The 56382-nt window shown below is 65.4% G+C and carries 52 protein-coding genes (1 of these 52 running past the window's edge); 22 read left to right on the top strand and 30 right to left on the bottom strand.

Annotated elements, in window-relative coordinates; all coding sequences use genetic code 11:
* Positions 1-3 precede the first annotated feature (3 nt).
* Together U5782_RS05930 and metG are read left to right on the top strand one after the other, a co-directional pair.
* Positions 4-654, top strand: coding sequence for an OmpA family protein (locus U5782_RS05930; RefSeq protein WP_322042890.1), 651 nt, complete (start codon positions 4-6; stop codon positions 652-654).
* Positions 655-1108: 454 nt separating this feature from the next.
* A complete protein-coding gene (gene metG, locus U5782_RS05925; RefSeq protein ID WP_322042889.1) occupies positions 1109-3256 on the top strand; it encodes a methionine--tRNA ligase in 2148 nt (715 codons plus the stop codon).
* A 90-nt stretch (positions 3257-3346) separates the two neighbouring features.
* On the opposite strand, the gene U5782_RS05920 is transcribed toward metG, so the two are convergent.
* The 7 genes from U5782_RS05920 to U5782_RS05890 form a co-directional block, all read right to left on the bottom strand.
* A complete protein-coding gene (locus U5782_RS05920; protein WP_322042888.1) occupies positions 3347-4450 on the bottom strand; it encodes a fimbrial protein in 1104 nt (367 codons plus the stop codon).
* Between the two features lie 99 nt (positions 4451-4549).
* On the bottom strand, positions 4550-5176 hold the full coding sequence (locus U5782_RS05915; RefSeq protein WP_322042887.1) for a fimbrial protein: 627 nt from the start codon (positions 5174-5176) through the stop codon (positions 4550-4552).
* 19 nt (positions 5177-5195) lie between these two features.
* On the bottom strand, positions 5196-8087 hold the full coding sequence (locus U5782_RS05910) for a fimbria/pilus outer membrane usher protein (RefSeq protein ID WP_322042886.1): 2892 nt from the start codon (positions 8085-8087) through the stop codon (positions 5196-5198).
* Positions 8088-8290: 203 nt separating this feature from the next.
* The gene (locus U5782_RS05905) at positions 8291-9034 is read right to left on the bottom strand and encodes a fimbria/pilus periplasmic chaperone (RefSeq protein WP_322042885.1); all 744 of its coding nucleotides are present in this window, start codon (positions 9032-9034) and stop codon (positions 8291-8293) included.
* A 151-nt stretch (positions 9035-9185) separates the two neighbouring features.
* Entirely contained in the window at positions 9186-9737 is a 552-nt protein-coding gene (locus U5782_RS05900; RefSeq protein WP_322042884.1) for a fimbrial protein, read from the bottom strand.
* 376 nt (positions 9738-10113) lie between these two features.
* Positions 10114-14592 (bottom strand): translocation/assembly module TamB domain-containing protein, encoded by a 4479-nt coding sequence (locus U5782_RS05895; protein ID WP_322042883.1) that lies wholly within the window; start codon positions 14590-14592, stop codon positions 10114-10116.
* Entirely contained in the window at positions 14592-16511 is a 1920-nt protein-coding gene (locus tag U5782_RS05890) for an autotransporter assembly complex protein TamA (protein WP_415914254.1), read from the bottom strand. The genes U5782_RS05895 and U5782_RS05890 overlap by 1 nt, the downstream gene beginning before the upstream one ends.
* A gap of 345 nt (positions 16512-16856) precedes the next feature.
* On the opposite strand from U5782_RS05890, the gene U5782_RS05885 reads away from it, so the two are divergent.
* The 4 genes from U5782_RS05885 (at position 16857) to panD (ending at position 19672) form a co-directional block, all read left to right on the top strand.
* Positions 16857-17042 (top strand): DUF3460 family protein, encoded by a 186-nt coding sequence (locus U5782_RS05885; protein ID WP_027816618.1) that lies wholly within the window; start codon positions 16857-16859, stop codon positions 17040-17042.
* A complete protein-coding gene (locus tag U5782_RS05880) occupies positions 17042-18001 on the top strand; it encodes a ScpA family protein (protein ID WP_322042882.1) in 960 nt (319 codons plus the stop codon). Before U5782_RS05885 ends, U5782_RS05880 begins: the two co-directional genes overlap by 1 nt.
* Positions 18002-18353: 352 nt before the next feature.
* Positions 18354-19196, top strand: coding sequence for a pantoate--beta-alanine ligase (panC, locus tag U5782_RS05875; RefSeq protein ID WP_322042881.1), 843 nt, complete (start codon positions 18354-18356; stop codon positions 19194-19196).
* Positions 19197-19285: 89 nt separating this feature from the next.
* The gene (gene panD / locus U5782_RS05870) at positions 19286-19672 is read left to right on the top strand and encodes an aspartate 1-decarboxylase (RefSeq protein WP_027816621.1); all 387 of its coding nucleotides are present in this window, start codon (positions 19286-19288) and stop codon (positions 19670-19672) included.
* Between the two features lie 59 nt (positions 19673-19731).
* Here panD and U5782_RS05865 read toward each other — a convergent pair whose 3' ends face one another.
* Entirely contained in the window at positions 19732-20358 is a 627-nt protein-coding gene (locus tag U5782_RS05865; protein WP_322042880.1) for a ParA family protein, read from the bottom strand.
* A gap of 275 nt (positions 20359-20633) precedes the next feature.
* Between U5782_RS05865 and U5782_RS05860 the strand changes: the two genes are divergently transcribed.
* A complete protein-coding gene (locus tag U5782_RS05860) occupies positions 20634-21053 on the top strand; it encodes a PaaI family thioesterase (protein ID WP_322042879.1) in 420 nt (139 codons plus the stop codon).
* A gap of 19 nt (positions 21054-21072) precedes the next feature.
* On the opposite strand, the gene U5782_RS05855 is transcribed toward U5782_RS05860, so the two are convergent.
* Entirely contained in the window at positions 21073-22596 is a 1524-nt protein-coding gene (locus tag U5782_RS05855; RefSeq protein WP_322042878.1) for a cobyric acid synthase, read from the bottom strand.
* A 123-nt stretch (positions 22597-22719) separates the two neighbouring features.
* On the opposite strand from U5782_RS05855, the gene cobU reads away from it, so the two are divergent.
* From cobU to U5782_RS05835, 4 genes are read left to right on the top strand one after another with little or no spacing between them, the layout of a single operon-like run.
* The gene (cobU, locus tag U5782_RS05850) at positions 22720-23292 is read left to right on the top strand and encodes a bifunctional adenosylcobinamide kinase/adenosylcobinamide-phosphate guanylyltransferase (RefSeq protein ID WP_322042877.1); all 573 of its coding nucleotides are present in this window, start codon (positions 22720-22722) and stop codon (positions 23290-23292) included.
* On the top strand, positions 23286-24227 hold the full coding sequence (gene cbiB / locus U5782_RS05845) for an adenosylcobinamide-phosphate synthase CbiB (RefSeq protein ID WP_322043085.1): 942 nt from the start codon (positions 23286-23288) through the stop codon (positions 24225-24227). The genes cobU and cbiB overlap by 7 nt, the downstream gene beginning before the upstream one ends.
* A gap of 19 nt (positions 24228-24246) precedes the next feature.
* Positions 24247-25251, top strand: a complete 1005-nt coding sequence (gene cobD / locus U5782_RS05840) for a threonine-phosphate decarboxylase CobD (protein ID WP_322042876.1) — start codon at positions 24247-24249, stop codon at positions 25249-25251.
* Entirely contained in the window at positions 25251-26165 is a 915-nt protein-coding gene (locus U5782_RS05835; protein WP_322042875.1) for a cobalamin-binding protein, read from the top strand. The genes cobD and U5782_RS05835 overlap by 1 nt, the downstream gene beginning before the upstream one ends.
* Positions 26166-26195: 30 nt before the next feature.
* On the opposite strand, the gene cobC is transcribed toward U5782_RS05835, so the two are convergent.
* From cobC to U5782_RS05810, 5 genes are read right to left on the bottom strand one after another with little or no spacing between them, the layout of a single operon-like run.
* Positions 26196-26795, bottom strand: coding sequence for an alpha-ribazole phosphatase (gene cobC / locus U5782_RS05830; protein ID WP_322042874.1), 600 nt, complete (start codon positions 26793-26795; stop codon positions 26196-26198).
* Positions 26780-27535 (bottom strand): adenosylcobinamide-GDP ribazoletransferase, encoded by a 756-nt coding sequence (locus tag U5782_RS05825; RefSeq protein WP_415914262.1) that lies wholly within the window; start codon positions 27533-27535, stop codon positions 26780-26782. Before U5782_RS05825 ends, cobC begins: the two co-directional genes overlap by 16 nt.
* A 59-nt stretch (positions 27536-27594) precedes the next feature.
* Positions 27595-28665 (bottom strand): nicotinate-nucleotide--dimethylbenzimidazole phosphoribosyltransferase, encoded by a 1071-nt coding sequence (gene cobT / locus U5782_RS05820; protein WP_322042873.1) that lies wholly within the window; start codon positions 28663-28665, stop codon positions 27595-27597.
* A gap of 56 nt (positions 28666-28721) precedes the next feature.
* Complete coding sequence (locus U5782_RS05815; RefSeq protein ID WP_322042872.1) at positions 28722-29555, bottom strand: ABC transporter ATP-binding protein; 834 nt, start codon at positions 29553-29555, stop codon at positions 28722-28724.
* Complete coding sequence (locus tag U5782_RS05810) at positions 29552-30553, bottom strand: iron ABC transporter permease (protein WP_322042871.1); 1002 nt, start codon at positions 30551-30553, stop codon at positions 29552-29554. Before U5782_RS05810 ends, U5782_RS05815 begins: the two co-directional genes overlap by 4 nt.
* Positions 30554-31068: 515 nt before the next feature.
* Here U5782_RS05810 and U5782_RS05805 point away from each other — a divergent pair.
* From U5782_RS05805 to U5782_RS05790, 4 genes are all read left to right on the top strand, one after another.
* Entirely contained in the window at positions 31069-31419 is a 351-nt protein-coding gene (locus tag U5782_RS05805) for an ATPase (RefSeq protein WP_322042870.1), read from the top strand.
* Entirely contained in the window at positions 31416-31730 is a 315-nt protein-coding gene (locus U5782_RS05800) for a cell division protein ZapA (protein WP_322042869.1), read from the top strand. Before U5782_RS05805 ends, U5782_RS05800 begins: the two co-directional genes overlap by 4 nt.
* Before the next feature lie 457 nt (positions 31731-32187).
* Positions 32188-32646, top strand: coding sequence for an EVE domain-containing protein (locus U5782_RS05795; protein WP_322042868.1), 459 nt, complete (start codon positions 32188-32190; stop codon positions 32644-32646).
* A gap of 213 nt (positions 32647-32859) precedes the next feature.
* Positions 32860-33588 carry an SIMPL domain-containing protein gene (locus tag U5782_RS05790; RefSeq protein WP_322042867.1) on the top strand — a complete coding sequence of 243 codons (729 nt, stop codon included), beginning with the start codon at positions 32860-32862 and terminating at the stop codon, positions 33586-33588.
* Positions 33589-33672: 84 nt separating this feature from the next.
* Here U5782_RS05790 and lgt read toward each other — a convergent pair whose 3' ends face one another.
* Complete coding sequence (lgt, locus tag U5782_RS05785; RefSeq protein WP_322042866.1) at positions 33673-34587, bottom strand: prolipoprotein diacylglyceryl transferase; 915 nt, start codon at positions 34585-34587, stop codon at positions 33673-33675.
* A 162-nt stretch (positions 34588-34749) separates the two neighbouring features.
* A complete protein-coding gene (locus U5782_RS05780) occupies positions 34750-35697 on the bottom strand; it encodes a LysR family transcriptional regulator (protein WP_322042865.1) in 948 nt (315 codons plus the stop codon).
* Positions 35698-35867: 170 nt separating this feature from the next.
* On the opposite strand from U5782_RS05780, the gene ilvD reads away from it, so the two are divergent.
* Both ilvD and U5782_RS05770 read left to right on the top strand, forming a co-directional pair.
* Positions 35868-37541, top strand: coding sequence for a dihydroxy-acid dehydratase (ilvD, locus tag U5782_RS05775; protein WP_322042864.1), 1674 nt, complete (start codon positions 35868-35870; stop codon positions 37539-37541).
* Between the two features lie 129 nt (positions 37542-37670).
* The gene (locus U5782_RS05770; RefSeq protein WP_322042863.1) at positions 37671-38036 is read left to right on the top strand and encodes a c-type cytochrome; all 366 of its coding nucleotides are present in this window, start codon (positions 37671-37673) and stop codon (positions 38034-38036) included.
* A gap of 101 nt (positions 38037-38137) precedes the next feature.
* Here the strand turns inward: U5782_RS05770 and U5782_RS05765 are convergent, their stop codons facing one another.
* From U5782_RS05765 to U5782_RS05755, 3 genes are all read right to left on the bottom strand, one after another.
* Positions 38138-38647 carry a DUF2486 family protein gene (locus tag U5782_RS05765; RefSeq protein WP_322042862.1) on the bottom strand — a complete coding sequence of 170 codons (510 nt, stop codon included), beginning with the start codon at positions 38645-38647 and terminating at the stop codon, positions 38138-38140.
* 66 nt (positions 38648-38713) lie between these two features.
* Positions 38714-39130 (bottom strand): DNA polymerase III subunit chi, encoded by a 417-nt coding sequence (locus U5782_RS05760; protein WP_322042861.1) that lies wholly within the window; start codon positions 39128-39130, stop codon positions 38714-38716.
* Between the two features lie 31 nt (positions 39131-39161).
* Entirely contained in the window at positions 39162-40673 is a 1512-nt protein-coding gene (locus U5782_RS05755) for a leucyl aminopeptidase (protein WP_322042860.1), read from the bottom strand.
* Between the two features lie 134 nt (positions 40674-40807).
* Here U5782_RS05755 and lptF point away from each other — a divergent pair, with 134 nt between their 5' ends.
* From lptF to U5782_RS05740, 3 genes are read left to right on the top strand one after another with little or no spacing between them, the layout of a single operon-like run.
* Positions 40808-41908 (top strand): LPS export ABC transporter permease LptF, encoded by a 1101-nt coding sequence (gene lptF, locus U5782_RS05750; protein ID WP_322042859.1) that lies wholly within the window; start codon positions 40808-40810, stop codon positions 41906-41908.
* Between the two features lie 3 nt (positions 41909-41911).
* On the top strand, positions 41912-43060 hold the full coding sequence (gene lptG / locus U5782_RS05745; protein WP_322042858.1) for an LPS export ABC transporter permease LptG: 1149 nt from the start codon (positions 41912-41914) through the stop codon (positions 43058-43060).
* A gap of 37 nt (positions 43061-43097) precedes the next feature.
* Positions 43098-43481, top strand: coding sequence for a CbiX/SirB N-terminal domain-containing protein (locus tag U5782_RS05740; RefSeq protein WP_322042857.1), 384 nt, complete (start codon positions 43098-43100; stop codon positions 43479-43481).
* A 108-nt stretch (positions 43482-43589) separates the two neighbouring features.
* On the opposite strand, the gene cobA is transcribed toward U5782_RS05740, so the two are convergent.
* The 6 genes from cobA to U5782_RS05710 form a co-directional block, all read right to left on the bottom strand.
* Entirely contained in the window at positions 43590-44345 is a 756-nt protein-coding gene (gene cobA, locus U5782_RS05735) for a uroporphyrinogen-III C-methyltransferase (RefSeq protein ID WP_322042856.1), read from the bottom strand.
* Positions 44346-44385: 40 nt separating this feature from the next.
* Positions 44386-45702, bottom strand: coding sequence for a sulfate adenylyltransferase subunit 1 (locus U5782_RS05730; RefSeq protein WP_322042855.1), 1317 nt, complete (start codon positions 45700-45702; stop codon positions 44386-44388).
* A gap of 24 nt (positions 45703-45726) precedes the next feature.
* Positions 45727-46689, bottom strand: coding sequence for a sulfate adenylyltransferase subunit CysD (gene cysD / locus U5782_RS05725; RefSeq protein ID WP_322042854.1), 963 nt, complete (start codon positions 46687-46689; stop codon positions 45727-45729).
* A gap of 114 nt (positions 46690-46803) precedes the next feature.
* Complete coding sequence (locus U5782_RS05720) at positions 46804-47583, bottom strand: phosphoadenylyl-sulfate reductase (RefSeq protein WP_322042853.1); 780 nt, start codon at positions 47581-47583, stop codon at positions 46804-46806.
* A complete protein-coding gene (locus tag U5782_RS05715) occupies positions 47580-48116 on the bottom strand; it encodes a DUF934 domain-containing protein (RefSeq protein ID WP_322042852.1) in 537 nt (178 codons plus the stop codon). Before U5782_RS05715 ends, U5782_RS05720 begins: the two co-directional genes overlap by 4 nt.
* A 31-nt stretch (positions 48117-48147) precedes the next feature.
* On the bottom strand, positions 48148-49827 hold the full coding sequence (locus U5782_RS05710) for a nitrite/sulfite reductase (protein WP_322042851.1): 1680 nt from the start codon (positions 49825-49827) through the stop codon (positions 48148-48150).
* Between the two features lie 225 nt (positions 49828-50052).
* On the opposite strand from U5782_RS05710, the gene U5782_RS05705 reads away from it, so the two are divergent.
* Both U5782_RS05705 and U5782_RS05700 read left to right on the top strand, forming a co-directional pair.
* Positions 50053-50994, top strand: coding sequence for a CysB family HTH-type transcriptional regulator (locus U5782_RS05705; RefSeq protein WP_322042850.1), 942 nt, complete (start codon positions 50053-50055; stop codon positions 50992-50994).
* A 129-nt stretch (positions 50995-51123) separates the two neighbouring features.
* Positions 51124-52302: an ABC transporter substrate-binding protein gene (locus U5782_RS05700; RefSeq protein ID WP_322042849.1), complete on the top strand. Its 1179-nt coding sequence runs from the start codon at positions 51124-51126 to the stop codon at positions 52300-52302.
* A 79-nt stretch (positions 52303-52381) separates the two neighbouring features.
* Here U5782_RS05700 and U5782_RS05695 read toward each other — a convergent pair whose 3' ends face one another.
* The 5 genes from U5782_RS05695 to U5782_RS05675 all read right to left on the bottom strand — a co-directional run.
* On the bottom strand, positions 52382-52732 hold the full coding sequence (locus U5782_RS05695) for a type II toxin-antitoxin system RelB/DinJ family antitoxin (protein ID WP_322042848.1): 351 nt from the start codon (positions 52730-52732) through the stop codon (positions 52382-52384).
* Between the two features lie 156 nt (positions 52733-52888).
* On the bottom strand, positions 52889-54031 hold the full coding sequence (locus U5782_RS05690; protein WP_322042847.1) for a Gfo/Idh/MocA family oxidoreductase: 1143 nt from the start codon (positions 54029-54031) through the stop codon (positions 52889-52891).
* A 36-nt stretch (positions 54032-54067) separates the two neighbouring features.
* Positions 54068-55117 carry a sugar phosphate isomerase/epimerase gene (locus tag U5782_RS05685; RefSeq protein WP_322042846.1) on the bottom strand — a complete coding sequence of 350 codons (1050 nt, stop codon included), beginning with the start codon at positions 55115-55117 and terminating at the stop codon, positions 54068-54070.
* A 53-nt stretch (positions 55118-55170) separates the two neighbouring features.
* Positions 55171-56139, bottom strand: coding sequence for a substrate-binding domain-containing protein (locus U5782_RS05680; protein ID WP_322042845.1), 969 nt, complete (start codon positions 56137-56139; stop codon positions 55171-55173).
* A 101-nt stretch (positions 56140-56240) separates the two neighbouring features.
* Positions 56241-56382: the final stretch of an ABC transporter permease gene (locus U5782_RS05675; protein WP_322042844.1), read on the bottom strand. Its footprint extends 884 nt past the window's final position; the window shows 142 of its 1026 coding nt (coding positions 885-1026); its start codon lies beyond the right edge, outside the window; it ends in the stop codon at positions 56241-56243.

Genomic DNA, 56382 nt, shown 5'->3' with positions numbered 1-56382 from the left:
AAAATGAACACTAAGATCTTGACCCGTCTGTCCGTCTTCGCTGTTGCCGGTGCGCTCGTCGCCGGCTGCGCAACCCAGCAGGGCACCAACACGGCCGTCGGCACTGGCGTCGGCGCGGGCACGGGCGCCGCGATCGGCGCGATCTTCGGCGGCGGCAAGGGCGCGGCGATCGGTGCGGGCGCAGGCGCACTGGTTGGCGGCATCACCGGCTACAACTGGCAAGCCATCCACAACAAGCTGTCGGGCGCGACCAAGGGCACCGGCACGCAGATCACCGAGCAGCCGGACGGCTCGCTCAAGCTCAACATCCCGAGCAACGTGACCTTCGACACCAACAGCTACGCGATCAAGCCGTCGTTCGCGCCGGTGCTCGACCAGGTCGCGCAGACGCTGCAGCAGAACCCGGAAGTGGTCGCACAGGTCGTGGGCCATACGGATAACACCGGCCAGCCGGCGTACAACCAGACGCTGTCGGTCAACCGCGCGCAAAGCGTCGTGAACTACCTGGCCGGTCGCGGCATCCAGATGCAGCGCATGTCGGCTGAAGGCCGCGGCGACACGCAACCGATCGCCGACAACAGCACCGAAGCGGGTCGCACCGCGAACCGCCGCGTGGAAATCTATCTGCGCGCGACGGCGCAGCACGCGCAGTAAGCGCAGCGGGCTGAATCCGGCGCATGCGCCGGATAAAACAGCGACAGACAAACGGGACGGCTGCGAAGCCGTCCCGTTTGCATTGAGGCCGCCGCCAGCCCTGTCCGACAAGACTTGCAGGGGAATCGAAAAAATTTTCGAACTCTCGCGAAATAGCGCGGTCTGTCTTTACGGTACGTGTGCGGTCATGCCGCCGCGGCACCATTCTCCTCTTGTCGTTGTTGCTCCGGGGCCATCCTGCCCCGGTTTTTTTTGCCCGCGTTTTTTGTCGCTTTTGCGTCGCCTTCGCGTCACATTTGTGTCGCGCGCCGCGTGAGTCCTTCGCGTCGGCTGCCTCACCATCCAGTCTGCATCGCCCAACACTCGTTCGCGCCCCCGCCGGAGCCCAAACGCGTCGCGCGCCCGCCCTGCTAAAATCGCGGTTTCCCCCGCAACATCGGACGTCCAGTCACTTATGTCAGCATCCGCCACCGACCTCGCCGCCGGCGCCTCCAGCGTCCCGAGCGGCCGCCAGATTCTCGTCACGTCTGCTCTGCCGTATGCCAACGGCCAGATCCACATCGGCCACCTGGTCGAGTACATCCAGACGGACATCTGGGTCCGTGCGCTGCGAATGCATGGCCACGAGGTCTACTACGTCGGTGCCGACGACACGCACGGCACGCCCATCATGTTGCGCGCCGAGAAGGAAGGCCTCACGCCGCAGCAACTGATCGCGCGCGTCTGGCAAGAGCACAAGCGCGACTTCGACAGCTTCGGCGTTTCCTTCGACAATTACTATTCGACCGATTCGGACGAGAACCGCGTGCTCTCGGAATCGGTCTATCTGGCGCTCAAGGACGCGGGTCTGATCGAGACGCGCGACATCGAGCAGGCCTACGATCCGGTCAAGAACATGTTCCTGCCGGACCGCTTCATCAAGGGCGAGTGCCCCAAGTGTGGCGCGAAGGACCAGTACGGCGACAACTGCGAAGTGTGTGGCTCGACCTACGCGCCCACCGACCTGAAGAACCCGTACTCGGTGGTCTCGGGCGCAACGCCCATCCGCAAGACCTCGACGCACCACTTCTTCCGCCTCTCGGACCCGCGCTGCGAGCAGTTCCTGCGCGGCTGGGTGGAAGGCCTCGCACAGCCGGAAGCGACCAACAAGATGCGCGAGTGGCTGGGCGACGCGGGCGAATCGAAGCTCGCCGACTGGGACATCTCGCGTGACGCGCCCTACTTCGGCTTCGAGATTCCGGGCGCGCCCGGCAAGTACTTCTACGTGTGGCTAGACGCGCCGGTCGGCTACTACGCGAGCTTCAAGAATCTCGCCGAAAAACGCGGTCTCGATTTCGACGCGTGGGTGAAGCCCGGTTCGAAGACCGAGCAATACCACTTCATCGGCAAGGACATCCTGTATTTCCACACGCTGTTCTGGCCGGCGATGCTCGAATTCTCGGGCCATCGCACGCCGACCAACGTGTTCGCGCACGGCTTCCTCACGGTGGACGGCGCGAAGATGTCGAAGTCGCGCGGCACCTTCATCACCGCGGAAAGCTATGTGACGACGGGCCTGAACCCCGAGTGGCTGCGCTACTACTTCGCGGCGAAGCTCAACAGCACGATGGAAGATCTCGACCTGAACCTCGACGACTTCCAGGCGCGCGTGAACAGCGACCTCGTCGGCAAGTACATCAACATCGCGAGCCGCGCGGCGGGCTTCCTCATCAAGCGTTTCGAGGGCCGCGTGCAGGACAGCGCGATGAACCATCCGCTGCTGGAACAGATGCGCGCCGCGATCCCGCAGATCGCCGCGCACTACGAAGCACGCGAGTACAGCCGCGCGCTGCGCCAGACGATGGAACTCGCCGATGCGGTGAACGCTTACGTCGATACGGCCAAGCCGTGGGAACAGGCCAAGGACCCGGCCAATGCCGTCGCGCTGCATGAAACCTGCACCGTGAGCCTGGAGGCATTCCGCCTGCTCTCGCTCGCGCTCAAGCCGGTGCTGCCGCAACTGGCCGAAGGCGTGGAACAGTTCCTCGCCATCGCGCCGCTCACGTGGGCCGATGCCGGCCGCGCGCTCTCGTCGCAACAGCCGATCAACGCGTACAAGCATCTGATGACGCGCGTCGATCCGAAGCAGATCGAAGCCCTGCTGGCCGCCAACCGCGACTCGCTCCAGGCGACCGATGCGCCTGCAGCAGCAGCCGACGCGAACAAGAAGTCGAAGGCCTCGAAGGAAGCCGCGAAGAAGCCCGCTGCCGACGAAACGCCGGAGACCATCTCGATCGACGACTTCGCGAAGATCGATCTGCGCGTGGCGCTGATCGTCGACTGCAATATCGTCGAAGGGTCGGACAAGTTGCTGCAACTCACGCTCGACGTAGGCGAAGAAAAGACGCGCAACGTGTTCTCGGGTATCCGCTCGGCCTACAAGCCGGAAGACCTCAAGGGCAAGCTGACGGTGATGGTCGCGAACCTCGCGCCGCGCAAGATGAAGTTCGGCATGTCGGAAGGGATGGTGCTCGCGGCTTCGGCGGCGGATGAGAAGGCTGAACCGGGGCTTTATATCCTCGAACCGCATAGCGGCGCGAAGCCGGGGATGCGAGTGCGGTAGTGCTCCGCGCGAATGAGATGCAGGCCGTGCAGTGATCCTGCGTGCTGCTAACAAACCCTTGGCCCAAGCCAAGGGTTTGTCGTTTTGGGGCTACTGATAGAGCAATGTGACGGTCATTGAAGTGTTCGCTGCTCCCGCACCAACCGTTGCGCCAGTCTGGTAATAGCGAGCCTTGAACGCAATGCTATAGCTCCCGCCCGTGGACTTGCTGTAACCGCTGTAGGTCTGGTACGTGGACAAAGGGAACACCGCACCAGCACCATTGAGCAATTGCACACCGATACCGGATGCACCAGAACTGGCGTCGAGCGCAACAACCGATTGCGAGCTGTTGAGCACCGTGGTCGTCGGATCGACGCGATATTGAACCGTGTTCATCCCAGCCGGGCAATTGTTCAGGTTGAGGTTGAAACTGACCGCTGCGGTGAAGGTATTCACGCCGGTCAACTCTGTCGTTTTGTGCGTCCCCAACGGTACTGAAACGTCCGGCGTGGTACACGCAATCGAACTGACCGATGTCGAGGTGAGAACGATCGACTGATGCGCGTTACCCAACAGCCACGGACTGCCATTACTACTGCCATATGCCGCCAGATCGAGAATCTGGCCAGATTGGGTTACACCCGGCGAAACCGGCCCTGTCGTGACAAGCGCAGCGCCCAACTGCGCGCCAACCGACCAACCACCGAAACTTCCGTTACTTCCGCAAGAGCCCCCCGTCCATCCGGAGGGGGGCCAATTGCTACCGCCCACCTTCGTGCCGGCTGTCGTCACTGGAACCAGGCCGCCGAACCAACCGCAACCGCCTGCGTATTGGCTATAGGCCAGCGCGATACCTACGCCAGGAATCCCCGAGTCATAGAGACCGTAGGTCTTTCCACTCTCAGTCCAGGTCTTGCCAAGCGAAGCAAAGTTGACTGGCCTCGCCGCATCGCCAATGAATACGTTCGAACCGCTACAGTTGTAGTAGAAATTGGTATACGAAGCCGTGTAAGTCCAGCTGGTGATGCGCGTGCCCGCCGGCGTGTCGCGAGGCACCGCGACGCTGGTGGGCAAACTAATCGTGTAAGTGCCTCCCCCACCCGAGCAACTCTGGGCAAACGCACCCTTTGCGCCAATCAGCAACACCAGTGCCAGCAGCAACCTGAACAATAGGCCAGCGGGTCTTCCTATCTGCGAAGTCAATGAAATCATTTCTCTAATCGCGCACGCATTGCGCGCTCGTGTTGATTGTTTCAACGGCACAGGGCAAAGCCATCGCACAGCAAGATCGCCAATGCGCCAGGAAATCTATCAGTTGTACGTAAAATTGATAGTCGCTGTAGCTGCCACCGTGCCGGCCGTCAGCGCGCCCAGGCGGTAGAACTGGGCGACAAACGGAATAGTCATCGCGTTAGTACTACCCACCGTGCCGAGACTGACCGCGCTGTTAAGCGTGACCGGCGTGCCAGTCGTCGCGCCCACGCTGCTTGCCTGCAGAATCTGCACGCCCACCTGCGTGGCCGTGCCGGTGTTCTTCAGTACGCTGGCCACGGTGTCCATCGTTCCCGATACGCTCATTGTCACATTCGTGCCCGCCAGGCAGTTGCTCAGACTCAGATTGAACGGCGTCGGATTGCTCGTGCTGCCGACAGAAGCGAAGTTGACGATCGGCGCGCTTCCCAGGTTGATGGTCTGGCTGGCCGTCGAGCTATCCACATCACACGACGGCTGCCAAAACGAACCGGAGAAGTTCAGGTTCGCATCGGCGGCGAAAACAGGACGCGCGTCCATCGCCGCAAAGGTGGCAAGCGTCGCGAGGAACAGTGCGACGATGCGCTGGGCGACTCTCGTCGCGTCGGGCAAAGCGAACGCTTGCCTCAACGTCTGGAGGACGCTGCAACATTGACGGGATGTATTTCTGAAATCGGCCATATCCATTACCTCGCAATTTGCCCCGTCATTGACAGCTCGCATCCGCAAAATCGGTCTGCGCGGGCTTGTCCTTCGTGGCCACGGGCAGCGCATAGGTCAGCTTGCAGCTCTGCCCGATGCCCTCGCCCCACTTCACCCGCAGATCGCCGCCTGCGTCCTTGCTATAGAACATGGCGCGGCTGCCCTGGCTCACCGTGCCGATGTTGTTGCCGCTCGCATCCAGCACGTCGGCGCCGAACGGCACCGCCGTGCCGTTCGCGCGATGCAGGCGCATCACCACCGCGCGGCCGCGATTCTCGGTTTCGAACTTCACGCGCACCACCGCGCCCGCGGTCGGCGCGAAATGCTGCTCGGTGCTCTTGAGTTGAACACCCATCGGCAGGCCCTTCGTGTCGATCTCCACGGTGTTCTGCGAGTAAGGCTGCATGCCCGCGATCACTGCATGCCCCTGCGTGTCCACGCGAACACCCGGCGAGGTCGACACGCGCGCGCCCACCGCATCCTTCGCCTCGATGACCGCCAGCGTGTCGCCGGTCTGCGAGGACAGCGCGACGCCGCCCTGGTACGCGACGAGCGAACCCGTGAGGCCCGCGCCGCCCTGGGTGTAACCGTTCGAATAGCCGGCATTGGCGCGCATCTGCGTGAACGGCGCGAGATAGCCGACGTTGGCATTGACGCTTGAGCCATTGCCGGTGTTCGAGACGTAGCCCGCCGAGACGCCGTAGTTCAACTGGTTGTCCTGGCCTGCCGTACCCGTGAAGGATTCCTGGATCTGGTTGCTGTTGTCGCGCGAGTCGTGCGTGAAGCTTGTCGACGTATTGACGACCTTCGAACCGATATCGAGCGGAATGCTCAGGTTCAGCATCACGCGGTTATCCCAGTGCGCGGTGCCCACGTCGAGTTCGCGCGAAGCCGAGACGCCCACGCCCACCCGGCGGAAGTTGGTGTTGTAGCCGACCTGGAATGACGTATCGCGGCTCGACTTGTTCCAGTAGTTCTGCGTAAAACCCGACGCATACAGCGCGCCCCAGTCGCCGAGACTCTGGTTCACCGTCAGTTGCAAGCGGCCCTTCTGGATACCGTTGTTGACGTAGGCTGTGCCATTGAGCCCGGCGTCGCGCAGCGTCATGGCATCGTCGTAACTCAGGAAGCCGTTGGTCGAATAGCGATAGGCCGCCAGCGTCAGGTTCGTATTCGTCGGCGCGATGAGGCGCGAATACGACAGGCGCAAGCTCTGGCCGCTGCGGCTCGGTGCATGGGGGATGTTGCTGTTCGCCTGCGTCACGTCTGCGGCAAAGGCGCCGATCGGCGTATTGAGCGCGGCGCCCCCCGCGACGGAGAAATAATTCTCTCCGGCAATCGTGCCGCCATACAGCGTGACCAGGTTGTTCAGACCATGCTGAACGCCTGCCTCGAACACAAACGGATGGCTGTTCAGGCTCGTGTTGCGATACTGGCCCGCCGCGACGTTATAGCGCCAGCGACCGGCGCGCAGCGCGTTCACGGGGGCGGCATACGGCACCGCCGACACGTGCTGGCTGCCGTCCGCCTCGGTCACGACCACCTCGAGGTCGCCGCCATAGCCGGTCGGATAAAGATCGTTGATCTCGAACGGCCCGGGCGCCACCGTGGTCGTGTAGAGGATGTTGCCGTTCTGCCTGACTTCGACCTTCGCGTTGGAGTTCGCGATGCCGCGCACCGTCGGCGCATAGCCGCGCTGCGACTCCGGGTACATGCGGTCGTCGGTGCCGATCTGCACGCCGCGCACGCCGAAACTGTCGAAGATCGAGCCGTCCGTATAGGAATCGCCGATCGTGAGTTGGCTCTTGATCGGCGCGAACGAGCGTTGCAGATACGTCTGCATGCTCTGCACGTGCGTGCCCGCACCGGACGTGTTCGTGACGTTGCCGTTGTAGCGGAACCGCCAGGCGCCCACGTTGATGCCCGCGTTCAGCCCCAGGTAGCCCTGCGTTGTCGACAGGCCGCTGCCGTTGGTGTGGTAGACGTTGGCGTTGTATTGCAGCGAGGCCGCCGGCACGCCGTCGTCCCAGAACTTCGGATCGACCCAGCCGCGTGCGTTGCGGCTCATCATGGCCTGCGGAATGCTCACGTCGAGGCGCTGTTCGCCCATGTCGAACGTCGCCGTGGCCTGGGGGATCAACTCGGGTAGCGGCGCCGCGCCGCCGTCGCCCGCCGTTGCGAGCTTCGCGCCCGCCGAGTCGGGCAAACGCGCAACGTCCACGCCGGTACGTTGCAGCAGATCGCGGTCGAAGACCGGCTGCGCGCTGTGACCGGGGCCATTCACGTCGCGCAGCGTGACATCCGTTACGCCGATCCACACCTGGTTGACGTACAGCGCGGCGCGATAGTGACCGGGCGCCGCTACGTTGCCCTTGTCGAAGCGGCTGATATCCAGGTTCGCCGCGCCGCCGCCACTCAGGAACTGCGTGTTGAATTCCACGGCCGCGGGCTCGGCTGCGGCCGGTAGCGGCGCGGGTGTTACGCCGGTCCCCTGGGTCATGCTCAGTGGCAGAAGGCCGATGGGGGCAACCGGCGCGGGGGCGACCGGGGTGGGCACGGCCGGGGTGGGTGCAAGCAGCGCAGGTGCGGCCAGGGTGGGCGCAAGCGTCGTGGTCTGCGTAGTCTGGACCTGGCCGGCCGGCATGGCCGTCGCGTTGCCGAGCGCGATATCCGATGCCGCCACGCCTGTCGCGGGGAACAAGGCCGGCGCAGCGGAAGCCGCAGGGACGGCGGCAGGCGTCGAAGCGGGCGGCGCGACGACACTCCCGTCGGGCATGCCGTCGGCCTTCGCATGGGCCGCCACGAATGCGAGCAGCACGGCGACGCTGGCCTGGCTCAGGGTCAGCGGATCGGCATGGGATATCCTGGAAGACGTCTTCGAGTTGTGTTTGTCCATGTTGAGCCGGATTCGCGGGCAGATCCGGCCCTACCGATACGCAGTGCGATCAGTAGCGTGGGCCTTCTACCTCGACGAGTGTGTGCGTGTAGGGGGTGAGCGCCGGTCTTCAGCCTGCCGGCTCGATCCGCAACATCAACGGCAACGCCGCATTGCTTCGCATTGCGAATCGACGGGAAAACGCGCTATGCGCGTACCGGTATTTATTGCAGCGGCGCCTCGTGCTTGATCGGACCGCCGTAGTCGTTGAGCGTGGTGAACGACACCTTGCCGCCCGTCGCCGGTGTGGCCGAAAGCGGCAGGCTCGCCTGCGCGCCCGGCGCCACCATGCTGCCGTCTTCGAACTTCGGCGCGCGCTCGCCTTCGCCCACATGGGCCTCGATGATCGTGACGTGATACGGCGTGGGATTCGAGACCTGCAGCGCGGGCTTGCCGCCCTGCGAGCCAAGATGCCAGGTGAGCTTGCCCGGCGCGTCATCGGCATTGCCGGGCAGTCCGGCGGGCCGGAAGAAAAATTTCAGGCGCGAGCGGAACGCCAGTTGCACATAGTTCTGCCCGGCCTCGGTCGCCGCCGGTTTGGGCGGCACTTCGAGCAGGTTGAACCAGAACAGGGTTTCGCGATCCTTGGGAAGCGCCTCGCCCGTATAGGCGATGCGGACGGTCTGCGCCTTGTCGGGATCGATACGCGCGAGCGGCGGCGTCAGCACGAAAGGCAAGTCAAGCGTGCTGGGATCGGCCTTGGGATCACCCTTGTCCAGCCAGACCTGGGTGAGCGCCGGCGACTTGCCGACATTGGAGAGCTTGAGCGTCACCTCGCTATCCGTCGCGTTGTAGACAACGCGTGTGCCGGCGATCACCACCGAAGCCTGCGCCGCGCATGGCAACCACGCGCCCACGGCCAGCACGCTCGCGGCCACGGTATGAGAAAGGATTTTGCGGATATTCATGACGCTCAACCAGAAAGCGAATTTGACTGCGACAACGCCTTGCACGTACGCGGACGGCACTATGCAGGCACGTCATTTGATAAGGCATCCTTACGGACGGACGTGGCTACGTCCGTCCGTGTGGCCTCTGCGAGAGGCCGTCGTTCAGAATTTACTGATACGACATCGAGTACGTGACGTTGGTCGTCACGCTGCCTGCGGTCGCACCGCCGGCCGGCGCGATGTACTGCGCCGCGTATTGCAGGCTGGCGTTGCCACCCGTGATCGCAACGACTTGCGAGTTCTGTGCGCCGTCTGCCTTGCTCACGTCGATGGTCTTCTGGCCGCCGTTGTAGTCGAGCAACTGGACTTCGACATTGGTCGCCGTGCCGCCGTTCAGCAGATTGCCGTCGGCGAGCGTGTTCGTGCCGTATTCCCAGAACGTGCGCACGTTGCCCGTTGCCGGCGTGCAGCCACTCAGAGCGATGTTGAAACCGGTCGCACCCGCCACAGCGCCAGCCGTCGACAGCTCCGAGGCCGAAATGTTCGGCAGCGTGACCGTGAAGTTGTTGCCCTGGCCGTTGCCGCTCACCGTGCAGGTGTTGGCCATCAACTTGCCGTTGATCGTCAGCACACCGCCGTTGCTGGTCGGGCCAGCTGCGTGGGCTGCGGCTCCCGTCAGGCCGATCATCGCTGCAAACAGGGGAAGAGCGATTTTTTTCATGAGTACTCCAAACGCGTCACCAAAGTGACCAATCTATATTTGAGAACCAGCCTGAACGCACCGACTCCTGTGCGCGCCGCCGTCCACCCTTAACCCACCCCGCCGACTTGAGACCATGGACTGCCGCGGCGTGGCGCCTCATCACAGAAGAGGGATTCTCATTGTGCGATTACGTTTTCGGATAAAAGATCGGAATATTCCCAAATTACTCAAATACACTAAGAATTAGCCCATATTTGACATCTAATGATGCGAATTCCGACTCAACTCCGACGGACCTTGTAGTCCGTGAAATGGCCCCATCATTCCGGCGTGTACACACAGGGAGGAGAAAAAACGGAATACCGGGGCCGCGTTGCGCGGCCCCTTTTAGCGACTACCAGCGAATCCGGTCGAAGCGCCGCGTATAGAGAATGTCGGCGCCATAGAACGTGCCGCCGTACGCCACCACCGACCAGTAACGCGTGAGGTTGAGCGTTGCCTTCACCGCGTTCGACGCGGACTGCAGACCCTGCTCATAGCCGATCACCAGCCGCTGGTTGATCGCCTTCGCGATCATGACAACCTCGGGGTCGGTCAGGCCCACCTCGCTGCGCCCAATCGAAAATTCGTCGAGGCCGATGCTCTGCGCGATCCGCTTGCCGCTCGCACTGCCGAGCAGCGCAAGCGCCGTCGTCATCGCGCTTTGCTGGCCGGCGTTGTTGCCCTGGTCGGTGCCGTGACCGAACAGCAGCCACGAGAGCTTTTCGTTGTCGGCCACGTTCGGCTCCGAGACGAGCTTCGCCACCGGCGCGCGCACCGTGCCCGTGACCTGCACGCCCGCCTCGACCTGCTGGTTACGCCGCATCGCGAGAATATTGATGCCAGGATTGCCCACCGGGCCGTTGAACGTGAAGAAGCCGTTCTCGATATTGAGCTTGGTGCCGAACGCCGTGTACGACGAGCCCTCCGTCACGCGCACGTTGCCGACGGCGCGCAGCGGCACGTCCGGCGCGCTGGTCGCCGTGATGACGCCGGCGAGCCCGAGATCCGCGCCCTGGCCACGGAAGCGGAAGTCGCGACCCAGATCGATTTCGATGTTCGCGCGCGGCGCGAAACGCGGCGCCGGCTTGGTCGACGCCGTTTCCTCGATGGGCGGTTTGCCGCCCATCGTCGTGCCGTCGGGGCGCACGATCACGACGTCGTCGCCAAGCGACGGCGCAGCCGACTCCGGCATGTCGAAGAGGGCATGATCGACGGTGAACTTGCCGTTGATCATCATGCCGCCCAGATGCCCGCCGTTGGCGATGCTCGCACTGCCCGAGAGCGAGAGCTTGCGATCGGGCGAGGCAAAGAGTTCGAGCTTGTCCGCGACGACGCTGGCCGTGAGATCGGGCTCGGCGTTATCGAGCGCCACACGCCCCGTCGCGCGCAAGGTGCCGCTCGTCGCGCCGTGGAACTCGACCTGCTGGAAATCGACGAGATTGCGCGAGAGCGCGATACGGATCACGCCGTCCTTCAGTTCCACGCCCTGATCGACCACCGTCACCGACAAACCGTCGCCGCTCATCAAACCCGTGAGGTTCGGCTTCGCGACCGTGCCGCCCAGTGCGAGATCGAGCGCGATATGGCCGTCGAGTAGATAGCTCGGCCCGAGCAGCCCGCCCGTGGTGCGCAGGGACGGCACGTTGGCCTTGATCGTGCCGCCCAGCGCCGATTCGTCGGTGACTGTGAGCATGCCGTCGCGCGGCGCGAGCGTCGTGTTCGCATCGACGTCGAGCACGCCCACGCGGCTCGCCTGCGCGTGCGCGGTGAGCGTGAGGCGATTGCCGGCGCTGAAGGCCGCCCGCACGTTGAGATCGCCGATGCCGAGCGAGGCCAGACCGCGGCCGATTTCCGTCGTGATGTCGCCCGAGCGGCGCTTGATCTGCACATAGCCGCTTGCACTTTGGCCGATCGAGAAGTTCCAGTCGCCATCGAAAATGAGATCGCTGCGCAGCGTGGACGGCTCGCCGGTGAACTGCTGACGCAATTGCATGATGCGCGCGAGCGAGACGTTCGTGAGCGACCCGGCCGACTGGATGCGGCCGTGATCGAGATCGAAGGATTTGAGGTCGAGCGACGCGCCTTCGGCCACGAGGCGCGTCGCGCCGAGCGTGACCTTGCCTGCGCCCGCGCTGACCTTGAGCGGCGCTTCGAGCTTTACGCCCGGCGTGCCGCGATTCTCCAGTTGCGTGACGGTGCCGTCCCAGCGCGAGCCCTCGCGCGTGTCGGCGAGGCCGCCGTTCGCGGCCACGGCGAGATCGATCGGCTGGCCTTGCACCTTGCCCTTGGCGCTCGCGGTGAGCGTGTGCTTCGCGCGCGTGCCGGCAAGACGCGCGGTGAGCGTCGTGATTTCGACGCCCGTCACGTCGATACCGCTTGCGTCCGTGCTGAAGGCAAGCGCGCCGTTCGCGCCGTCGCGCGCTTCCGCGCGGCCTTCCGCATGACCGATATGGTTATCGCCGAAGGCCACGTGATCGGCCTTGTAGTCGAGCGCGACGTTCGGATGCGCGAAGCTGCCGGTCAAATCGCCGCTCGCCGCGAGTTGCCCCGCGACGCCAAAGCCGAGCCGGTCGAGCTGCGGCGCGTCGACGCGAAACCGCAGCCGGTCGCCGGGCGCGCCGAAGCTGCCTTGCAGATCGACGACATTGCCCGCCACCGACAGGTTCGCGCGGCTGGGCAGGATGCGCGACCCCGCGAGCTGGATCAGCCCCTGGCCCGTGAGCGGCAGATCGTCGTAGACGCTCGGCCCGAGTTTGAACTCGGCCTTGGTGGTAAGCGTGGGCGCGAGCATGCCGCTCGCGCTGAGCGTGCCGTTCACGCGCGCCTCGATACGGCGCGCGGGCGCGGCCTTCGGTTTGGCCTGCGCGCGGGTTTGCGTTTGCGTCTGCTTGGCCGATGCCCCCTTCTCTTCGGTCTGCTGCGCGACTTCGACACGCTTTTGCGCCTTGGCCAGATCGCCCGTTTGCGCGGGGTTGAGCGATGGGTTCAGCGATGGATTGAGCGCGAGATTGCGCTTGGGATCGAGCGCATCGGCGGCGCTTGTCGATGGCGTGTTCGTGCGCGGCGCGGGCGCCGTTTGCGTCGACTTCGGCGTCGACTTCTGCGCGGATTTCGGCGCAGGTTTTGGCGCCACCATCTGCGAGGTCAGCGAGAGCGGATCGAAGTTCGTCAGCACCGCCTTGAGCGAATAGGTGGAATTGGCGTCATGCTTGAGCGCGCCGGAGAGGTCGATGCGCCCCGCGCCCGAACTCACGCGCACGTCGTTGAACGAGAGCCGCGCCGGGTCCTGCGTGATCTTGCCCTGCACGCGCAGCGCCGCCTTCGGATCGGCGAGATCGAGCGTGACGCTCTGCACGTCGCCCGCGAGGCGCACGTTGACCGGTCCCGCGAACTGCGTCGCGCGCACGCTCGATTCGAGCGTGTTGAGATCGAGCCCGGCCACATGAAGATCGAAGTGCCCGTTGCGTCCGCTGATCGCGCCGCTGCCCGTCACCGTAGCGGTCTTGACGAGCCGCACAGCGAGCTTCGGCAGGCGCTGCGTCTTCGCGTCGAGCACGACGCTCGCGTGAGCGTCGATCAAGGGCAGCAGTTTTTCGCCGATTGCGCCGGGCTTCGCGTTGACGATCGACACGTCGCCCGCGACCGTGAAACCCGCGGCGTCGCCATGTGCGGCGGACGTGGCGTGGGCCGTGGATGCCGCAACCGCCGCCGACGCCGCAACCGTTGCCGCCGGTGCAGCCAGCGCCGCAGAAGTCCCCGATGCCGCCGCCGCGAGCGCCGCGGGCACGCCCGCCGCGCCACCCGGCACAGGTTGGAGTTGCGCGCGCACGGCCAGATCCGCGAACGGCGCGCCGGGCGCGAAGGCCTGCGGATTGACGTGATCGAAGGCGAGCGTCGCGCGCTGCAACGGCACGGCGGCAAACGGCGTCGCTTCCACATGCGCGCGGCCCGCGAGCTTCATGCCGCTCGCGCCGATATCGGCCGTGAGCGCTTCGAGCGAGCCACCGAGCGTGCCGTTGACCTGCACGTCCTCGCCGTTGACCTTGCCCGCGTAACCGAGATCGCCCGCCAGCGCGAACGGCCGCATGCCGTCGAGTTTCGCGTGCGCGCTCACCGCGCCGTACGGCGTGTCGAGCCGCTCGACGGCGGCTTCGTGATGACGCCCGTCACTGCGGCCGTGGAACAGGAGCCGCGAGAATTCGCTCGTCGAGGTGCCTTGATGCAGCGTGAGCTTGTCCACTTGCAAATCGCGAATCTCGAGCCCGAGCGGCAGTTGCAGATTCTGCGGCAGCGTCGTCGGCGACGAGGGTTCGTTCGACGGCACCACCCGCGCGTCGATATCGCCAATATGCAGATAGTCGACGACGAAGCGCCACGGCGCGCGCCCGAAGCCCTGCACTGCCCATTGACCGTCGACGCGATCGACCTTGATCGTTGTGCCGTCCGCCCCCCGCCAGCTCACGTCGGACAGCCGAACGCCATGCGCGAGCGCCCCGCTCTCGAGCGTCCCCGCAAGCTTGCCGTCGAGCAGCTTCACGGCGGCGCGCCACGCATAGGCGGTGCCGCGCTCCGTGGTCAGCGCGCCATAGAGCAAACCGCCGAGAAGCGCGACCAGCAGCACGCTCGCGACGACGATCCACGCAAGCGCCTTGAGAGCCGGATGACGACGGCGCGGCGGCGTCGGGTTTTCGCCGTGATCGCCGGATGGATCGTCTTGCGCGTTGCCAGCAGCGTTGCCAGCAGCGTTGCCAGCGGCCTCGCCCGGCGGCAACGCGCAGGCGCGCGCCCACGAAAGCGGCGAAACAAGGCGAACGAAAGCGCGCGTCAGCATCAGAAAGCGATCCCGAGAGTCAGATAAGGCCGCACGTTATGGGTGCGAAAACCATAGGCGATATCGACGTTGACGGGACCGACCGGGCTGCGCCAGCGCGCACCGATGCCCGCGCCCGGATCGAACTGCTTTTCGCCCCACGTATCGGTCGCGGTGCCGACATCGAAGAACGCCGCGCCGCCCCAGTCGTGGCTGAACCAGTGCTGATACTCCGCCGATCCGGTGACGAGATATTTGGTCGGCAGGATCGAGCCCGAAACGTCGTTGCCGATGCCCTCGAAGCTGTAGCCGCGCACCGAGTTCGAGCCGCCCGCGCGAAACAGCAGTGAAGCCGGCACATCCGACGACGAGCCGCTCGTGAATACGCCGCCCAGTTCCCCACGCAACACTACGAGATCGCTATGGCCGATCGGCAGATATTGCTGGCCGCGCGCATAGGCACGCCCGAAGGTCACGTCCGAGCCCGCGCCCTTGACCGCGACGCCGGCCTCCACGCGAATCACGTTGCCGGTGCGCGGGAACAGCGGATCGTCCACGTCGCGGCGCGTCCACGACCACCCCGGCATGAGCGCGTAGGCGCGCGTGGAAGGGCCCACGTTTTGTGTGAGGCGATCGTCGTAGAACATCAGCGAGTACGCGTAGTCGATGTTCTGCGAGGTGCGCGTGCGCTGCACGCCCACGCGCGCGCTGTAGATCGTGGTGTCCGAGACGTCCGTCGTGGTGTACGACGCGAGCACGCTGTTGGTCCACGCCCGCTCGCCCGGCGGCATCGAGAGCTGGATCTGGCCGTACTTCTGGATCTGGTCGATCCGGCCCTGCAACTGGAGCGGCCACGCCTTGCCGAACGTGTCGAGGTAGGTATAGGAGCCCTGCACGTGCGGTCCGGTGTCGGTCGAGTAGCCCACGCCGCCGCGGAAGTTGTTGTACGGGTACTCGCTCACCTTGACGTGCAGCGGGGTCTGCAGGGGCTTTTGCGTGTTGTCGTCCACGTCGATCGCCACGCTCGCGTAGTACGGCGCGTTCTGCAACTGGCGCTGCAATTCGGTCACGCGATTGACGTCGTAGATTTCGTCCGGCGTGATCGGATTCACGTTATGGACGATCTCCTCCGGATAGCGCCGTGTGCCCGACACATCGAGTTGTCCCATCGTGAAGGTCGGGCCGCTATCGAACGTCACGGAAAGTTTCGCGTCGTGCTTGAGCGGGTCGATGCGCGCTTCCGAATGGGCGATCTTCGCGCCCAGGTAACGGCGCGATTGCAGCGCCCGCAGCGCCGCGTTCTTGGCGCTGTCCCAGTCGGACTGCGTGAAGGCGTCGCCCTCGTGCAGCGAAAACGCAAAGCGCGTGGCGTTCTCCTGGGCGTGATCCTCGGTCAGCACGGGGCCGGTGAAGTTCAGTTTCACCGAGGAAATCGTCGTGCGCGGCCCCGGGTCGACCATCACGCGCACGATGCGCCGGCCGTTTTCGCCGGTCTGCACGTCGGTGCGCACGACCGGCGTGAAATAGCCGTCGGTGGTGGCCAGGTCGCGCACCTGCTGCGGCGTGGCCGTGACGAGGAAGTCGAACTGGTCCTCGCCGATATCGGTGCGTTTAGCGAAGCGCGCGATGTCGAGATGGGCTTCGAGCAGCTTGCGCAACTCGCGTGGCGTAGCCTGGATATCGACGTCGTACGTGGTTTTGCCGTGCACCCAGGGCAGCAGGTCGGTCAAGGCGGCGCGAGCCGGTGTGGCGCCGAGCAGGCTCGTCGCGAGCCCGGCGGCCAGCCAGAGTGCGCAGAGCGCGACGCGCAGGGGCAATGAAGCAAAGGCACGGACACTGCCCGCGCCCGCGAACGGCCGCGCCGCCCGGGCGGCACGCCGGGAGCGCTGCCAGCGCGACCATGCCGAACGCGCCGAACAAACGCTCGATGCTTCAATCACCCTTCCCGCCAAACAGGACCTCCGGCTTTGGTTTTATTCATTGCGCGCGCCGCCTCGCCGCTGCGTCGCTGGACGGGCGCAAACGCGTTATTTCACCACATCAGCGCGTGAAAACCCCAGGATGCGGCGCAAAAGGCGCGCAACGACAGCCGCCACGGAGGATTTCGCCACGCTGCGGATCCCGCGGCAGATGTGACCCCGCGCCGGACGCGCAAGCGGCTTCGACGCATCGCCCTTCTGGATGTTCCGCGCGTGGCGCTTGCGGTAAAATTGCCGCCGACACGAAACACCGGTCGCCGCCTGCCGTCAGAAAGCGGCGGCGGCCTCACACGACGGACGTCAGCCATGTATCAGTCGGACATCACCCAGTTCCTGAACCAGCTCAAAGAGCAGAAGCCGCAACTCGAGGAGCAGCAGCGCAAGGGCCGCTCGCTCCTGTGGGACAAGCAGCCGATCGACCTCGACGAGCGCGAGCGCCAGCAGGCGTCGCGCGTCAAGCAGACGCCTTACGTCTACTACCAGAACTTCTGATGGCCGAGGCCGATGGGGCCGAAATGGCTGAGGGCGCCAAGGAAGCGGTAACGCCAGCGAGCGCCCACGCGGGCACGGGCGCGGCGCCCGCGACCCCTGTGGCCCACGCGCCCAGCGTCGCCAGTGCGGACGAAGCGCTGGCCGCCCCCGCCACGGATTCGACGCCCAATACGGTAGACGGCGTCGCATTCGCGCGCCTGTACGGCGAGCCGCTCTTCAAGCTCCCGCAAGACCTGTACATTCCGCCCGACGCGCTCGAGGTGTTCCTCGAAACGTTCGAAGGTCCGCTCGATCTGTTGCTGTATCTGATCCGCAAGCAGAACTTCAATGTGCTCGACATCCCGATGGCGGACGTCACCAACCAGTATCTCGGCTACGTCGAGCAACTGCGCAAGACCAATCTCGAACTCGCGGCCGAGTATCTGCTGATGGCGGCCATGCTCATCGAGATCAAGTCGCGCATGCTGCTGCCGGTCAAGAAGGCCGACACCGGCGAGGAAGCCGAAGACCCGCGCGCCGAACTCGTGCGCCGCCTGCTCGAATACGAGCAGATGAAGCTCGCGGCGCAGCGCATCGACAAGCTGCCGCAGCTCGGCCGCGACTTCCTGCGCGCCGAGGTCTATATCGAGCAGAGCATCACGCCGCGCTTTCCCGACGTGGACAGCAACGATCTGCGTGCCGCGTGGGCCGATGTCATCAAGCGCGCGAAGCTGGTGCAGCACCACAAGATCTCGCGCGAGGAACTGTCCGTGCGCGAGCATATGAGCGTGATCCTGCGCAAGCTCCAGGGCTCGCGCTTCATGGAGTTCTCGGAGTTGTTCGACGTGACGCGCGGCGTGCCCGTGGTCGTGGTCAACTTCATCGCCATGCTCGAACTCTCGCGCGAGTCGCTCGTCGAGATCACCCAGGCCGAACCGTTCGCGCCGATTTACGTGCGCCTGGCGTATTCGCCTTCGTAAGTCGTTCGCCTCGCCCGCTCCATTCAAAGTACGGAAAACTGCCTCTGGCGCACGGCCGCGTGTTCACGTACGCCGCCCGCGCCGCCACCGCACGCTCGTGCGCTTCGATATCGGCGCAAACGCCGGCCACATATGTCGTGGCCCCGTTTTTCACGCGATTGCGGCATCCTGCCCCATCACGCCAGGCCAGGATAATCCCGTATCCGAAGCGGCTGCGCGGCACGCACAAATCCTCTACAATCGCCCGCGCCTGCCCCTGACGGGCCGGACACGCCATCCGGCCGGCCGCGCTTTGCGCCCGCCGTGTGTTGCAACCCCGTCTTGCCCCGCGCGAGGCATAACGCATCCGATCATGAAAGTCATCAGCTCGATTCAGGAACTGCGCGACCAGTTGCGCGGCCAAAACCGCGTCGCGTTCGTTCCGACCATGGGCAATCTGCACGAAGGCCACCTCTCGCTGATGCGCCTCGCGCGCCAGCACGGCGACCCGGTCGTCGCGAGCATCTTCGTCAACCGTCTGCAGTTCGGCCCGAACGAGGATTTCGACAAGTATCCGCGCACGCTCCAGGACGACATCGAGAAGCTGCAGAAGGAAAACGTCTACGTGCTGTTCGCGCCCACCGAGGCCGACATGTACCCGCAGCCGCAGGAATACCGCGTGCATCCGCCGCACAACCTCGGCGACATCCTCGAAGGCGAGTTCCGTCCGGGCTTCTTCGAAGGCGTCTGCACCGTCGTCATGAAGCTGATGTCGTGCGTGCAGCCGCGCGTGGCCGTATTCGGCAAGAAGGACTACCAGCAGCTGATGATCGTGCGCGCGATGTGCCAGCAGTTCTCGCTGCCGACCGAAGTGATCGCCGCCGAAACCGTGCGCGACGAAGACGGCCTCGCGCTCAGCTCGCGCAACCGTTACCTGTCGGCCGCCGAGCGCGCCGAAGCGCCGCAACTCGCAGGCGTGCTGCAAGGCATCCGCGAGTCGGTGCTGTCGGGCCGCCGCGACTTCCCGCAGCTCGAACTCGACGCAATGGCGACGCTGGCCGCACGCGGCTGGAAGCCCGACTACATCGCCATCCGCAAGCGCGTGAACCTGCTGCCGCCGGCACCGGGCGTCGAAGCGGACGCCAACGCGCCGCTCGTCGTCGTGGCCGCCGCCAAGCTCGGCGCCACGCGTCTGATCGACAACCTCGAAATCTGAGCGCTGCGCGTTCGCGCGCCGCGCCCTTTCAGGCTTTTATTGATTCTGCTGCGGCGGGCCGTGCGCCCGTCCGCCTGAGGAGACACCCCATGCAACGCCACATGCTCAAGTCGAAGATCCACCGCGTCGCCGTCACGCACTGCGAGCTGCACTACGAAGGTTCGTGCGCGATCGACGAAAATCTGCTCGAAGCGGCGAACATCGTCGAAAACGAGCGCATCGACATCTGGAACATCAACAACGGCGAACGCTTCTCGACCTACGCGATCAAGGGCGAGCGCGGCAGCGGCATGATTTCGCTGAACGGCTCGGCCGCACGCCGCGCGCAGTTGGGCGACCTCGTGATCATCGCGGCCTTCGCGAACGTCGACGAGGCGGAGCTGAAGGCTGGCTGGAAGCCGGATCTGGTGTTCGTCGACGAAAACAACCGCATCAAGGGCAGCCGCGACCACGTGCCGACCCAGAACTGGACCTGAAGCCGCGCTTCAGCTCTAGCGGAGCGGCCCTGAATGCTCATGCGCCGCTCCCGCCAGCCTTACTTCGCATTGGCCCACGCCAGGATCGACTGCCACTGGTCGATGTCCTTCTCCACGCGGCTCTTCGCGACGTCCCAGATCGTGAGCCCGTGCGCCGCCAGCTGCACGTAGTTCTGCGTGTCGCGCAGATAGCCCAGCACGGGCAGCTCCAGCCCCTCCACGAAACGCTGCAACTGTTCGGCCGAACGCGTGCGCGCGTCCACCCGCATGCCCACCACGCCCACCTTGATGGCGCCCTTGCGCACGGCTTTTTCCTTGGCGAGGCGATCGAGGAAGTCCTTGGTCGCAAGGATGTCGAACATGGACGGCTGTAGCGGCACGATCACCTTGTCCGCCAGCTCGACGATCGCGTTCAGGCGGTTGCCGTGCAGGCCCGCGGGCGTGTCGATGACGGCGTGTTCCAGCCCCTTGGGCGGCTTCGCCGGGTGCTCCAGATCGACCGGCCAGCTTTCGATCGCCGGCAGCGATGCGGGCCGCAGGTCGAGCCACGCGTGGGCCGACTGCTGCCGGTCGAGGTCGGCGAGCGCGACCCACTCGCCTTGCGCCGCGAAATAGCCGGCCAGATTGGTGGACAGCGTGCTCTTGCCAACGCCGCCCTTGGGGTTCGCCACCACGATCACCGTCATGAATGCTCCCGTCAGGATGGCTGGCGTTCGCGCCAGCCGGTTTGCCGATTCTGCCCATCCTTGCTGCGCGCACCGCCTCCCGGACTCGATCGTTCGACCTGGAGCGCGCGCTTGCTACCTGCTGCCTGTTCGTTTCCCGTCTCGTTCTACTGCGGATTGCGGCTCAGCCGATTCCGCAACCGTCCGATAATATCGGCAAATGCCGTGGGGTCGAAGCCCCCAACCCGCCCACCCACGCATTCATTCCCTTACTCATCAACGGAGACTTTCGCCTCATGAGCACGCTGCGCCCCGACGTCACGCTCGAATTCCTGCTCGCGCGCCAGCGCGGCTGCCTGCCGGATCTGATCGGCTTTCGCCCCGTCGCGCTCGAGCAGGGTGTGCTGCGTGCCGAACTCGACATCCGCAGCGAACTGCTCGCGCCCAATGGCTTCCTGCACGCGGCCACCGTGGTCTGCCTCGCCGATACGGCCTGCGGCTATGGCTGCCTCGCCCACCTGCCGCCCAACGCGAAGAATTTCACGACCATCGAGCTCAAGAGCAACTTTCTCGGCACGGCGCGCGAAGGCCGCCTGAGTGTCGTGGCGACCGGCGTGCATCTCGGGCGCAGCACGCAGATCTGGGACGCCACCGTGACCGGCCCGGACGGCAAGACCACCGCCCTGTTCCGTTGCACGCAGATGGTGCTGTACTGAGCGGACTGGCTGCGCGATTTCAGCCGATGGCGGCGTACAGGCGCGGCAGGTCGAGGCTTGCCGCCAGCGTGTCCGCCAGGCGCTCGAGCGAGGCCTCGCGCAGCGCCGGATAGTCCACCTGTTGCGCCGTGGCCAGCCCGGCCCAGCCCAGCAGCGCGGCGCAGGCCTCGGGCGTGTCGAACAAACCGTGCACGTAGGTCGCGAGAATCTGGCCATCCGCCGATTGCGCGCCGTCCACGTGCATCGCACCGTTTTCGCCATCGCGCACCATCTCGCGGATCGCGGGCGCGTCCAGCGCCGCACCGCGCGTCACACCCATATGAATCTCGTAGCCGCGCACCGGCATTGCCGCCGTCGCGTCCGCGCCCACAAGCGCAAGGCATCCGGTTACGTTCTTGAGCGTCTTCTCGCGCGTGAGTTCCGTCTCAAAGTCGAGCCAGCCGAAACCCTCCACCGCGCCGGGCTCGCCTTCCACGCCATGCGGATCGGCGATCGCGCGCCCGAGCATCTGCATGCCGCCGCAAATGCCGATCACACGCCCGCCATAGCGCAGATGCCGCGCCAGCGCCTTGTCCCAGCCCTGGGCGCGCAGCCACGCGAGATCGTCGCGCACGTTCTTCGAGCCTGGCAGGATCACCAGATCGGCCGGTGGCGGCGCGTTGCCCGCGCGCACATAGCTGAACTCGACCTGCGGATGCGCCCGCAGCGCGTCGAAGTCGGTGTGATTGCTGATGTGCGGCAGCGCGGGCACCACCACGCGCAGCGACTCGCCGCCCGCCTGGGCGTGCGTGTGCGCGGCGCCGGGCAGCATGTCCTCGGCGTCGAGCGTGAGGCCGTGCAGATACGGCACAACGCCCAGCACGGGCTTGCCCGTCTGCGCCTCCAGCCAGTCGAGGCCCGGCTTGAGCAGCGACGGATCGCCGCGAAACCGGTTGATGATGAAGCCCGTCACGCGCGCGCGCTCGCTCTCGGAGAGACAGGCCAGCGTGCCGATCAGATGCGCGAACACGCCGCCCCGGTCGATGTCGGCGACCAGCACGACCGGGCAATCGACGGCCTCGGCAAAGCCCATGTTGGCGATGTCGTTGGCGCGCAGGTTGATTTCGGCGGGGCTGCCCGCGCCTTCGACGAACACGGTGTCGTAGCCCGCGCGCAGCCGTCCGTACGATTCGAGCACGGCCTCGCGTGCGAGCGGCTTGTAGCTCTGGTAAGCGCGCGCATTGAGGTTCATGCGCGCCTTGCCGTGGATGATGACCTGCGAGCCCAGATCGCTGTTCGGCTTGAGCAGCACGGGGTTCAGGTCGGTATGCGCGTCGATGCCGGCCGCAATCGCCTGGAGCGCCTGGGCGCGGCCGATCTCGCCGCCATCGGCCGTCACGGCGCTGTTGAGCGCCATGTTCTGCGGCTTGAAGGGCGCCACGCGCACGCCCGCGCGCCGCGCGAGGCGGCACAGGCCGGCCACGAGCGTGCTCTTGCCGGCATCGGACGTGGTGCCCTGGATCATGAGGGTGCCGCGCGGCACGGCGAGAGGGGTAACGGACATGGTGAAGGTGGTCGTTCGGGCGAACGCGCATTATCCCATCGCCCGTGCGCGGACTACGACGCGGCGCTGTGCTGCAAGGGCAGACCGTCAGGCCAGCCGGTACACAGCAGGTAAAATCACGCCATGATTTCGCGCGATCTTACTTTTATCGTCGGCGGCGCGCGCTCGGGCAAGAGCGCCTACGCCGAACGCCTCGCCGCCGGGAGCGGCCTGCCCGTCACCTATATCGCCACCGCGGCTGTGCCCGCGGGCGCGCATGCCGACGCCGAATTCGCCACGCGCATCGGCCATCACCGTGCGCGACGGCCTGGGCACTGGGGCCTCGTCGAAGCGCCGCTCGATCTGGCCGAGGCACTCGACGCCGCCGCGCAGCCGGATCATTGCGTGCTGATCGACTGCCTCACGCTCTGGCTCGCCAACCTGCTCTGTCCGCCCGACTCCGAAAGCCCGCGCCCCGACTGGCGCGCGCGCCTCGACGCCTTCGCGGCGGCCTGCGAGCGCGCGCGCGGCATCGTGCTGGTGGTCAGCAACGAGATCGGCATGGGTGTGGTGCCGATGGGCGCGGCCACCCGGCTTTACGTCGACGAACTCGGCCGACTGAACCAGCGTATCGCTGCACTCGCGGATCGCGCGACGCTTGTGGCCGCGGGCCTGCCGCTCGTGCTCAAGGCACCTCACCAGGCTTCCCGATCATGATGCTGAGCCTTCCTGTTACCGCCGCGCTCGCCGTGGCCGGCGTCGCCGTCGACCGCTGGTTCGGCGAGCCGCGCCGCGCGCATCCGCTCGTTGCCTTCGGCACGCTCGCGGGGCGCATCGAGAAGCGTCTGAACACCGGGCGGCGCGGTCGCCCGCTTGGCCTGCTCGCGTGGCTGCTGGCCGTCGCGCCGCCGGTCGCGCTCGCGGCCGTCCTGTGCGCGACGCTGCCCTGGCCGCTCGCGTGGGCGCTGCACATTGCGCTGCTGTGGTTCGCACTCGGCGCGCGCAGTCTCGAAGAGCACATCGCACCGATCGCCCGGGCGCTCGCCGAGCGCGATCTCGCGGCGGCGCGCGCGCTCACCGCGCGCATCGTCTCGCGCGATACCGCCCAAGCCGACGCCACCGCGCTCTCGCGCGCGGCCTGCGAATCGGCGCTCGAAAACGGCAACGACGCGATCTTCGGCGCGCTGTTCTGGTTCGCTATTGCGGGCGGCCCGGGTGCGCTGGCGTTTCGTCTCGCCAACACGCTCGACGCGATGTGGGGCTACCGCACGCCGCGCTTCCTGCGCTTCGGCTGGGCGGCGGCGCGCATCGACGACGTGCTCAACTGGATTCCCGCGCGCCTCACAGCCACGAGCTATGCGCTGCTCGGCAACACGCGCGTCGCGCTGCGCTGCTGGCGCGAACAGGCGCGCCGATGGGAGAGTCCGAACGCCGGGCCAGTGATGGCCGCCGGGGCGGGCAGCCTGAACGTGCTGCTGGGCGGCGCCGCCGTTTATCACGGCACGCTCGAGGAACGCCCGCCGCTCGGCGCAGGCTCCCCGCCGCGCGCGCAGGACGTGCACGCGGCGCTGCGCCTCGTCGAGCGCACGACGATCCTGTGGCTCGCCGCGCTCATCGCGCTGGCTTTCGTGAGCGTGGCCACCCATGTCTGAACCGCGTTCTGAACCTCGCATGGTCGCGCACGGCGGCAATCTGCACGAAGCCGCGCAGCGCTTCGGCATCGCCTGGGACGCGTGGATCGATCTCTCGACCGGCATCAACCCGCACGGCTATCCGGTGCCGCCCGTGCCGCCCTCGGCCTGGCGTCGCCTGCCCGACGACGGGGACGGCTTCGCCGCCAGCGCCGCGCGCTATTACGGCGCGCCCGATGCGCAGCACGTCCTGCCCGTAGCAGGTAGTCAGGCCGCGATCCGCGCACTGCCGGCGCTGCTGCCTGCGGGACGCGTGGCGATTGCGCCACTCACCTATGGCGAGTACGCGCCCGCGTTCGCACAGGCTGGCCACACGGTCGCGCCGCTCGACATTGCGTGCGATGCGCTGCCCGATGACGTCATACATGCCGTCATCGTGAACCCGAACAATCCGACCGCTGCCCTCGTCGAGCGCGGCACGCTGCTGCGCTGGCACGCACAACTGGCCGCGCGCGGCGGCACGCTGATCGTCGATGAAGCCTTCGCCGATGCCTACGCGCAGGCACGCGCCCAGTCGCTCGCCGATACGGTCGATCGCGCGGGCCTCGTGGTGCTGCGCTCGCCGGGCAAGTTTTTCGGTTTGGCGGGCGCGCGTTGCGGCTTTGCGCTCGCGCAGCCCGCGCTGCTCGCGGCCTTGCGCGCGCGGCTGGGCGCCTGGACCGTGAGCGGGCCCGCGCGGCACGCGGTCACGCATGCATTCGAGGACGCCGCCTGGCAAGCCAGCATGCGCGAGCGACTCGCCGCGGAAGGCGCGCGCCTTGTGGCGTTGCTCTCGGCGCACGGTTTCGCGCCGCAGGCCACGCCGCTCTACGCCTGGATCGCCGATGCGCGCGCCGCGCAGTTGCAGGACGCCCTCGCCGCGCGCGCGGTCTGGACGCGCCGCTTCGACGCGCCCGCGAGTCTGCGCTTCGGCCTGCCGGCCTCGGAAGACGAATGGCAGCGCTTCGAAACGGCGCTCGCGCAGGCTGTGCAGGCGATCGGCTGATGCGCTGCCTGCCCAGTCTGGCGCTAGTGGCCGCGTGTGCCGCCGGCAACGTTCACGCCGAGCCCGTGAGCGCCACCGACGACGACGGCGACACCGTCACGCTCGCCGCGCCCGCTCAGCGCGTCGTGAGCCTCGCCCCTCATGTCACCGAGCTGATCTATGCGGCGGGCGGCGGCGCGAAGCTGGTGGGCGCGGTGAGCTATAGCGATTACCCGCGAGAGGCGCAGGCTGTGCCGCGCGTGGGCGACAACCGCGCGCTCGACCTTGAACGCATCGCCGCACTCAAGCCCGATCTGATCGTCGTCTGGCGTCACGGCAACGCGCAGCAGCAACTCGATCGGCTGCGCGAACTGCACATTCCGCTTTTTTTCAGCGAGCCGCACCGGCTCGACGATGTGGCGACCTCGCTTACACGCCTGGGCATGCTGCTGGGCACGGCGAAAACGGCGCAGGACGCGGCGAACGCTTACCGCAGCAAGATCGCGCAACTACGGGCGACCTACGCGCAACGCGCTCCGGTGAGCGTGTTCTACGAGGTGTGGGATCAACCGCTCATGACGATCAACGGCGAACACATGATTTCCGATGTGATCGCGCTATGTGGCGGGCGCAATGTGTTCGCCGCGCTGCGCCCGTTGGTGCCGACGCTCTCGACCGAAGCCGTACTCGCCGCGAATCCCGCTGCGATCGTGACGGCCTCGCAAGGCGCGACGGCGCCGGACCGCCCGCTTCCCGCGCTCGAACGCTGGCGCGCGTGGCCGCAGTTGAATGCGGTAGCGCACGCGAACCTCTACGCCATCGACGGCGATCTGCTCACGCGGCCGGGCCCGCGCATCGCGCAAGGCGCGCAGCAACTCTGCGAAGACCTGCAACGCGCCCGCGCGAACGCCCCCAGCACGCACCCCACGAATTGATCGGCAATCCGAATGGATTGCCAAAGCGACTCAGGCGTTCCAGCGCGTCAGCAGCCACTCGCCGCTCGACGACTCGCGATGCAGCACCACGATCGCCGCCATCTCCAGCGGCCAGCGCACGCACCGCTCCAGCGACACGCCCAGCGCGCGCGCCGCAACCGTGCGAATCACACCCGCATGCGCCATCGCCCATACCGTTGTGCGCGCATCGGCATGGGTAGCGTCGAGCGATTCGAACCATGCCGTCACGCGCGCATCGAATTGCGCGACGCTCTCGCCGCCGTGATCGCGCGCGTGCAGGAAATTGGCCGCCCACGCGTCGATCTGCGTGCGCTCGATGCCGTCCCAGCGCTGCATCTCCCATGCGCCGAAATCCATTTCCGCGAGGCGCGGGTCTTCGTGCGGCACGAGGCCGCCGTGTTCGCGTGCGAGCACACGCGCCACGCTCGCGCAGCGCGTGAGCGGACTCGTTTCGATGCGCGCGGGCGCGCGCACGCCGAGTGCTTTCAGGCGCGCGGCGATCGACATCGCGCCGCTTTCGGCGTCGGCCGCGAGCGCCACGTCGGAGCGCCCGTAGCAAATGCCCGCCTCGACCGCCACGGCCGGATGGCGGATCAGGACGAGATCCATGCGAGTCCCATGAGGTAGATCGACAGTTCGAAAATCTGCTGTGCGAAGCCGAGGCAATCGCCCGTATAGCCGCCGATGCGTCGCACGAAATAACGCCCGAGCGCGAAGCGCAGCACACCGAGCACGGCGAGCGTCGCCACGCCCGCGCGCCAGTCCGGCCACGCCGGCCAAACGAGCCACGGCAGGCCGAACAGGGCCGCAATCGCCAGCGCGCCTGCCCTCAAACGCTGCGCGACCGGCTTCGCCTTGCCTTCCGGTCGCACATAGTCCAGCGAGGCAAGATAGCTGATCGCCAGCACGCGACTTGCCGCGTGGCCCGCGATCATGAGCGTGGCCGCGCGCAGCGGCGGCAGGAGCGCCAGCGTCTGCCACTTCAGTGCGAGCGATACGACCAGACCGATCGCGCCGAACGCGCCGATGCGCGAGTCGTGCATGATGCGCAGCACATCCTCTTTCTTGTAGCCCCCACCGAACGCGTCGAGACAATCGGCAAGACCGTCCTCATGGAGCGCGCCGGTCACGAGCAAGGTTGCGGCCATCGACAGCAGCACCGCCACGCCCGCGGGAAACACGCGCAGCGCCGCCAGGTAGACCAGCGCGGCCAATGCACCGACCAATACGCCGACCAGCGGAAAATAGCGCGCCGCCGCAGTGAGCCACTGCGGCTCGAAGCCCACCCAGCGCGGCACCGGCACGCGCGTGAAATAGCCGAGCGCCGTAAAGAAGTAGCGCACTTCCATAAACGGCTTCACGGCCGGATGGGCACTCGCGCCCTTATCGACGCCTTTGTCGAATTCGCTCAACGCCCGCGCTCGCTGCGGTCATCCACGCCCGCCGACTCGAAGCTCGCCATCTCGTTGAGGAAGGCCACGGCCGCGCGCAGCAGCGGCACCGCGAGCGCCGCGCCCGTGCCTTCGCCCAGACGAAGATCGAGCGCGAGCAGCTCACGCGCACCGAAATGATCGAGCATGCGCCGATGCCCCGCTTCGTTCGACGAGTGCGCGAACACGCAGTAGTCGCGCACGTGCGGCGACAGCGCGTCGGCCACCACGAGCGCCGAAGTCGCGATAAAGCCGTCCACGAGGATCGCCATGCGCTGGCGCGCCGCTTCCAGATACGCGCCTGCCATCATCGCGATCTCGAAGCCGCCGAACGTTGCGAGCACATCGAGCGGTTCGCGCGCGTTCGCGTGGTGCGCGAGCGCCGCTGCGAGCACGTTGCGCTTTTTCGCGAGCCCCGCGTTATCGAGGCCCGTGCCGCGGCCCACGCATTCGTCGATCGGCACATTGCACAGACGGCTCATCAGGCACGCCGCCGACGAGGTGTTCGCGATGCCCATCTCGCCAAAGCCGATCACATTGGTGCCGAGCGCCGCGTGATGACGCACGCGCGCCGCACCCGCCGCCAGCGCGGCGATGGCCTGCTCGCGCGTCATCGCGGCTTCGTGCGCGAAGTTGCGCGTGCCCTGGGCGATCGGCAGCGAGACCAGCTTCGACGTATCAACGGGCGGCAGCGGCGTAGCCACGCCTGCATCGACGATCTCCAGCTCCAGCCCGCCCACGCCGCTGAACGCGTTGATCGCCGCGCCGCCCGCGAGGAAGTTCGCGACCATTTGCGCCGTGACGGCCTGCGGATACGGGCTCACGCCTTCGTGCGCGATGCCGTGGTCGCCCGCGAACACGATCATCGCGGGACGCTCGATGCGTGGCTTCGTGGTGCGCTGGATCATGCCGAGCTGGCGCGCGAGGGTTTCGAGGCGCCCGAGGCTGCCCGGCGGCTTGGTCTTGGTGTCGATGAGGTGCTGAAGTGTGTCGCGCAGCGAGGTGTCCAGCGGCTCGACAGTGATCAGATCGGAAAGCGTGGTGGTCATAGCGGATTCGGTTCGGGTACGTTGAGTCTGGTTCAGTCGCGTTCTAGCACGAAGGGTTATCGGCTTTCGCGCGTTTCGTAAGTCGGTGAAGCTTGTTCGAGTGCGGGCACGAGCGCCTCGTGCGGGCCGTCGCGGATCAGCACGAGCGGATGGCCGAATGCCTCGCTCGCGCGCGCCGCCGTGAGCACCTCGCGCACCGGGCCCGCGCAACAGCCGCCTTTGCCATCGAGCAACAGGGCATGCGTTGCGTAGCGTCGCGCGAGATTCAGATCGTGACACGACAACACGACCGTGCGCGCCTCCACGCCAACCCATTGGCGCAAGGCTTCGAGGCAGGCGATCTGATGATGCAGGTCGAGATGCGCGAGCGGTTCGTCGAGCAGCAGCAAAGGCGCATCCTGACACAGGACCGCCGCGAGTGCGACGCGCTGGCGCTCGCCGCCCGAGAGCGAAAGCACATCGCGCGCGGCAAATGCTTCGAGGCCGAGCCGCGCGAGCGCGGCGTGCGCGGCGTCGCGATCGACATCGCTCTCCCAACCCCAGCCCGCAAGATACGGATAGCGGTTGAGCAGAACGATATCGAGCACGCTCGCGCTGAAGGCGTCGCGCACATCTTGCGGCATCAGCGCGCGGCGCTGCGCGAGACGGGCCGGTGGCCAGTCGCGCAGGGCGATGCCATCGACTTCGACATGACCCGCCGCGCTCGTGCGCAAGCCCGCGAGCGCCGAGATCAAGGTGGTCTTGCCTGCGCCGTTCGCGCCCGCTACGCACCAGATCTCGCCCGCGCCGAATTGCTGCGTGAGGCCTTCGACCAGCGTGCGTGCGCCCACGCGCAAGGTGAGCGCGTGAGTGGAAAGCAGCGGCGCGATTGTGTTTACTCCGATGCTCATGACGAACGCCTGCGCAGCAACATCCACAGGAACACCGGCACGCCCGCGAGCGCCGTCACGATGCCTACCGGCAGTTGCGTAGGAGCCGCGACAGTGCGCGCCGCGAGATCGGCGGCCATCACAGCGAGACCGCCCGCGAGCGCCGCTGCAGGCACGAGCATGCGCTGGTCGTTGCCGAACGCGAGGCGCAGCATATGCGGCACGACCAGACCGACGAAGCCGATGGTGCCGCCCGTCGTCACGGCGGCGGCCGCCGCGAGCGAGGCCGCGAGATAGACGCCCACGCGCAAACGCAGCACCGGCACGCCGAGCGCCTGCGCGGCGGCATCGCCACGCAGCAGGACGTTCAGACGTGGCGCCACGCTCACGCCGAAAGTCAGCACGAGCGCCAGTGCAATCCACGCGGGCCACGCATTGCCGACGCCGTCGAGGTCGCCCGTGAGCCAGAACAGCATGCCGCGCAGACGCGTGTCGGGTGCGAGCGTGAGCAGCAACGTGATGAGCGCGCCCCACCCCGCCGCCGTCACCGCGCCCGTCAGCAACAGACGCGGCGAGCTGTCCTGCGGCTCGCCGCGCCAGAGTTCGCGGCGCGCGAGGCCTAGCACGAGCAGGATCGACACGAAGGCGCCCGCACAGGCGCTTGCCTGCACCGCCCACCATGCGAGGCCCGCGATCATCGCGATGAGTGCGAAAGCGGCCGCGCCACCCGATACGCCTAAAACGTAAGGCTCGGCGAGCGGATTGCGCAACAGCACCTGTAGCAACGCGCCCGCGAGCGCGAGTAGCGCTCCGCATGCAAATGCGCCGAGCGCGCGCGGCAGACGCAGCGTGCGGACGATATCGCTCGCCATGTCGTACGCGCCGGTGTCCGGCATCAACGCGTGAAGTGCCTGGCCGGGCGTGACCGGCACGCTCCCCACCACGAGCGACACGACGAACACGGCGAGAGACAGCACGACCAGCACGCCCCAGATCGTCACCGCGCGTCGCGCGTGCATCGCTGCGTGCGCCCCCGTAGCGCGCGACGCGTGCGGCGACTGGGGCGGTCGCGGCGCGTGCGCTTGGCGCGGTTCGTCGGGGCTTACGGTTCGCATCGTCGGAAAGGGTCGAGTTCAGGGCGCACGCCTGTCGTGCCCCGCTATTGTCCGTTTTTTTCCGGGTGAGACGAAATGGCCGTAAAAATGGCCGCAATGTGCAGGGGAATGCGTGACAAACCACTGGGTATTCGCTTGCAGCGCGTCGGCGTTTATCGCTGCGCGGCAACATCCTTGCCCCTGTTTTAGCGCACCCGTCGTTCAAGCGCCATTCAAGCGCCATTGTTGCGCTGCACGCGCGATAAACACCGCATCGAAGCCCTGGCAAAACGCATTCCCGCCCCTCGCGGGAATCCGCGTGACAGGCCGCAAACAGGAAGATGCGGGCAAGAAGTAGGGTTGTTACGTCTGGAAACGTCGCGGATGTCGGAATACGCGACAATCCGCGCTAGAATGCCTGTCTTTAGAGGACGCAGCACATGCTCAACGAACTCGAAACACTCTCACAAAACATCGGGCGGCTGATCGAGATCAATCAGCGCCATCATGAAGCACGCGTGGCGCTCGAAGAGCAACTCGCACAATTGCGCGCGCAATGCGAAGCGACGCGCGTCGAACTCGAACAGGTGCGCGAAGAGCGCAACGCGTTGCAGGCCGAGCGCGATGGACTTTCCGCCAAGATCGACGACGCGCAGGTCCGACTGAACGCGATCCTCGAAAAGCTGCCCCGCGCACGCGCGGGCGCAGACCGCGAGAATCAACTCGATCTGCTCGACCCGTCGCAAGGCAACGCCGACGACCATGCCGCTCGCCACGGAGAAAATGCATGACGACCAAACAGATCGAAGCGACGATTCTCGGCCAGAGCTATCGCCTCGCCTGTTCGCCGGAAACCGAAGCTGCACTGCTCGAAGCGGTCGCGCGCGTGGATGCGGAAATGCTGAAGATCCGCAATCACAGCAACGTGCGCGGCACGGATCGTATCGCGGTCATGGCGGCACTTTCGCTCGCTTCGGAACTGCTGCGTCTGCAGACGAGCGTGCGTCACGGCGAAGCATTCCCAGCCGAAGAAATCCGTCGTACAATGCGCCAAATGAATGAACAGCTCGGTGCTGTCATCCAGCAGTACGGTGTGCAGTAAGCGTTTTTCGAAACACAGTATTCGGCCAACAACGCTTCAAACACCGTAGCAGAATGCGTTAGAATGGACTCATCGAAACGTACACGATACGTTTCGAAACAGCGGTACCGCAGAGTGATGACTCAGGTACCCAAAAGTTTTATCAGCTTCCCTGCCTGGTTCGCCAAGGTCATATATTCCTTGAACCAATGCCATGTGCACGGTTGCGGAAATTTGTAGCACGGGTGTGCGCGTCACTAGTCTGATGTACCCGAAGTGCTGCTAACTGCGACCAATTCTGAACCCTCGGTTCAGGATGCCGGCCTAGCGGCTAAGGCGGGGACCTATTCGAACGGCATCGGACATGTGTCCGATGCCGTTTTCCATTGGGGCGCGCTTTTTTGCATCGCGTAGCAAGCGCTGAAATCGCCTCGCGCCCTTCCCACTCCCCTCCACTTCCGACGTTCTTCTTCGACTCATGCGCTACTGGCTGATGAAGTCCGAACCCGACGAAGCAAGCATCGACGATCTCGCGAACGCGGCGCATCAAACACTGCCGTGGACGGGCGTGCGCAATTATCAGGCGCGCAACTTCATGCGCGACACGATGCAGATCGGCGACGGCGTGCTGTTCTATCATTCGAGTTGCCCCGAACCCGGCATCGCAGGTCTCGCGCAGGTGTCGTCGACGCCCTACCCGGACCCCACGCAGTTCGATCCGAAAAGCCCGTACTACGATGCGAAATCCACGCAGGAAAACCCGCGCTGGATGCTCGTCGATGTGGTGTTCAAGAAGAAGTCCTCGCTGATTGCACTCGCGACCTTGCGCGAGCACGACGAACTCGCCGACATGCGTGTGCTCGCCAAAGGCAATCGTCTCTCCATCACACCGGTTACGAAGACCGAATGGGACTTCATCACTAAACGGTTGATGTAACGACACCTGGCAATCGATAAAGATTGCCAGGTGCTCCGCTCTAGCCGGGAACCGCGTGCGCGGCACATCACCTAAAGAACACGCACGGCGCACACACTTTCCCCCCTGCACACGCAGCCGACATGCGCGCGCGAACTTGCGCACAATCATGCGCTCGCGCGGCATGCGTTGGTGTGCGCGCCGCTTGCGAAATCCGTTCTGCAAGGAGCCAAAATGAAGAGAACAACCGCCGTCACGCTCGCTGCCGCTTTCGCCGCTGCCATTCCGCTGGCCATGACGCTCGCGCCGCGCGCCGCGTATGCGCAGAGCGATGCACGCTATCAACCCTCGGGCGTGCTCTCGCTGTCCTCGCAGGCAAGCGCCGAAGTGCCGCAGGACGTCGTCACGATCACGCTGTTCTACGAGCAGGAAGCCAACGATCCGGCCTCACTCACGAACACGCTCAATCAACGCGCCGATGCAGCGCTGCAAAAGGCCAAGGGCGTCGCGGGCGTGACCGCGCGTTCGGGCCAGTTCTCGATCTATCCGTCCACCGATCGCGACGGCCGCATCTCCGCATGGCGCGGCCGCACGGAGGTCGTGCTCGAATCGCATGATTTCGCAGCGGCTTCGAAGCTCGCGGGCGATATCTCGTCGGTGATGCAAGTCGGCAACGTGCAGTTCTCGCTGTCGCCCGAAGCGCAGCGCGCCGCCGAACAGAAGCTCTCGGGTGAGGCTATCGCCTCGTTCCGCGAACAGGCATCGTCGGCCGCGCGTGCGTTCGGCTACAGCAGCTATTCGATTCGCGACGTGAACGTGGGCCACAACGGCGTACCGCCGCGTCCGATGATGATGATGAGCGCACGCGCCGCGAGCGCCGACGCGAAGATGGCGCCCATGCCGCTCGAAGGCGGCACGTCGACCGTGACCGTCAACGTGTCGGGCTCGGTGCAGATGAAGTAAATCGCGCTTCAACGCATCGCGTGCATCATGAAAAAAGCCACGGCAAAAACCGTGGCTTTTTCTTTATCGGAGATGCCGTATCGCTCAGCTCTTCGCACCCACCGCCTGCTGCGCGCCTTCGTTGCGCTTCGCGCGACGATACGCCCAGATCATCAGGAGCACGCCCGCGATGATCATCGGCAGCGAGAGCCATTGACCCATCGACAGACCCAGCGCGAGCAGACCCAGGAAGTCGTCGGGTTCGCGTGCGAACTCCACCGTGAAGCGTGCAAGACCATAGCCGATCAGGAACAGCGCCGAGATCGCGCCCACCGGACGCGGCTTGCGCGCGAACAGGATCATCACGATGAAAAGCGTGATGCCTTCGAGCGCGATTTCGTAGAGCTCGGACGGATGGCGCGGCAGCAGGTGATACTGCGCGAACACTTCGTTCAGATGCCACTGCGCGGCCAGCGCCGGATGCGTCTGCAGCCATGCAGCGTCGTCGTTCGCCGCGCCCGGGAACAGCATCGCCCAGGGCGAATCGGGCGAAGTCACGCGGCCCCACAGTTCACCGTTGATGAAGTTGCCCAGACGCCCGGCGGCGAGCCCGGTCGGCACCATCGGTGCGACGAAGTCCGTCACCTGCAACCACGTACGGCCACGCTGCCACGCGAACAGCACCATCGCGAAGGTCACGCCGAGAAAGCCGCCGTGGAACGACATGCCGCCTTCCCAGACCTTGAAGATGTCGAGCGGGTGCGCGAAGTACCAGCTCGCCTTGTAGAACAGCACATAGCCGAGCCGCCCGCCCAGGATGGTGCCGAGCACGCCGTAGAACAGCATGTCGTCGATGTCCTTGGCGGTCCAGCCCTGCGCGGCCACGAACGGCAGGCGCAGGCGCAGACGGCCGATCACGATCGCGAGAATGAAGCCGACGAGATACATGAGGCCGTACCAGCGCACGGCGAGCGGCCCCAGATGGATGGCGACGGGGTCGAAATTCGGGTGAATGAGCATCGTGAAATGAGTTCTTGCCGGCGATAGGCTTTGAAAGCGGATTGCAGGATGCGCCGCGGTTGGCGACGCCGAAGCCTCACATTATCGCCGACGCGAGCGGCCTCGAACCATTTTGCACGGTTTGCCGACTGAGGCGAGCGTGCGCAGGAAACGTCGGCGAGTTTAAGGGCCAGGTATGAAATCCGCATGCGCGCGCACGATCTCGATGAAAGCCGCCAGCACCGGACTCACCTCCGCTGCGCGCCAGACGAGCCCGGTTTCGATCGTCGGCACCGCTTCGGCGAGCGGCCGGTAGACCACGCCCGTGCGGCGCAGATGGCGCAGCGACTGCGGCACGAGCGCGACCCCCATGCCCGCCGAGACGAGGCTCACGATCGTCTGCATCTGGATCGCTTCCTGCCCCACGCGCGGCGCGAGGCCCGCCGCGCCGTAGCAATCCATGATGGTGTCGTAGAAGCCCGGGGCCAGATGGCGCGGAAACACCACGAGCGGCGCTTCGCTAATCTCGCGCAGGCTCACGGGGGCCTCGCACCAGCCATCCGCCGTCGGGCTCCCAGTGCGGGCGGCCAGCGCCGTGGGCATGGCGATCACCAGCGGCTCGCGTGCGACGCGCAGATACGCCAGTTGCGCCGCATGGCGCGGCGGCACAGGCGCGATCACGAGCCCCGCGTCGATGCGGCCCGCCACTAGTTCCTCGACCTGCACGTCGCTCGTGGCCTCGGTTAGTTGCAGGCGCACACGCGGATAGCGCGCGCCGAAGTCGCGCAGGAGCGCGGGCAGCAAGCCGTAGTCGGCGGTGGAGACGAAGGCGAGCGCCAGCACGCCCGCCTCGCCGCGCGCGAGGCTCTGCGCGAGCGGGCGCAGCGCTTCGGCGGCGGCGAGGAGTCGCCGCACTTCGGGCAGCAGATCGGCGCCCACGGCGGTCAGCTCGACCGAGCGGCGCGTGCGCGCGAACAACTCGACGCCCAGCGTCTCCTCCAGCGCCCGGATCGCCTGCGAGAGCGGCGGCTGGGTCATCGACAGCCGGGCGGCGGCGCGGCCGAAGTGCTGTTCCTCGGCCACGGCCACGAAGTAGCGCAACTGGCGCAGGTCGGGAATCGTCGTGCTCATGCTCTCACTCACTCAAGCGCGTATTGATATGTTTTTCGACTCAATAAGCCACGAATAATATATTGGACATTGTGCTCGCGAGACACCATTCTGTTTTGCACACGTCGGCGCATCTCCAGAACGAAAACGCCCTGCCCGGCGCGCGAACAACAGCCCAACGGAGCCTCCCCATGTCCTACAACCGTCGTTCGAAGCACATCACGCAAGGCGTCGCCCGCTCGCCGAATCGCTCGATGTATTACGCGCTCGGCTACGAGAAGGCCGACTTCGACAAGCCGATGATCGGCATCGCCAACGGCCATTCGACCATCACGCCCTGCAACGCGGGCCTGCAGCGTCTGGCCGATGCCGCCGTGGCCGCCGTCAAGGGCGCCGACGCCAATCCGCAGACCTTCGGCACGCCGACGATCTCCGACGGCATGTCGATGGGCACCGAGGGCATGAAGTACTCGCTGGTCTCGCGCGAAGTGATCGCCGACTGCATCGAGACCTGCGTGCAGGGGCAATGGATGGACGGCGTGGTCGTGATCGGCGGCTGCGACAAGAACATGCCCGGCGGCATGATCGCGCTCGCGCGCATCAATGTGCCCGGGATCTACGTGTACGGCGGCACGATCCGCCCAGGGCACTGGAAGGGGCGAGACCTCACCATCGTGTCGGCGTTCGAGGCGGTGGGCGAATTCACGGCCGGGCGCATGAGCGAGGAGGATTTCGAAGGAGTCGAGAAGAACGCCTGTCCGTCGACGGGTTCGTGCGGCGGCATGTACACGGCCAACACGATGAGTTCGTCGTTCGAGGCGCTGGGCATGTCGCTGCTCTACTCGTCCACGATGGCCAATCCCGATCAGGAAAAAGTCGATTCGGCGGCGGAGTCGGCGCGCGTGCTGGTCGAAGCGGTCAAGCAAGACCTCAAGCCGCGCGACATCATCACGAAGAAGTCGATCGAGAACGCCGTGGCGCTGATCATGGCGACGGGCGGCTCGACCAATGCCGTGCTGCACTATCTGGCGATCGCACATGCTGCGGAAATCGAGTGGAGCATCGACGACTTCGAGCGCATGCGCAAGAAAGTGCCGGTGATCTGCGACCTCAAGCCTTCGGGGCAATACGTGGCGACCGATCTGCATGAGGCGGGCGGCATTCCGCAGGTGCTCAAACTCCTGCTCGACGCAGGCCTGCTGCACGGCGACTGCATGACCATCACGGGGCGCACGATCGCCGAGGAACTGAAAGACGTGCCCTCGAAGCCGCGCGCCGATCAGAAGGTGATCTACCCGATCGACCAGGCGCTCTACAAGGAAGGCCATCTGGCGATCCTCAAGGGCAATCTCGCGGTCGATGGCGCCGTCGCCAAGATCACGGGCCTCAAGAACCCCGTCATCACCGGCCCTGCACGCGTGTTCGACGACGAGCAAAGCGCGATGGAAGCCATCCTCGCCGACAAGATCCAGGCCGGCGATATCGTCGTGCTGCGCTACCTCGGGCCCAAGGGCGGCCCCGGCATGCCGGAGATGCTCGCGCCGACTTCGGCGATCATCGGCAAGGGGCTGGGCGAATCGGTCGGCCTCATCACCGACGGGCGCTTCTCGGGCGGCACCTGGGGCATGGTAGTCGGCCATGTGGCGCCTGAGGCGTTCGAGGGCGGCACGATCGCTCTCGTGCAGGAAGGCGACTCGATCACCATCGACGCACACCAACTCCTGCTGCAACTGAATGTGGACGACGCCGAGCTTGCACGCCGCCGCGCCACGTGGAAGCAGCCCGCGCCGCGTTACACGCGTGGCGTGATGGCGAAATTCGCGGCGCTCGCACGGCCCGCGAACCAGGGTGCGGTGACGGGGTAAGCACTGGCAGCCCTGTCCCGGCGATGCAGATCAGGCGTTCGATAGACAAAAGGGCGCGCGGCCTGGCCGCGCGCCCTTTGCTTCTATAATGCGACGACACAGCCGGCGAGCATGCTGGCGGAGACCAGTATGAAACTGAAGTCGCAAGCGAAGAACAAGACAGCGACGCCGGCCGCCCCGCTGGCACTGGCACTGGCATTGACCTGTGCCGTCGCGGCGCCGCTCGCGCATGCGCAGAACGGCCCGGGCGGCCTCGCGCTCGCGCAGCAACAGAACTGCATGAGCTGCCATTCGGTGACACGCACGTTCATGGGACCGGCGCTGCGCGATGTCGCGGCGAAATACGCGGCCAAACCGGAGGCGCAAACCTACCTCGCGCACAAGATCATGGAAGGCAGCAGCGGTGTGTGGGGCGTGGTGCCGATGCCCGCCAACACGCAATTGAACCCCGGCCAGGCCGCCCTGCTCGCGAGCTGGATTCTCACGCTCAAATGACGAAAAGCGTCGATCGCCCTGGGAGCGATCGACGCTTCGATTTGACGTATCGGTTCAACTGATCAATCGGTCATCAGCGAAGACGGCGCTGAAAGCACGCCTCAGTTGGGAGAGTGCGTGCCGTGCGTCGCGCGTGCAGCCAGTTCCTCGCGCACGGCAGCCTTGACCCAGCCCTTGAGTTCGGTTTCGAGCGCGAGCCCGATCTCGCGCGACACCTGCCCGACGATCCAGTGCGAATGCTCCTGCATTGCGGCGCTGCAACGCTGCTCGATCACGCCGCGTCCTTCGCCGGTGAGCCAGTTCAGCGCGCGGCCGCGCAAACGCTCCACGAGCGCATCGGCATCATGCGCGTAGATGGCGTAGGGGTCTTCGGGGATGGGCGCCGGGCCCAGTGTGGGTTCAGGCACGGCGTGCGCGGCCGCCATCGTTTCGAGCGAAGCCGGCGTCACAGCGGGCTCAACCGCAGACTCAGCAGCAGACTCAGAAGCCAACGCGGCTTCAGGCGCGTGCGCACGCTCGAACGGCGAGCGGGCGCGCAGCAGATTGCCCGGCACGATGATGTCGGTCAAAAGCGGGATCGGCGCCTCTTCGAGGTCATGCAGGTCGGACACGATCGCCTCCTTCGGATTTCGTCTAGCCAATGATCAAGCCGGGCGCAACACTCACGCTCGCAGCGCTCAGCCGCCCTGCTTGTAGTTGTTCAGCGCGTAGCCGCGATCGCGATAGAAGCGATAGCGCTCGCGCCCCGACGCCAGCTCTTCGGGCGTGTCGCCGATCACTTCGAGCAGACGCTCGAAGCGCGCGAACTGCGGCGGCACCACGGCGCCCAGGTTGAGCAGCACGCGATGATGCGGCGCACGCTCGAGGTCCGTGGCCAGCACGATGGGCGTCTGCGCGGCCTGCGCGCTATCGGCCATGCAGTGCGGCACGAACTCCAGCGGCGCAAACGTCCACAGCAGCTCGTCGAACGTGCGCAGACGCGCGGGCTCGGCCAGCACCACTACCTGCTGGTCGGCCTGATACGCCTTGCGCACGAGACGGCACGCATACAGCAGCGCATCGCCCACGTTGGTGTGGAAGTCGATGCGCGTCATGCCGCGTTCCCTGCCTTAACAACAGTCAGGGTCATTGCGCCGCGCGGTCGATGAGGAACTGCGCGAGCAGCGGCACCGGACGGCCCGTTGCACCCTTGGCCGCGCCACCCTTCCAGGCGGTGCCCGCGATGTCCAGGTGCGCCCACGGATACGCTTCGGTGAAGCGCGAGAGGAAGCACGCAGCCGTTACCGCGCCGCCCGGACGGCCACCGATATTGGCCATATCCGCGAAGTTCGACTTGAGCTGGTCCTGATACTCGTCGTCGAGCGGCAGACGCCAGGCGGGGTCGTTCGCTTCGCGCGAGGCGTCGAGCAGCTCGCCCGCCAGCGCGTCGTCCTTCGAGAACAGACCGCTGTTGTGATGGCCCAGCGCAATCACGCAAGCGCCCGTGAGCGTAGCGATGTCGATCACGGCCGCCGGCTTGAAGCGCTCGACATAGGTGAGCGCGTCGCACAGGATCAGACGGCCTTCGGCGTCGGTGTTGAGCACCTCGACCGTGAGACCGGCCATCGTCGTGACAACGTCGCCCGGCTTCGTGGCGTTGCCCGCGGGCATGTTCTCGCAGGTCGGAATGACGCCGATCACGTTGAGCTTCAGGCCCATTTCCGCGACCGCGCGCATCGTGCCGAGCACCGAACCGGCGCCGCACATGTCGTACTTCATCTCGTCCATGCCTTCGCCGGGCTTGAGCGAGATGCCGCCCGTGTCGAACGTGATGCCCTTGCCGACCAGCACGATCGGCGCGGCCTTCGCGGCGGCGCCCTGATAGTGCAGGACGATGAATTGCGGCGGCTCGACCGAACCTTTTGTTACAGAAAGAAACGAGCCCATCTTGAGCGCTTCGATCTGACGCTCGCCGAGCACCTCGGCCTTGAGCTTCCAGTCGCGCGCGAGCTTCTTGGCCGTGGCCGCCAGATAGGTGGGCGTGCAGACGTTGCCCGGCAGGTTGCCGAGGTCGCGCGTGAGGTCCATGCCATTGGCGAGTGCCACGGCCTGCTTCGCCGCGACCTTGGCCGCTTTCTCTTCGGCGGCGTCCACGCTGAAGACGACGCGCTTGAGCGCGCGCTGGGCCACGTCGGGCTTGCTCTTCATCTGCGTGAAGCGGTAGGTCTCGTTGCGCAGTGCGAGAATCGCCGCGCGCACGCCCCATTCGCCGTTGCGTTCCTTGATCGGCAGTTGCGCGAGCGAGAACGTGACCTGGGCGATGCGCGTGCCGAGAATCGCGCGCCAGGCGGCCCGGACGGCTTCGCCGTAGGCCTTCTGGCCGAATGCGTCCTGCTTGCCGAGGCCGACCAGCAGCACCCGCGAGGCGCCGATACCGGACACTTCCGGCAGGAACAAGGTGGAACCGGCCTTGCCGTCCATGTCGCCAGCCTTGACGACGCGGGCAATCGTGCCGCCGAGGGCGCTATCGATCACGAATGCCGGGCCGGAAAGAGTCTGTGCTTCGAAGACACCGACCACGACGCAATCCGACTTGCCGGTCAGGAAGGGGCCTTCCCCGCCTTTGCTCCAATCACAGGCTTTTATGCTAAAGTCCATCGCGCTTGTCCTCGGATAAAATCAGGGCTTAGGATGAAAGCCGCAATTATCCGCTATTTTTCCCGCGGCGGCTCCTGGGTGGTAGCGCAAGCTGCGCGGCGCCCGGCGCAGGCCGCCCGCCCTGCCCATCTAGAATGATCTTCGAACGTTCCCTGCAGCGCGAACTCGCGTACACGGCCGGCGCCGTGTTCATGGTTCTGCTCACGATCATGCTGACGACGATGATGATCCGCATCGTCGGCTTCGCGGCATCGGGCCAGATCGACCCGCGCGACGTGCTGGTCCTGATCGGTCTGACCGTGATCGGCTATCTCGCCGTCATGCTGATCGTCACCCTCTTCGTTTCGATCCTGTTCGTGCTCACGCGCTGGTACAAGGATTCCGAAATGGTGGTCTGGCTCGCCTCCGGTGTGAGCCTGACGCGTCTCATCAAGCCAATCGCCGTGTTCTCCACGCCGATCATCCTGGCGATCGCGTTCTTCGCCTTCATCGGCTGGCCGTGGTCGAATGCCCAGAGCAAGCTGATCCGCGCGCGCTTCCAGCAGCGCGATGAAGTGTCGCTGCTCGCGCCCGGCCAGTTCCGCGAATCGCCCACCACGCACCGCGTGTTCTTCATCGAGAGCATGAGCCCCGACCAGGCGCGCGTGGAGAACGTGTTCGTCACGAGCACGGAAAACGGCAAGGTCAACGTGATCGTCTCGAAGACCGGCCACACGGAAACCAACAAGGACGGCGACCGCTTCATCGTGCTGGAGAACGGCCGCCGCTACGATGGCGAACCGGGTCACCCCGACTTCCGCATCTCCGAGTTCCAGCGCTACGGCGTGAAGATCCAGAGTCAGCCCGTGGTCAATACGCCCACGGCGAGCACGACCTCGACGCCGGATCTGCTGCGTAACCCGAGCAACGACAATCTGGGCGAATTCGCCTGGCGGATGGGTCTGCCGCTCATCGCGATCAATCTGATGCTGCTGGCGATCCCGCTGGCTTACCAGAACCCGCGTCGCAGCCGCACGATCAACCTCGTGATGGCCGTGCTGATCTATCTCACCTATTCGAACCTGCTCAACGTCGTGCAGTCGCAGATCGAGCAAGGCAAGATGTCGTTCGGCTTCGGCATGGTGATCCTGCACATCGTGGTGCTCGCGCTCGTCGCCTTCATTTTCTGGCTGCGTGTGCGCAACCGGCCGCTCTTTACCCGCGCGATGTTCGGCCGCGCGTCGCAGGGGAACTGACCGATGCGCATTTACGAGAAATACTTTGCGCGTCAAATCTATCTGACGTTCATCTTTATTCTGTTCGCCTTCTCCGGCCTGTTCTTCTTCTTTGACCTGATCAACGAACTGAACTCCGTCGGCCACGGCAACTACAAGTTCATCTACGCGGTGATTCGCGTGGCGCTGCAGTCGCCGTCGCGGCTCTATGAAATCATTCCGGTCGCCGCGCTGATCGCCGCGATCTACGTGTTCGCGCAGATGGCCGCGAGCTCGGAGTTCACGATTTTCCGCGTCTCGGGCCTTGCGACCGGCCAGGCGCTGCGCTCGCTGCTCAAGATCGGCGTGCCGCTCGTGCTGCTCACCTACCTGATCGGCGAAGTGGTGGGTCCGTACACCGACCAGCTTTCCGAAAAGGTGCGTCTGCAAGCGCTGGGCTCGGCGGTCTCGACGGACTTCAAGTCGGGCGTCTGGGTCAAGGACACGCTCACCAAGCGAGCCGATGGCGAACAGGCCACGCGCTTCGTGAACGTGGGCGAACTGCAGCCGGACGCGACCATCACGAACGTGCGCATCTACGAATTCGATTCGCAGTTCCGGCTCTCGAACGTGCGTGTGGCGAAAAGCGGCAAGTTCCAGCCGCCGGGCCACTGGCTGCTCAAGGACGTGACGGACACCGAACTGATCAGCGTGCCGCCGCCGGCGAACCAGCCCACCGATTCGCTCGCGCCGGTCTATCGCGCGACGCAGACTGCATCGCCCGAATACTCGCTGCGCTCGGAGCTCACGCCGCAGATTCTCTCGGTGCTGCTGGTGTCGCCGGATCGCATGTCGATGTTCAACCTGTTCCGCTACATCCAGCATTTGCAGGAAAACCATCAGGACACGCAGCGCTACGAAATCGCGTTCTGGCGCAAATTGCTCTACCCGTTCGCGGTGTTCGTGATGCTGGTGCTCTCGCTGCCGTTCGCGTATCTGCATACGCGTGCAGGCGTGGTGGGTGTGAAGGTGTTCGGCGGGATCATGCTTGGCATGAGCTTTCAGCTCGTCAACACGCTGTTCTCGCACATCGGCAATCTGAATACCTGGCCCGCGCCACTGACAGCGGCGACGCCCGCGCTGATCTATCTGGCGCTTGGCTTGCTGGGCCTGAAGTGGGTCGACCGGCACTGACGCCGGGTATCGATGCTTCTCTGGAGTCGCGACGACGATGCTTACCCCCGGCACGCACGGCATGATCCTCTTCGGCCACGGCGCGCGCGATGCGCGCTGGAAAGAGCCGTTCATGCGCCTCGCGGGCAAGCTGACCGCCGCGCGCGGCAATGCGGGGCCGGTCGATCTCGCGTTCCTCGAACTGATGGAGCCGAGCCTGCCCGACGCCATCGCCGCGCAGGCCGCTCAAGGCTGCACGGCCATCACCGTGGTGCCCGTGTTCTTCGGCCAGGGCGGTCATATCCGCCGCGATCTGCCTGCGCTCATCGCGCAGTGCCAGGCCGCGCATCCCAACGTGAAGATCGACTGTGCGACGGCGGTAGGCGAGGACGATGGCGTGCTCGACGCGATCGTGCAGTATTGTCTGACGCAGCAAACGTGAGCACGTAGCCTGCACGAACCCACGCACATAACGCAAAAGGGCCGCTTTTCAGCGGCCCTTCTGTTTTCTGGCGGTACAACTTCCCCCGTCTTGATCCTTTCTTGATCCTTATGCCGCGGCGAGTCGATCGTCCGCTACATCGGCCTGCTGCCCTGCCCGCTCGGCAAACGCCTCGCCAATCATCAGCAGGCTCGGCTGCGCCGCATCGAGCCAGTCCTGAGCCTCGCCCGCCGCGAGACCCGCCAGCGTGAGCGTGAGCGTGCGTTCGCGCGCCGTGCTGCAAGCCTCGACGATGGCCACCGGCATCGTGCCCGCGCGGCCCGCTTCGATCAGCTGGCGCGCGATATCGGGCGCGCTGTCGCGGCCCATATAGAACACGAGCGAGTCCGCATTCACGTGCTCGCGGATTTCCTCGCTGCCCGCCGCGCGCGAATACGTGGCGAGCGCGACGCTGCGCGAGACGCCGCGCAGCGTGAGCGAGCGTTGCAGCGTGGCAGCGCTGGCGAGCGCCGCCGTGATGCCCGGCACGATTTCATACTCGATGCCCGCGGCTTCGAGCGCGCGCATTTCCTCGTCGGCGCGACCGAACAGCATCGGATCGCCGCCCTTCAGACGCACCACGAGGTCATGCTCGCGCGCCGCGTCCACCAACTGCTTGTTGATGAACTGCTGCGCCGTCGAACGCTGTCCGCAACGCTTGCCGACCGCGATGAACTTCGCGTCTTGCGGCGCGTAGTCGAGCATCGCCGGCTCGACGAGCGCGTCGTGCAGCACGACCTGCGCCTGCCCGAGCAGACGCGCGCCGCGCACCGTGATGAGATCCGCGGCGCCCGGTCCGGCGCCGATCAGATAAACCTTGCCCATATTTACCAACCCTGTATCGACCGGACTCAGGCCTGGATGCTCAAGCCGTAAGTGCGCGGATCATGCCCGCCGCCACCGTGTGATGCGTCGCCTCGTCGATGAGAACGAACGCGCCGGTGCCGGGATGCACATCATACAGGTCCGCGACCAGCGGCTTTTGCAGCGTGAGCGAGACGCGGCCGATGTCGTTCATGGCGAGGTTCTGGCGATCCACGGCGTGCGACAGCGTATGCACGTCGAGCACTTCCTTGATCGCGCCGATCTTCGCGAACACCGTGCTGGTGGTCTGCTTGAGCAGGTACTTGCGCTGCGTCGAAAGCGGCTCTTCGTCGAACCAGCAGAGGTCCGCTTCGAGCTTCTTGGCCGGTTGCGTGTCGTCGGCCGCCGGCACGAAGGTGTCGCCGCGCGAGACGTCGACGTCTTCGGTCAGGCGGATCGTGACGGTCTGACCCGCGAAGGCGCGATCGACCTGCGCCGTGCCGCCCGGCACCGGCGCGATGATCTCGGCAACCGTGGCCGCGCGACCTGCCGGCAGCACCGTGATGGCGTCGCCAACCTTCACTTCGCCCGCTTCGACACGGCCCATGTAGCCGCGGAAGTCGTCGGCGCTCGAACCGTCCTGACGGGCGACCCATTGCACCGGGAAGCGCAGCGCCTCGCCCGTTGCCTGCGCCACGGGCAGTTGCTCGAGCAGGTCGAGCAGCGGCTCGCCCGCGTACCAGGGCATGCGCTCGCTCAGCGTGACGATGTTGTCGCCCTTGAGCGCCGACACCGGCACGAAACGCACGTTGTTCAGGCCAAGCTGACGCGCGAGTTCGACATAGGCTTCGCGGATCAGGTTGAAGGTCGCTTCGCTGTATTCGACCAGATCCATCTTGTTGATCGCGACGATCACGTGTTGCAGACCGAGCAGCTTGACGATCGCGCTATGGCGCTTGGTTTGCGGCAGCAGTTGCGTGACGCCGTTTTCGACCGTCACGCGCGTGGGGTCGATCAGGATGATGGCTGCGTGCGCGGTGGACGCGCCCGTGACCATGTTGCGCGTGTACTGCTCGTGGCCCGGGGTATCGGCAATGATGAACTTGCGCTTGGCCGTAGCGAAGTAGCGGTACGCCACGTCGATCGTGATGCCCTGCTCGCGCTCGGCTTCGAGGCCGTCCGTGAGCAGCGACAGGTCGATTTCGTCGCCGACGGTGCGCTTGTTCTTCGCCCGCGAGAGCGCCGAAAGCTGGTCGCTCAAGACTGCCTTGCTGTCGTACAGCAGGCGGCCGATCAGCGTGCTCTTGCCGTCGTCCACGCTGCCGGCCGTGATGAAGCGCAGCACGCCGAGGTCTTCAGGTTGATGCGTCGTAACCATGTCTAATCTTTCCTCTGCGTGCTTTTAGAAATAACCTTGCTTCTTGCGCTGTTCCATCGCGGCTTCCGACGCCTGGTCGTCCATGCGCGTGGCGCCGCGTTCCGTGATTTCGGTCACGGCCGTCTCGGCGATGATCTTCTCGATGTTGTCGGCATCGCTTGCCACCGGGCAGGTGCAGCTGATGTCGCCAACCGTGCGGAAACGCACCTGCGCCATTTCGCTGACTTCGCCTTCCTTCATCGGCGTGAGCGGCGTGACCGGCACGAGCAGGCCATTGCGGCGCACGATCTCGCGCTGGTGCGCGTAGTAGATCGACGGCAGTTCGAGCTTTTCGCGCTCGATGTATTGCCACACGTCGAGTTCGGTCCAGTTCGAGATCGGGAACACGCGCAGGTGCTCGCCGTTGTGCAGGCGTGCGTTGTACAGGCTCCAGAGTTCCGGGCGCTGTGCCTTCGGGTCCCACTGGCCGAATTCGTCGCGGAACGAGAAGATGCGCTCTTTCGCGCGGGCCTTCTCTTCGTCGCGGCGCGCACCGCCGATCATCGCCGTGTAGCCGTATTCTTCGATGGTTTCGAGCAGCGTGACCGCTTGCGCGGCATTGCGCGAATCGGTTTCGCGGCGCAGGCGCACCGTGCCCTTCTTGATCGAATCTTCGACGTGACCGACCACGAGTTCCGCGCCGATTTCGGCAGCACGGCGGTCGCGGAAGTCGATCACTTCTTCGTAGTTGTGGCCCGTGTCGATGTGCACGAGCGGGAACGGCAGCGAGGTCTTGCGGTTCGCGCCGAGACCAAACGCCTTCAATGCGAGCGCGAGCACGACCACCGAGTCCTTGCCACCCGAGAACAGCAGCGCGGGCTTGCTGCACTCGGCAACGAGTTCGCGCAGGATGTGGATCGACTCGGCTTCGAGCCAGTCGAGATGGTCCATGCGGTTCGCCGTGACCTGAAGCGGCGCATTCACTGCGGAGTCGAGCGTCGTGCTCATGTTCGGAATCCTTCGTCTGATCGCGCCCCGTTCCGGGGAATCAAGGCGCGTTACTCTGTATTCGACTTCGCTGCCGTTCGCTACAACATCGAAAACGGCGCGAAAACTTCAATCTTAGCTGGCGCGGCCGATCGGCGAAACCAGCGGCGATACGTCCGCAGCGGCCTCGACCACCGGAATCGCGGAAACCGACGTGATGTGCAGTCCGCATTCCTTCGTGTCGCGCGACTCCCACCACCAGCGGCCCGCGCGGCTGTCCTCGCCCGGACGGATCGCACGCGTACACGGCTCGCAACCGATGCTCGGGTAGCCGCGCGCATGCAGCGGGTTCACCGGCACGTCGAAGGCGCCCAGATAGGCCCATACATCGGCTTCGGTCCAGTCCGCGAGCGGATTGAACTTGTCGATGTTGCGGGCTTCGTCGCGTTCTTCCTCGTGCAGCTCCGCACGCGTGACCGACTGCTCGCGGCGCTGGCCCGTGACCCATGCCGACACGCCCGACAGCGCGCGATTGAGCGGCTCGACCTTGCGGATCTCGCAGCAGCGCTTGCGCAGATCGACGCTCTCGTAGAACGCGTTCAGCCCATGCTGCGTGACGTATTCATCGATTGCATCCTGCTGCGGACGGAACTGCTCGATCTCGTAGCCGTAACGCTCGCGCACCGTGTCGATCATGCCGACGGTTTCCGCGTGCAGGCGGCCGGTGTTGAGCGAGAAGATGCCGATCTTCACGCCACGCGAAAGAATCGCGTGGGTCAACAGCATGTCTTCCGCGGCAAGGCTGCTGGCTAGCTTCACCTCGGCGTGACGCGCGGCGATCGAATCGAGCAGCGCATCCAGGCGCTCGATCTTCGCTTGCAGGTCAGCGGTGATTTCGCTGGCGGCGGTGGTCATGCTGCTACGCCTCGTTGCCCCGCCTTGCGGCGAAAGAGCGGCGACGGCTCGTCGAACGCGCCCTGGTATTGCACCGTGAACTCGGTGAAGGCCTTCAGCGCGTCGTTGATGTCCTTGTCGGCGCGCAGCGCGTAGGCGTCGAAACCGCAACGCTCGTAGAAGCGCAGCTGGTCGCGCAGCACGTCGCCGATCGCACGAATTTCGCCCTTGTAGCCATAACGCTCGCGCAGCAGACGCGCGATCGAATAGCCGCGGCCATCGCGGAACACCGGGAAGTCGATCGCGATTAGCGCGATCTTGTCGAAGTCGGCGACCACATCGGCCGGTTCGCTGTCCGGCGCGAGCCACACGCCCAGCTCGTCCTTGCCGCGCGCGGCGACGAGCGCCTCGCGGTTGGCCTGGAAGTACGCGAACGGAACCAGCACCTTGCCCGCGGGCAGCGCCGCCACATCCGGCAGCACGCCGTCTTCGGCGGCGCGCACGACTTGCCAGTTGTCTTCAACGATCTCGCGATTTTTGATGATCAATGCCATTGCTTAAGTCTCGTATCTCGTTGCGGGCGAATCAGGCGTGGGCCGGTTGGCGCGATGCGTACACGCGCTCCTTGAACGGGGCCATGCCGATGCGGTCGTACGTGTCGATGAAACGCTCGCCGTCGATGCGGTTTTCGACGAACGTGTCGATCACCTTCTGCACCACGTCGGGCATCTCTTCCGCCGAGAACGACGGGCCGATCACGCGGCCAAGGCGTGCGCCGTTGGCGCCGTTGCCCTGCTCGCCGCCGAGCGAGACCTGATACCACTCCGAGCCGTCCTTATCCACGCCCAGCACGCCGATGTTGCCGACGTGATGGTGACCGCACGAGTTCATGCAGCCCGAGATGTTGAACGACAGGTCGCCCAGGTCGTAGACGAAATCGAGGTTCTCGAAACGCTCCTGGATCGCCAGCGCGATGGGGATCGACTTCGCATTCGCGAGCGAGCAGAAGTCGCCGCCCGGGCACGCGATGATGTCGGTCAAGAGGCCGATGTTTGCGGTCGCGAAACCTTGCGCCTTGGCCTTTTCCCACAGCGCGAACAGGTCGCGCTTCTTGACGTCCGCGAGAATCAGGTTCTGCTCGTGCGAGACGCGGATCTGGGCAAACGAGTACTCTTCCGCCCAGTCGGCCACGGCTTCCATCTGCACATCGGTGGCGTCGCCCGGCGCGATGTCGCGCGGCTTGAGCGAGATCGTGACCGACGTGTAACCCGGCACGCGGTGCGGGCGCGTGTTGCGCTCGACCCAGCGCGCGAAGGCGCGGTTTTCCAGCAGATGCTTCTCGAACGACGTGTCGGTGTCGGCGAGCTTTTCGTAAGCCGGCGGCACGAAATACTGCGAGACGCGATCGACCTCTTCTTGCGTGAGCGTCGAGGGGCCGTCCTTCAGGTGCTGCCACTCTTCTTCCACTTGCTGCGCGAACTTCTCGGGCGAGAGCGCCTTCACGAGAATCTTGATACGCGCCTTGTAGAGGTTGTCGCGGCGGCCGTAGCGGTTGTACACACGCAGCACGGCTTCGCAGTAGGTCAGCAGATGCTGCCACGGCAGGTCGCGCTTGATGATCGCGCCGATGATCGGCGTGCGGCCCAGACCACCACCCGCGAGGATGCTGGCGACCACTTCGCCCTGCTCGTTACGGTCGAGGTACACGCCCAGATCGTGGATCTGCACCGCGGCGCGGTCTTCCTTCGAACCCGAGACGGCGATCTTGAACTTGCGCGGCAGCCACGCGAATTCGGGGTGGAACGTCGACCATTGACGCATGATCTCGGCCCACGGGCGCGGATCGACGACTTCGTCGGGCGTCACGCCCGCGAACTGGTCGGCGGTGATGTTGCGGATGCAGTTGCCCGACGTCTGGATGCCGTGCATCTGGACGGACGCGAGCTTGGCCAGGATCTCAGGCGTTTCTTCGAGCTGGATCCAGTTGTACTGGATGTTCGAGCGCGTCGAGAAGTGGCCGTATTGACGGTCATGCTCGCGCGCGATCTGGCCGAGCATGCGCAACTGGTCGCTACGCAGATTGCCGTACGGAATCGCGACACGCAGCATGTAGGCGTGGCGCTGGTAGTACAGGCCGTTCTGCAGACGCAGCGGACGAAACTCTTCTTCGCTCAATTCGCCCGACAGGCGGCGGCGAACCTGATCGCTGTATTGCGCGACGCGTTCGTCGACGATGGTCTGGTCGTACTGATCGTATTGGTACATTCGGGGACCCCAGGGTTGTATCAATCGCGGCGTTCCGGTTACGCCACGTTCTCCGACTTCGACTTAGCCAGTTCTGGTCCTGCTCAGGCCGGCGCCTTCAACTCGCCGGTCATTTGCTAATGACCAAAACAGATATCCATATTGGAAAAGTTGGGGAAATGGTAATAAACTCGCCTTATATTTCAAACGATCTAAAAATCAGGTTGATATGCCAAGGGGTTATATATGAACCTGCACCAGTTCCGCTTCGTTCGAGAGGCCGTGCGCCAGAACTTCAATCTCACGGAAGCGGCCAAGGCACTGTATACAAGCCAGCCGGGCGTCTCGAAGGCGATCATCGAGCTGGAAGACGAATTAGGGGTCGAAATCTTCACCCGCCACGGCAAGCGTGTGCGCTCGCTCACGGAGCCGGGCCGCATCATCCTGGCCTCCGTGGAGCGCATCCTCCAGGAAGTGGAGAGCCTCAAGCGGGTCGGCAAGGACTATGCGGCACAGGATCAGGGCAACCTGGTCATTGCCGCCACGCACACCCAGGCGCGCTACTCGCTGCCCGCGGCCATTGCGGAGTTCAAACGACGCTTTCCGAAGGTTCACCTTTCGATTCTGCAAGGCAGCCCCACGCAGGTCGCGGAGATGGTCCTGCACGACCAGGCGGATCTGGCGATCGCGACCGAGGCGATCTCGAATTATAAGGAACTGGTGTCGCTGCCCTGCTTCAACTGGCACCACGTGGCCGTGATGCTGCCCGATCACCCGCTGCTCGAGCGCAAGCCGCTCTCGCTCGACGATCTGGCCCAATATCCGCTGATCACCTATGACAACGCGTTCGCGGGCCGCAGCAAGATCAACGAGGCGTTCCGCCTGCGCGGCCTGTCGCCCGACATCGTGCTCGAAGCCATCGACGCGGACGTGATCAAGACCTATGTGGAACTGGGTCTCGGCGTGGGGATCATGGCCGATATCGCCTTCAACGCCGAGCGCGACCGCCACTTGCGCGCCTTGCCGGTCGGCCATCTGTTCGGCAGCAATGTCACGCGCGTGGCGCTCAAGCAGGGCGCGTATCTGCGCAGCTATGTGTATACGCTGGTCGAGCTGCTCTCGCCGAGCCTGAACCGCAAGCTGATCGAGCAGGCGCTCAAGGGCGAACACGAGTCTTACGAGCTTTGATGCTTCACGGGGCGCACCGGGCGGAAAGACCCGGGCACCCGCTAACTACATAGCGCGCGTTTCATGATGTTCCGCCGCGCGCCGTCTCACCGCTTCACTTCTCGCCTTCTTCATCCTGGAGACCGTTGCATGAAGTCGTATCTGCGTCTGAGTTCGTCCCTGCCCCCGCTTGCCGCGGCCGCCGCCCTGGTGCTGGCCGCGTTCTCCCCGGCCGCGCACGCCGACCTGAAGGTGGGCATCGACCTGTCGAGCACAGGGCCCGCCGCCGCCATCGGCATCACGAGCAAGAACGCCATGCTGATGTGGCCCCCGACCATCGCCGGGCAGAAGGCGGATTACATCGTGCTCGACGACGGCTCCGATCCGGGCGCAGCCGTGCGCAATATCCACAAGCTCATCAACGAAGACCACGTCGACGTGATCGTCGGGCCGAACATCACGCCCGCAGCGCTGGCGGCGCTCGACCCCGTAGCCGAAGGCAAGACGCCGATGATCACGCTGGTCGGCTCGGGCTCCGTGGTCGAGCCGCAGCAAGGCGCGCGCGTCTGGGCCTTCAAGATGGCGCAGACCGACGCCGCGATGGCCGACGTGATGACGCGCTACATGGCCGCGCACGGCATCAAGACGGTGGGCTTCATCGGCTTCGCAGATAGCTACGGCGACAGTTGGCTCAACGAATTCACGAAGTTCGCGAAAGAACGCAACATCCAGATCGTGGCGACCGAGCGCTTCAATCGCACCGACGCGAGCGTGACGGGCCAGATCCTCAAGCTGATCTCAGCGAAACCCGACGCGGTGCTGATCGCGGGCGCAGGCACGCCGACGGTGCTGCCGCAGCGCACGCTGGTCGAGCGCGGCTACAAGGGCGCGATCTACCAGACCCATGGCATCGCCACACCCGAGTTCATCAAGCTCGGCGGCAAGGACGTAGAGGGCACGCTGTTCCCCACCCAGCCCGTGGTGGTCGCGCGCACGCTGCCTGCCGATCAACCGGCGCAGAAAGCGGCGCTCGCCTTCGTGGACACCTACGAGGCGAAGTACGGCCCGGGCACGGTCACGCAGTTCGCGGGCGACGCGGCAGGCGTGTACCCGCGCCTTCAGGATGCGGTCGGGCGCGCGCTCAAGACCGCGCAGCCTGGCACGGAAGCGTTCCGCGTCGCGCTGCGCAGCGAACTCGAGCACGCGCACGAGGTGGTCGTGCCCAACGGCATGGTCAATACCAGCGAGAAAGACCACGTGGGCCTGGATCAGCGTGCGAGCGTGATGGGCACGATACGCGGCGGCAAGTTCGTTTATCTGGGGCAATAAAGGGCCCGCAAAGACACGGCCGTGGGTCTGGCGCTGGTGAATCGCGCGAGACCCACGCGAGTTGGCGACCATTCGAGCCTCAACTTTTACGCTTCCGTATGGCGGCGCCGTCCGGCGCTTCGCCAGCGTCCCGGGCAAGCGCCCCGCTGCCCGCCGCCGCGCGCCGCTTCGCGAAATGCGCCTCCACCTCGTCAGCCCCGATGGCGGGCCGCGGATCCTCGAGCGCCTCGCGCACCTTGGCGCGGAACCAGGCGTCGTGGGTGGCCGGATCGACCGCGAAATCGAACGGCAATGCCCCTTCGTTCGCGATACGCGTGAGCAGGATGCGCACCGCGTCCGACACGGTGAGCCCCATCTTGTCGAGCACCGCCGATGCGCGCTCTTTCAACGCCGGATCGATGCGGACCTGTACCAATGCGCTTGCGCTCATCCCCCAACTCCTTCGCGTGATGGTCGAAGCTGCATTGAAATTCATCTGTATGACACTAGACATGCGCGTTCCTTGAAGCAGGTTAAAGACGCTTCAAGTTTCGCTGTCCGGCGTGCTACGCGGAATTCATCCGAATGGCTAATCCTGCTCGACGCTTCAGCGGATGGCGCGCCACGCACCATCCGCCGCGCTGCTCGCCAACACGGCCTCGATGAAGCGCAAACCCGCCACGCCGTCATCGACAGTGGTCAGCAACAGGCTTTCGCGCGGCGCGGGTTGCCCGGCCTCGCGCGCGCGAATCTGCGCGGCCGCGTCGCGATAGAGTTGCGCGAATGCCTCCAGATAGCCTTCGGGGTGCCCTGGCGGCACGCGCGTCGCATGGCGCGCGGCCTCGCCCGTCACGCGGCCGCGTGTGAGACGCTGCGCCTCGCCGCCTTGAGGCGTGAACCACAGTTCATTCGGTGCTTCCTGATCGAAGGTAAGCCCCGCCTTCGTGCCGTACACCCGCAAACGCAACGCGTTTTCCGCCCCGCTCGCCACCTGGCTCGCCCACAACATGCCACGCGCGCCGTTCGCGTAGCGCAGCATCGCCTGAACATGATCGTCCACGCGCCGGCCGGCCACGAAGGTGTGCATTTCCGCCGCGAGCGACACCGGCTCCATACCGCTCACGAACGCCGCCAGTTGATACGCGTGCGTGCCGATATCGCCGAGACAACCCGCCGGGCCGGCTTGCGCGGGGTCAGTACGCCAGTTCGCCTGGCGATTCGCACCATCATGCTCGACCGGCGTAGCAAGCCAGTCCTGCGCGTACTCCACCTGTATGACACGCACGTCGCCCAATTCCCGCGCCACCACCATTTCGCGCGCATGCCGGACTAGCGGATAGCCCGAATAGGTATGCGTAAGCGCGAACACGAGCCCCGCATCGCGCGCGTGCTGCGCGAGCGCTTCGCCTTGCGACAGAGACACCGCGAGCGGCTTGTCGCAGATCACGTGGATGCCCGCATCCATGAACGCATGAGCGACAGGCGCATGCAGATGATTGGGCGTGACGATCGCCACCGCATCGATACCGTCTTCGCGCTCGCCCTCTACGCGGGCCATCTCGCGCCAGTCGACGTAACTGCGCGCGAGGCCAATGGCGTGAGCGCTCGCCTGCGCACGCGGTGCATCCGATGAAAGCGCTCCCGCGACCAGTTCGAAACAATCGTCGAGACGCGCCGCGATCCGATGCACCGCGCCGATAAACGCGCCTTCGCCGCCGCCGACCATGCCCAGCCTGAGTTTCGCCGCCATCTTCAATGGCTCCTTGTCAGCAAACGTGACCAGCACTCACATTCCCAGCACGCCCTTGAGCGCCGCCGCATCGACGCCGCTGCCCGCGAAGTCGTCGAACGCATGCGCGGCCACTCGGATGAGATGCCGCTTGATGAACTCGGCGCCCTCGCGTGCGCCGTCGTGCGGGTGCTTGAGCGCGCACTCCCATTCGAGCACGGCCCAGCCCGGGTAGTCGTACTGCGTGAGCTTCGAGAAGATCGCACCGAAGTCGATCTGCCCATCGCCAAGCGAACGGAAGCGCCCCGCGCGCTCGACCCAGTCGCTATAGCCGCCGTACACGCCCTGCTTGCCGGTCGGCCTGAACTCCGCATCCTTCACATGAAACGCCTTGATGCGCGCGTGATAGAAGTCGATGAACGCGAGATAGTCGAGCTGTTGCAGCACGAAGTGGCTCGGGTCATAGAGGATGTTGGCGCGTGGGTGCTCATCCACCGCCGCGAGAAAGCGCTCGAAGGTCACGCCGTCGTGCAGGTCCTCGCCCGGATGCAGTTCGTAGCAGACGTCCACGCCCGCGGTATCGAAGGCATCGAGGATGGGCCGCCAGCGCCGGGCAAGCTCGTCGAAGGCCGCTTCGACAAGCCCGGCCGGCCGCTGCGGCCAGGGGTACAGATACGGCCACGCAAGCGCGCCCGAAAACGTCACGTGCGCGGCCAGCCCCAGATTCTTCGATGCCCGCGCCGCCAGCATCAGCTGCTCGACGGCCCACGCCGTGCGCGCCTCGCGGTTGCCGCGCACGTGCGGCGCGGCAAAGCCGTCGAAGAGCGCATCGTAGGCGGGATGCACGGCCACCAGCTGACCTTGCAGATGCGTCGACAATTCGGTGATCGCCACGCCCGCATCGTCGGCGCATTGGCGCAGATCGTCGCAATACGCCACGCTCGACGCGGCCAGTTCGAGATCGACGAGCCGCGCGTCGGTGGGCACCTGAATGCCCTTGTAGCCCAGTTGCGCGGCCCACTCCACCATATGCGCGAAGCTATCGAACGGCGCGTCGTCGCCCAGGAACTGGGCGAGAAAGATCGCGGGACCCTTGATGGTTTTCATCGCCTTTTTCCCTTTTTCCTCGCCTGAGTTCTTATTCCTGGCCATCCGAACGATCAGAACGGCGAGTCCGGGAAGTAGAACTGTTTCGCGTTTTCCTTCGTGATGAGCACCGAGGGAATGATCGTCGTCGCCGGCAAAGCCTTACCCGCGAGACGCGCCTCGGCCGTGAGCTTGATCGCGTCGTAGATGAACTTCGGCGAATAGGAGACGTCGGCCTGGATGAGCGGATCGCCGTCCATCACGCGCTTGACCATGTCCTTCGAGCCCGCGCCGCCGAACACGATCTTGATGTCGGTGCGTTTGGCCTGGTCGATGGCCTTGAGCACGCCCACGGCCATGTCGTCGTCGGCGGCCCAGACGGCGTCGATATGCTTGAAGCGCGTGAGAAAGTCCTGCATCGTCTTGAAGGCGTCGTCGCGGTTCCAGTTCGCGTACTTCGCATCGAGGATCTTCATGCCGGGGTACTGTTTGATCACGCCCGTAAACGCGTTCCAGCGCTCGTTGTCGAGCGTCGTCGGAATGCCGCGCAGCGCGACGATGTCGCCCTTGCCGTTCAACTGCTTCGCCAGATATTCGGCGGGAATCTTGCCGAACGCCGTGTTGTCGCCCGCCACATAGGCGTCCTGCGCGCTCTTGTCGGTGAGGCCGCGATCCACCACCGTCACGTAGACGCCCTTCTTCTTCACCTGCGCAACCGGCTGCGTGAGCGAAGCCGATTCATATGGGAAGATCACCAGCGCGTTGATCTTGTTGACGGTCACGAGATCCTGCAACTGGTTGGCCTGATCGGGCGCGTTCGCCGCGGTCTTGACGATGATCTTCAGATCCGGATGCGCTTTCTCCAGATCCTTCTTCGCCTCGTTCGCCCACCAGACGATGCCGCCCGTAAAGCCGTGATCGGCCGTGGGAATCGCCACGCCCAGCGTCACTTTCTCCTGCGCCTGCGCGGGCGCCGCGCCCAGCATCGCGCTCACGCCGAGCGCCAGCGCACCTGCCCACATCGCCTGAATCGTCTTCTTCATGATGCCGTCTCCAATGGTTGTTGTGCGGGCCTGTGCGCCCGTTGCCGCGAGTACGCCTTGCACCTTCATTTACTTCGACATCCGAACGATTTAACGAAACACTAGCGCCTGCCGCGTTGCAGGAAGGCCACGGCGATAATCGCGACGCCCTGCACCGCCGCATTCAGATACACGCTGATGATGCTGGTGAGATTCAGAATATTCGCGATCACCGACAGCAGAATCGCCCCCACCACGGTCCCC

Origin of the sequence: Paraburkholderia sp. J67, from assembly GCF_905220265.1 — a bacterium.
Taxonomy (GTDB): domain Bacteria; phylum Pseudomonadota; class Gammaproteobacteria; order Burkholderiales; family Burkholderiaceae; genus Paraburkholderia.
This window is presented reverse-complemented; position numbering and strand designations above follow the sequence as displayed.

What these genes read in the sequence shown, in the direction of transcription:
- U5782_RS05730 (WP_322042855.1), bottom strand. Translation starts at nt 45,702, where the DNA reads ATGGTTACGACGCATCAACCTGAAGACCTCGGCGTGCTGCGCTTCATC.
- U5782_RS05800 (WP_322042869.1), top strand. Translation starts at nt 31,416, where the DNA reads ATGACGACCAAACAGATCGAAGCGACGATTCTCGGCCAGAGCTATCGC.
- U5782_RS05755 (WP_322042860.1), bottom strand. Translation starts at nt 40,673, where the DNA reads ATGGACTTTAGCATAAAAGCCTGTGATTGGAGCAAAGGCGGGGAAGGC.
- U5782_RS05885 (WP_027816618.1), top strand. Translation starts at nt 16,857, where the DNA reads ATGTATCAGTCGGACATCACCCAGTTCCTGAACCAGCTCAAAGAGCAG.
- U5782_RS05770 (WP_322042863.1), top strand. Translation starts at nt 37,671, where the DNA reads ATGAAACTGAAGTCGCAAGCGAAGAACAAGACAGCGACGCCGGCCGCC.
- U5782_RS05715 (WP_322042852.1), bottom strand. Translation starts at nt 48,116, where the DNA reads ATGGCATTGATCATCAAAAATCGCGAGATCGTTGAAGACAACTGGCAA.
- U5782_RS05710 (WP_322042851.1), bottom strand. Translation starts at nt 49,827, where the DNA reads ATGTACCAATACGATCAGTACGACCAGACCATCGTCGACGAACGCGTC.
- U5782_RS05810 (WP_322042871.1), bottom strand. Translation starts at nt 30,553, where the DNA reads ATGCACGCGCGACGCGCGGTGACGATCTGGGGCGTGCTGGTCGTGCTG.
- cobT (WP_322042873.1), bottom strand. Translation starts at nt 28,665, where the DNA reads ATGACCACCACGCTTTCCGATCTGATCACTGTCGAGCCGCTGGACACC.
- U5782_RS05920 (WP_322042888.1), bottom strand. Translation starts at nt 4,450, where the DNA reads ATGATTTCATTGACTTCGCAGATAGGAAGACCCGCTGGCCTATTGTTC.
- lgt (WP_322042866.1), bottom strand. Translation starts at nt 34,587, where the DNA reads ATGCTCATTCACCCGAATTTCGACCCCGTCGCCATCCATCTGGGGCCG.
- panD (WP_027816621.1), top strand. Translation starts at nt 19,286, where the DNA reads ATGCAACGCCACATGCTCAAGTCGAAGATCCACCGCGTCGCCGTCACG.
- U5782_RS05880 (WP_322042882.1), top strand. Translation starts at nt 17,042, where the DNA reads ATGGCCGAGGCCGATGGGGCCGAAATGGCTGAGGGCGCCAAGGAAGCG.
- cobU (WP_322042877.1), top strand. Translation starts at nt 22,720, where the DNA reads ATGATTTCGCGCGATCTTACTTTTATCGTCGGCGGCGCGCGCTCGGGC.
- panC (WP_322042881.1), top strand. Translation starts at nt 18,354, where the DNA reads ATGAAAGTCATCAGCTCGATTCAGGAACTGCGCGACCAGTTGCGCGGC.
- U5782_RS05855 (WP_322042878.1), bottom strand. Translation starts at nt 22,596, where the DNA reads ATGTCCGTTACCCCTCTCGCCGTGCCGCGCGGCACCCTCATGATCCAG.
- U5782_RS05930 (WP_322042890.1), top strand. Translation starts at nt 4, where the DNA reads ATGAACACTAAGATCTTGACCCGTCTGTCCGTCTTCGCTGTTGCCGGT.
- U5782_RS05895 (WP_322042883.1), bottom strand. Translation starts at nt 14,592, where the DNA reads ATGCTGACGCGCGCTTTCGTTCGCCTTGTTTCGCCGCTTTCGTGGGCG.
- U5782_RS05780 (WP_322042865.1), bottom strand. Translation starts at nt 35,697, where the DNA reads ATGAGCACGACGATTCCCGACCTGCGCCAGTTGCGCTACTTCGTGGCC.
- U5782_RS05860 (WP_322042879.1), top strand. Translation starts at nt 20,634, where the DNA reads ATGAGCACGCTGCGCCCCGACGTCACGCTCGAATTCCTGCTCGCGCGC.
- ilvD (WP_322042864.1), top strand. Translation starts at nt 35,868, where the DNA reads ATGTCCTACAACCGTCGTTCGAAGCACATCACGCAAGGCGTCGCCCGC.
- U5782_RS05910 (WP_322042886.1), bottom strand. Translation starts at nt 8,087, where the DNA reads ATGGACAAACACAACTCGAAGACGTCTTCCAGGATATCCCATGCCGAT.
- cobC (WP_322042874.1), bottom strand. Translation starts at nt 26,795, where the DNA reads ATGGATCTCGTCCTGATCCGCCATCCGGCCGTGGCGGTCGAGGCGGGC.
- metG (WP_322042889.1), top strand. Translation starts at nt 1,109, where the DNA reads ATGTCAGCATCCGCCACCGACCTCGCCGCCGGCGCCTCCAGCGTCCCG.
- U5782_RS05700 (WP_322042849.1), top strand. Translation starts at nt 51,124, where the DNA reads ATGAAGTCGTATCTGCGTCTGAGTTCGTCCCTGCCCCCGCTTGCCGCG.
- cobA (WP_322042856.1), bottom strand. Translation starts at nt 44,345, where the DNA reads ATGGGCAAGGTTTATCTGATCGGCGCCGGACCGGGCGCCGCGGATCTC.
- U5782_RS05795 (WP_322042868.1), top strand. Translation starts at nt 32,188, where the DNA reads ATGCGCTACTGGCTGATGAAGTCCGAACCCGACGAAGCAAGCATCGAC.
- U5782_RS05680 (WP_322042845.1), bottom strand. Translation starts at nt 56,139, where the DNA reads ATGAAGAAGACGATTCAGGCGATGTGGGCAGGTGCGCTGGCGCTCGGC.
- U5782_RS05825 (WP_415914262.1), bottom strand. Translation starts at nt 27,535, where the DNA reads ATGGAAGTGCGCTACTTCTTTACGGCGCTCGGCTATTTCACGCGCGTG.
- U5782_RS05760 (WP_322042861.1), bottom strand. Translation starts at nt 39,130, where the DNA reads ATGACGCGCATCGACTTCCACACCAACGTGGGCGATGCGCTGCTGTAT.
- U5782_RS05790 (WP_322042867.1), top strand. Translation starts at nt 32,860, where the DNA reads ATGAAGAGAACAACCGCCGTCACGCTCGCTGCCGCTTTCGCCGCTGCC.
- U5782_RS05815 (WP_322042872.1), bottom strand. Translation starts at nt 29,555, where the DNA reads ATGAGCATCGGAGTAAACACAATCGCGCCGCTGCTTTCCACTCACGCG.
- U5782_RS05720 (WP_322042853.1), bottom strand. Translation starts at nt 47,583, where the DNA reads ATGACCACCGCCGCCAGCGAAATCACCGCTGACCTGCAAGCGAAGATC.
- U5782_RS05705 (WP_322042850.1), top strand. Translation starts at nt 50,053, where the DNA reads ATGAACCTGCACCAGTTCCGCTTCGTTCGAGAGGCCGTGCGCCAGAAC.
- U5782_RS05695 (WP_322042848.1), bottom strand. Translation starts at nt 52,732, where the DNA reads ATGAGCGCAAGCGCATTGGTACAGGTCCGCATCGATCCGGCGTTGAAA.
- U5782_RS05900 (WP_322042884.1), bottom strand. Translation starts at nt 9,737, where the DNA reads ATGAAAAAAATCGCTCTTCCCCTGTTTGCAGCGATGATCGGCCTGACG.
- lptF (WP_322042859.1), top strand. Translation starts at nt 40,808, where the DNA reads ATGATCTTCGAACGTTCCCTGCAGCGCGAACTCGCGTACACGGCCGGC.
- U5782_RS05740 (WP_322042857.1), top strand. Translation starts at nt 43,098, where the DNA reads ATGCTTACCCCCGGCACGCACGGCATGATCCTCTTCGGCCACGGCGCG.
- U5782_RS05905 (WP_322042885.1), bottom strand. Translation starts at nt 9,034, where the DNA reads ATGAATATCCGCAAAATCCTTTCTCATACCGTGGCCGCGAGCGTGCTG.
- U5782_RS05915 (WP_322042887.1), bottom strand. Translation starts at nt 5,176, where the DNA reads ATGGATATGGCCGATTTCAGAAATACATCCCGTCAATGTTGCAGCGTC.
- U5782_RS05690 (WP_322042847.1), bottom strand. Translation starts at nt 54,031, where the DNA reads ATGGCGGCGAAACTCAGGCTGGGCATGGTCGGCGGCGGCGAAGGCGCG.
- cysD (WP_322042854.1), bottom strand. Translation starts at nt 46,689, where the DNA reads ATGAGCACGACGCTCGACTCCGCAGTGAATGCGCCGCTTCAGGTCACG.
- U5782_RS05685 (WP_322042846.1), bottom strand. Translation starts at nt 55,117, where the DNA reads ATGAAAACCATCAAGGGTCCCGCGATCTTTCTCGCCCAGTTCCTGGGC.
- U5782_RS05835 (WP_322042875.1), top strand. Translation starts at nt 25,251, where the DNA reads ATGCGCTGCCTGCCCAGTCTGGCGCTAGTGGCCGCGTGTGCCGCCGGC.
- lptG (WP_322042858.1), top strand. Translation starts at nt 41,912, where the DNA reads ATGCGCATTTACGAGAAATACTTTGCGCGTCAAATCTATCTGACGTTC.
- cobD (WP_322042876.1), top strand. Translation starts at nt 24,247, where the DNA reads ATGGTCGCGCACGGCGGCAATCTGCACGAAGCCGCGCAGCGCTTCGGC.
- U5782_RS05805 (WP_322042870.1), top strand. Translation starts at nt 31,069, where the DNA reads ATGCTCAACGAACTCGAAACACTCTCACAAAACATCGGGCGGCTGATC.
- U5782_RS05865 (WP_322042880.1), bottom strand. Translation starts at nt 20,358, where the DNA reads ATGACGGTGATCGTGGTGGCGAACCCCAAGGGCGGCGTTGGCAAGAGC.